The sequence below is a fragment of the Labrenzia sp. THAF82 genome, assembly GCF_009363435.1.
Taxonomy (GTDB): domain Bacteria; phylum Pseudomonadota; class Alphaproteobacteria; order Rhizobiales; family Stappiaceae; genus Roseibium; species Roseibium porphyridii.
Genome location: NZ_CP045354.1, coordinates 931,246 through 988,916, shown reverse-complemented (window position 1 = coordinate 988,916; position 57,671 = coordinate 931,246). Strand labels below are relative to the sequence as shown.

The following is a 57,671-nucleotide window of genomic DNA, read 5'->3' as shown; positions in this document are numbered from 1 at the left end:
CGCAACCGTGCTCATGGCGGCCATTGCGATGGTCCGCAGTCATATGCGGGAAGACCACTATCAGGCTGCCCGCGAGGCGCTTAAGGACGGCGAACTTTAGCGCAGAAGTCGAAAGAACTGAGAACGCTAGGCATTGCCGTCCTTGGAACCGCTCGACCTTTCTTGATCCTTCACGGGTGACGGATTTGAGTTGGAATGCCAGGCACCGGAGGAGCGACCGGCAATCAACCAATAAACTGCCCCGGCCAGAAACCCGGCAGCAAGAGCGACAACGCTGCCAGGTCGAAATCCGTCTGCCGTTGCCGGATCACTGAGTGTCCAGACCCCAAATGCGATTGCACCGGCAGCCCCGACATGAAAGACGAGGCTGCGCAGACGCGCCGCTTCCGCAATTGCAATGAGTATCGAAGCGGGCAGAATTGCCGTTGCTCCAACAACGCTGCCACCGACCAAACCCGTCCCGATCATGGCTGCAAACGCGATCGGGTCGTCATTGGGATGAGATGCACGGAAGAACCCCCAGGCAAGAAACAAACCGCACGCGACGACAGCCAGAACAAAGCCCAGGATGACCTTAAGCAGCTGATATAAGAATTTTCCGCCGTCCAATTCGAGTTCTTCCTTGTGTCAAAGCGCCACGGTACTTACTTGCCCATCAGGTAGCTGGAATGCAACAGCCAGAACGCATCGCTTTCGCTTCCAACGCGCCAATTGCATGCATTTGCCCGCAAAACAACGACTTGCGCTCCTGAAAACGCCTTCTGAATTACTGAAAACCGCTGTTTTCGGTTGACTTTTCACCGGTTTCGCAGGAGCTTTAGGTCGGCGTCAGGAGACACGCGACAGTGGCCTTGGTACTTGTGTTCCGGGGTTTTTCGTGTAGGAACCGAGCCAGTTCCTGACGCTTAAGTGAAACGATAGAGGAGATTGCGACCATTCGCCGTCCGTTCCGCGCCCCGCCTCCTACGAAGGAAGGCCCGCGCACTAACAATGAAATTCGCGTTCGCGAAGTCCAGTTGATTGATCATGAAGGCGCCAACCGCGGCGTCGTGCCGACCGAAGAAGCGATGGATATCGCGATGGATGCCGGCCTGGATCTGGTAGAAATCCAGCCAAATGCCAACCCCCCAGTCTGCAAGATCCTGGACTACGGCCGTTACAAATATCAGGCCCAGAAGAAAGCTGCAGAAGCTCGCAAGAAGCAGAAGACCGTTGAGATCAAAGAGATCAAGATGCGTCCGAACATCGACACGCACGATTACGAAGTGAAGATGAAAAACATGCTGCGATTCTTCAATGACGGTGACAAGGTGAAAGTTACGCTTCGCTTCCGCGGCCGTGAAATGGCCCACCAGGATCTGGGCATGAAACTTTTGAACAAAGTCCGCGAGGAGACCTCCGAAATCGCCAAGGTTGAATCGTCGCCGAAGCTTGAAGGCCGGCAGATGGTCATGGTCCTTGCTCCGATCAAATAAGACGGCAGGCCAATCTGATTTCATGAAACCCCGCTTCGGCGGGGTTTTTTATTCAGTCGAAATCTGAACTCAACCGATATTTTGAAAGCTGAAGATGATGGATGGCAAAGGCAAGGACAGAGCCCATTGGACCAGGATCGCTAATGACTGGATCAAGTGGGCGCGTACGCCTAGTCACGATGCATTCTGGGCTTATCGCGGTCAACTAGCCGAGTTCATCGGCAAGGGCCCCGGCGATGCGCTCGAAATCGGTTGCGGTGAAGGCCGGGTGTCCCGGTTGTTGACGGAATGCGGCTTTCGCGTAACGGCAACCGATCCCGTGGAGGCTTTCATCGACGCGGCAAAGGACGCAATGTCGGCAAATGCCTTTGCAGTCTGTGCAGCTGACACCATCCCGTTTCCGGACAACAGCTTCGATCAGGTGACCGCCTACAACGTCCTGATGGATGTCGAGGACGTACCGGCAACACTTTCTGAAGTCGCCCGTGTATTGAAGCCCGACGGCATTCTGACGATTTCGATCGTGCACCCATTCGCAGATATCGGCAGCTTTCAGAACGCAGGCCCGAATGCGCCGTTCGTTATAACCGAACCATACTTCGAGCGGACACAGTTCGAAGAGACGATGGTCCAGGACGGATTGGAAATGTCTTTTTTCGGCTGGTCGCAGCCGCTGCAGAATTACGCGGCCGCATTGGAACAGGCCGGCCTTGCCATCACATCGATCAAGGAACCCGTACCAGATCCGAAGTCCACACCCGACCGCTTGAAAAACTGGCAAAGACTTCCGTTATTTCTTTGGTTGAAAGCAAGGCCACTTGCGAAAACGTAGCAGCCGGACCTGTCCTGCGAACACCGGAACGGGAGCGTTTATTTGAAGTGCTCGCGAAAGCCGCCCGGTGGAAGTCCGCACAGGCGAACAAACAAACGCACGAAAGAGGGCGGATCGTTGTACCCAACGGCATAGCAGATCTCCGCAACGCTTTTGTCGGTCTCGATCAGCAGGTCGCGCGCACGTTCGATACGCAGCTCCTGAAGATAGGCCTTTGGTGAATAGCCGGTGGCGGTCTTGAAGCGCCGCAAGAACGTCCTGCCAGGCAATCCAGAAGACCTTGCGACCATTTCCACAGTTACGTCTTCACATGCAACGCGATCCAAAAAGTGCTGCGCTTTCAGAACAGCACCATCACCATGGCGCAATTCAGGAACAAAGCGGCGGAACCGGCGCTGATCGCGACGGCGAAATTCGACAATGAAATGCCGTGCCGTCTTGGCTGCAACTGAATAGCCCAGAAAGCGTTCGATCAGGGCAAGTGCGAGGTCGATCCAGGCCATCAAACCGCCGGCGGTGATGAGATCGGTGTATTCGACCAGAATGGCTCCCGTATCCAGGCTGAGTTCCGGGTGGTTTGCCTTGAGCCTTTGTTCCAGTCCCCAATGCGTTGTAACCGTCCTTCCGCCGTCCAGCTTCGCAGCCAGAACAAAACTGAGGCCGGTACAGGCGGAGCAGACGACAGCTCCTTTTTCGTGCACCCTTTTCAAAAACGGCGGCAAGTGCGGCACTTGTTCGACCTTCACTTCGTCGGTCGACGGGGGAAGTATCACCGCATCATACCCAGCGGAAATGGCCTCAAAGTCTGTCAGGACGCTGAATTGAAGCTTCTCCGCACTGCTCTCGGACGAGAATGCCAGAATGTCCTGCAATCCGAGAACAGCTGATTGCATTACTCCCGGGTAGGCAAGGATGGCAAAATGAAAGGCTTTGGTCATTTGGCCGATTTAGCACATCATTTGGCTATTACGCCAATCGTCTTGGCCATGTCCAGAAACTAGTCTCGCCCCAGCTAAAAACACTGGGAGCACCACATGCGAGATATTAACGAGACTTCCGCGACCCTTGCACTTGGCGATCTGACGATCACCAGTCTCTCCGATGGTCATCTTCAAATCCCATCAGACTATTTTTTGAATACGCAGCCTCATGAGCGCGAAGCGGTTACACCGACCACGCGCATTGGCGCAAACACCTGGTTGATCGAAACGAAAAACAGGAACGTTCTGGTAGACGCAGGATCTGGAAGCTGTCTCAAGGAACGCTTCCCGGAAACAGGACGGTTAAACTGGCAAGACTCGGATCTTGAGCTCAAACGGTCAACAATTACCGATATCGTGATCACGCATATGCATGCAGATCACATTGGCGGATTGAGCGCCAACGGCAACAGTCTCTTTCCAAATGCTGAAATTCACATTCAGGCTCGGGAATGGGCGTTCTGGACCGATCCGCAATTGTTGTCGTCCGCCGAGGACCCACAGAAGCCGATGATTGGTCTGATACAGGCACTTGCAGAACCGCTGAAAAATCAGCTCACTCAGCACTCAGGTGACGTGGATCTTGGCAATGGGATCGGATTGTTGCTCGCCCAGGGCCACACGCCAGGCCACCAGGTCGTGCACCTGGCGTCTGGTCGGGAGGATTGCCTGCTCCTGGCCGACGCCGTGGTCTCGGACAAGCTTCAATTTTCAAATCCGGACATCACCTATGCGCTCGACAGCAATCCTGCTGACGCTGTTCGAACGCGCCGAACACTGTTTGACAAGATCGCATCGGACCGCATTACCTTCGGCGCGACCCACGTCAACACGACTGCGTTTGCCACATTGACACGCCGCGAAAAAGGCTATGCGTTTGAACCTCTTTGAAGGAATTCATCCTTCAAGATTTACCCAGCCTCCACGGTCTGCCGACGCAAAAATTGCATCCAGGATCTTCATGTTCTGAATCGCGTCGGCAACACCAAACGGCAAAGGCGTCTCGCCTGTAATTGCACGATCGAAAACATCGACAAGCTCGGCATACTGATCACAGGCTGCAATCGTCTCTGAAACACTCGATCGATCCCCCAAAGCAGACCCATCATCGAGGCGAAGCTCAACCGGCTCACCCTGAGGAGCATTCACTGGGATCATGATCTCAAGACGCTTCTTGGTCCCTACAAGCTGAAATCGCTGGTAAGCCGCCAACTGGGTGGATACGACAAAGTTGAGATGCCTGTTCTGTCCGAAATCCAGCAAGGCACTGGTCATGCGATCCGTACCGAAATCAGGATCGCGGTCGATCAGAGATACAACGCGGGTCGGTTCCGCATCAAAGAAATACCGGCCTGCCAACATTGTGTAACAACCAATATCAAGAAGAGCGCCGCCACCGATGTCAGCGTTGTTTCGGATGTTGCCAGGATCGGCGTTGAAATAGCTGAAAAAGGCCTGAATGGCCTTGAGTTCGCCAAGAGCGCCGGACTGCACAATCTCCCGCGCCCTGATCCATTGCGGATGAGCACGCACCATGAAGCCTTCGGCGACCAGTTTGTCCTTTGGAAGCTCAAGCAACTGCTGCGCTTCATCGGCATTCAGCGCGATAGGTTTTTCGCACAGAACATGTTTGCCGGCATTCACCGCCTGGATCGTGACGGGCACGTGCATATGGTTTGGCAGCGGATTGTAGATCGCATCGATGTCAGGATCGGCCAGGAGATCTTCATAGCTTCCGTAAGCCTTCTCAATTCCAAGCGCCTTGGCCGTTTCCTGTGCCTTGTCCAGCGTCCTTGAAGCAATCGCTGCGGCAATTCCCGTTTGCGATCGTTGAATGCCCGGAATGACCTTTTCGACGCCGATCTTTGCCGTCGAAACAATTCCCCATCTGATCTTGTCTGCCAAATTCAATTCTCCTGTCACGGCGTCGGTCATGGGACGGGGAGACCGGTTAGCCCGCTTTCTTCGTCAATCGCCCCTTGTATGCCGTCTGCCGGCGCTGCTGACAATGCGCGGTTGCGTGAAGAGACCCCTCTGCAGGCATGCCCAGAGCACCTTCGGCACACTTGCATGTTGGAGCGTATCGTTGAAAGCAGGCAGCTTGATCAAAACTTTTCCGGGACATAGAGATGTTCGGGCAAAACCTTGCGTTCATAGTCCTGATTGTAACGCCGCTCGGGCAGCACAACCGGATCATGCGGCACCTCCTCGTAAGGTAGCATCGACAAGAGGTGATTGATGCAGTTCAGGCGCGCTTGCTTCTTGTCGTTGCCTTCAACGATGAACCAGGGCGCTTCGGGAATGTTGGTGCGTTCAAACGTGTCTTCCTTGGCCTTGGTATAATCTTCCCAGCGCACGCGCGATTCCAGATCCATCGGCGACAGTTTCCACTGTTTCAGGGGATCATGGACACGCATCAGAAAGCGGAGCTGCTGTTCTTCATCCGTGATGGAGAACCAGTATTTGATCAGCGTGATTCCCGACCTCACAAGCATGCGTTCGAATTCAGGAACGTCATTGAAGAACTCCTCGACCTGATTTTCGTCGGCAAACCCCATGACACGCTCAACACCTGAGCGGTTGTACCAGGAACGGTCGAAAAGCACGATTTCACCGGCAGCCGGAAGGTGCGGAACATACCGCTGGAAGTACCACTGGCTCTTTTCGCGCTCCGTCGGTGCCGGCAAGGCAACAACACGGCAAACCCTTGGATTGAGGCGCTGCGTGATTCTTTTGATCACGCCTCCCTTGCCTGCGGCATCCCGCCCTTCAAAAACGATAACGATCTTCTTTCCGGTGTGCTGGACCCAATCCTGAAGCTTGACCAGTTCGGCCTGCATTCGAAGCAATTCGTGAAAATAGGTATTCCGGCTTATCGACGACTTGTGCTTCTTGTCGGAGATGAACGCGAGATCCTTTGCGATCAGATTGTCGTCAATCTCCATTTCGATTTCTTCATCGAGGCTGTCGGCCCATTCAGCCTCAACCCAGGTTTTTGCGTCGGCATCGGTCATCAATCGGTCCCTTTAGCAATCAAGGCGAAATGCTCAGTGTCTGTGAACAGTTTATCCATGTAAGTTTTTTGACAGAGGCCCGACTTCGCAATGATTTATCTCAGCCCAGGGTGTCTTCCTGTGAAAATTATCTTGTAAATGAATGATCGTTCATTTATTTACAGTCTTGGAGGAAAAATGGCACACACAGCTGCAAAGACGCCTGCCCGGCCTCAACCCAGGGCAAAAGGCCAGGAAACTGCTGCGCGTGTGCGCAGTGCCGCACTTCGCAGGTTCGCCACGTCGGGCTATGCGGCTGTCTCCATGCGGGAAATCGCTGCCGATGTCGGTGTCCAGCCAGGAGCGCTCTACAACCACTTTCCGACCAAGCAGGACATTCTCAAGGACTTGATGCTGACCCACATGGCCGAACTGCTGGCCGCCTGGGACAAGGCATCCGTTGAGGAGAAGATGGACCCGCTTGAAAGGTTTGTCCGCTTCCACATCCGCTACCACCTGGAACGCGCGGACGAGGTGTTCATTTCCTATATGGAACTGCGCAATCTGGAGCCGCAGAACTTCGAACTCGTTGAAGTCGAGCGTCGCCGCTATGAGGCTATCCTGACTAAGATCCTGAAACGTGGTGGCGAATTGGGGCGCTACGCCGTGGACGATGCGAAGGTTGCAACAAGGGCGATCATCGCCATGCTGACCGGCATTCCTGCCTGGTACCGTGAAGGCGGCCATCTGTCCGAAAAGGACATTGAAGATCTCTATCTCAAACTGGTGCGCAAGGCAGTCGCGCCAGGTCAGGACACATCCCAAAGGGAGACCGGGTGACATGAGCATCCTCAAATCGAGCCTCTTGCCGAAGAGCGCACAATTTGCGCAGAACCGTGAAGCCCATGAAAAGGCCATGGACACTGTTAAACAGGCCGCGCAATCCGCGCTTGACGGTGGCGGCGAGAACGCACGGCAACGTCACCTTTCAAGAGGCAAGATCTTGCCGCGTGAACGTGTCTCGCGTCTGCTCGATCCGGGGTCTCCCTTCCTGGAAGTGGGTATGCTTGCCGCACACGATATGTATGGCAGTGCAGCACCAGCGGCTGGCATGATCGCCGGGATCGGCCGTGTCGAAGGCCAGGAAGTGATGATCCTTGCCAATGATGCAACGGTCAAAGGTGGCACCTACTACCCAATGTCCGTAAAAAAGCATCTGCGCGCTCAGGAAATTGCTGCTGAGAACAACTTGCCGTGCATCTATCTGGTGGACAGCGGTGGCGCCAACCTGCCCAATCAGGACGAGGTCTTTCCTGACCGCGACCATTTCGGCAGGATCTTCTACAATCAGGCTCAGATGTCGTCGAAGGACATTGCCCAGATAGCAGTGGTGATGGGGTCTTGCACCGCGGGCGGCGCTTATGTGCCGGCCATGTCCGACGAGACCATTATCGTCAAAAACCAGGGCACGATCTTTTTGGCTGGTCCTCCTCTGGTCAAAGCCGCAACGGGCGAAGAAGTTACGGCGGAAGACCTCGGCGGTGGAGACGTGCACACACGCCTGTCCGGTGTGGCAGATCATCTGGCCCGCGATGATGCCCACGCGCTCGCATTAGCCCGTCGGTCTATCGCCAGCCTGAACCGAACGAAATCCTCCATCGTTGCCATGGAAACGCCAGAAGACCCGCTCTACGACCCGGAGGAAATTCTGGGTGTTGTTCCAGCCGATCTGAAAACGCCCTATGACATCCGCGAAGTCATTGCACGCACTGTCGACGGCTCACGGTTTGATGAATTCAAGGCCCGTTACGGCACCACGCTGGTCTGCGGTTTTGCCCACATTCACGGAATGCCGGTCGGCATCATCGCCAACAATGGCGTTTTGTTTTCCGAAAGTGCGGTCAAGGGGGCGCATTTCGTTGAACTTTGCTCGCAGCGCAAGGTTCCGCTTGTCTTTTTACAGAACATCACCGGCTTCATGGTCGGCCAAAAATATGAGAGCGGCGGGATCGCCAAGGATGGCGCGAAGCTAGTCACCGCTGTCGCGACGACCTCGGTTCCGAAAATCACAATGCTGGTCGGCGGGTCGTTCGGCGCAGGCAACTATGGCATGTGCGGCAGGGCATATTCACCGCGCTTCTTGTGGACCTGGCCGAATTCACGCATTTCGGTGATGGGCGGAGAACAGGCTGCGGGCGTGCTGGCAACCGTTCGCCGTGACGGCATCGAGCGCAAGGGCGGCAGCTGGACGCAGGAAGAAGAACACGCGTTTAAACAACCCATCGTCGACCAATTCGAAGAACAGGGCCATCCGCTTTATGCGACGGCACGCCTTTGGGATGACGGCATCGTTGATCCGCGAAAAACCCGCGACATTCTCGGCTTGTCGCTGTCTGCGGCCCTGAACGCTCCCATTGAAGACACCCGGTTCGGCCTGTTCAGAATGTGAGGACGTATCATGACCTGGCAGACACCGCAGACATTCGACTTTGAAGGTCATTCAATCCGGTGGGGCAGCCTCGGCGTGGGCACCCCTCTTGTGATGATGCACGGCACGCCGTTCTGGTCTCATGAATGGTCAAGACTGGCTCCCTTGCTGGCCAACAGCCACACGGTCTTTTTCTACGACATGCTGGGTTACGGCAATTCAGACAGGCCTGACGGTGACGTGTCACTCGGTATCCAAAATCGCCTGTTTGCCGCACTGACAGAACATTGGAAGCTGGACCGGCCCGATGTCGTCGCACACGACTTCGGCGGCGCGACCGCACTGCGCGCGCACCTGATCGATGCCGTCGACTACAACAGCCTGACACTGATTGATCCTGTCGCCCTGAGGCCGTGGGGCTCACCTCTGGTGCAGCATGTGAAACACCATGAGACCGCCTTTGCCGAAATGCCCAGCTACATGCACGAGGCCATTCTGCCCGCCTATCTGCAATCGGCAATGCATCACAAGGCAGGACGCGAGGTTTTGACCCCTTATGCAGATCAGTGGGTCGGCGCAGAAAAACAGGCCGCCTTTTACCGCCAGATCGCCCAAATGGACCAGCGTTATACGGACGAGGTTCAGGACCGATATGCAGAGATCCGTTGCCCGGTGCAGATCCTGTGGGGCGAGGAAGATGAGTGGATCCCGATAGACCGTGGACGCGAACTGCATGCAATGATCCCTGGATCAAGTTTCGTCTCTATCCCGAATGCAGGACATCTGATGCAGGAAGACGCGCCGGAAGCAATTGCCTTTCATGTGCAGAGTTTTTTGCAGGCTCAACACAGGGCTGGGAGCTAAACGATGTTCATTGATGATCTGAAAAAGAAATATCCCGGCGCTGAAACCTTCAAGTTCGGTGACAGCAAGGGCCTGAGCGACCAACTCATCGCACTGGTTCGAGACGGAAGGAAAACCGCTACCTGCGGCGCTTTGCGAGACTTTCAGAACGGCGATGAAGCCCTTCCCGTAGTTGGTCGTCGCGACATAGCGCTCAATTGGGATGGCACTCCTGCATTTGTCATTGAAACCGTCGATGTGACAATCAATCGCTTTTGCGACGTTGGCGAAGACTTTGCCCTTGCCGAGGGTGAAAATGACGATCTTGGCGGATGGCAAAGAGACCATCAGGCCTATTTTGAACGCAATGGCGGGTTTTCACCGGAGATGGACCTTGTCTGCGAACGGTTCAAGCTTGTCGAAAATTTCCAAAGTCGCGATGGAGTGTCCAACGCTCCCGACCGCATCGAAACACTGATTGGAGACATCACCAGTCTCTCCGTCGATGCAATTGTCAACGCCGCGAACACAAGTCTCCTTGGTGGCGGTGGTGTCGATGGAGCGATCCATCGCGCAGCAGGCCCACAATTGCTTGAGGAATGCCGCAGGCTCAACGGTTGCGAACCCGGTCAGGCAAAGATCACTGGTGGCTATGACCTCTCCGCCAGACATGTGATCCACACTGTCGGTCCCATCTGGCAAGGCGGTAAAAACGGTGAAGCCGAAATCTTGACCAGTTGCTATGAAACCAGTTTGCGGCTTGCTGCGGAAAACGCCTGCGAAAGCATCGCCTTCCCGGCAATCTCAACCGGCGTCTATGGTTATCCCACGGATCAGGCAGCGGAAATTGCCACCTCCACGATTTCGAGATCGCTTGTCGACCATCTGAATATCAGATCCGTCATTCTCGTTGCCTTCAGTGAAGAAAATCACCGTCATCTCTTGGCCGCGCTTGGGAGGGCGGAAGACTGATGTTCAAGAAAATTCTCATTGCCAATCGCGGCGAAATTGCCTGCCGGGTCATGGAAACCGCCGGAACACTCGGCATCAAGACGGTTGCGATCTATTCGGACGCAGATGCAGGCTCGAAACACGTCGCGATGGCCGATGAGGCCTATCGGATTGGACCGGCACCGGTTGCCGACAGTTATCTGAGGATCGACCGGATTGTCGATGTTTGCCGCAAAAGCGGTGCTGAAGCGGTACATCCGGGCTACGGCTTCCTCTCAGAAAACCCGGGTTTTGTCGAAGAACTGGAAAAGGCAGGAATTGTCTTCATTGGCCCAAGTGCGCACTCCATACGCGCCATGGGTCTGAAGGATGCTGCCAAGGCCTTGATGGAAGAAGCGGGCGTCCCGGTTGTGCCCGGCTATCACGGTGACAATCAGGACCCGATATTCCTGAAAGGCAAAGCGGATGAAATAGGATATCCGGTCTTGATCAAGGCCCGCGCAGGCGGTGGTGGCAAGGGCATGCGCCGCGTGGATGCACCTGGCGATTTTGCTGCGGCACTTGAAGGCGCTCAACGCGAAGGCGAAGCCAGCTTCGGTGATGCCACGGTGCTGATCGAGAAATATCTTACCAAGCCGCGACACATCGAAATCCAGGTTTTTGGCGACAGCCACGGAAACGCGGTGCACCTTTTCGAACGTGATTGTTCCCTGCAGCGCCGACATCAGAAAGTCATTGAAGAAGCACCCGCACCCAGCATGCCGGACGACATGCGTTCGGCCATGGGTGCGGCTGCCGTCAAGGCGGCGAAGGCAATTGACTATGCCGGTGCGGGCACGATCGAGTTCATCGCAGACGTGTCCGAGGGCCTCCGGTCCGACCGGTTTTACTTCATGGAAATGAACACCCGCCTTCAGGTCGAGCACCCGGTTACCGAACTCATCACCGGCGTGGATCTCGTGGAATGGCAGCTTCGCGTCGCCTCAGGTGAGCACCTGCCGAAAGCTCAGGAAGATTTGTCCTTCGATGGCTGGGCCTTTGAAGCGAGACTTTATGCAGAAGACGCGCCAAAGGGTTTTCTGCCGGCGATCGGAACGCTTGAACATCTTTCGCTTCCTGACCACAGCGCACGCGTCGATGCCGGAGTGCGTGCCGGGGATGAAATCAGCCCTTTCTACGATCCGATGATTGCCAAAATCATCGTTCACGGTCCAACCCGTGAAGCAGCGCTCGGCAAGTTGCTGGCAAGTCTGGAAGCGACGGAAGTTGCCGGCTGTGTGACCAATGCTGCTTTCCTGGCTGCGCTCTGCAGGCATCAGGGGTTCGCCGCTGGAGACGTTGACACCGGCCTCATAGATCGCGATCTGGACCAGCTCATCGACGAACCGGCGGTGCCTGAGGACGCCGTTGCCTTGGCTGCGCTGACATCCCTCGGCCTGACACGGCCTGTCGCCGGCACCGATCCATTTGAAACACTCGCCGGCTGGCGAATATGGAGTGCGTCCCGTCAATTCGCTCTTCTGGAATTTGGCGGAGACCGCCGCGATGTGGAAGTTCACGCGCTCGGACAAAACCGGTTTGCCGTGCACTTGGCCGATGGCAGCCGCGACTATTCCCTGGTTGAGGTCAGTGGCAATTCCATCACCTATGACTGCGAAGGCCATCGTGCCCGTGCTGTTGTCGTGGAAGACAGCAAGGGTCTGACCGTCTTCCTGAATGGTTTTGCTTTTCCGGTAGGCCTTCCAGATTCCCTTAGCGCGGACGAGGATGCGGGCAGCGCGGATGATACGCTGGTCGCACCCATGCCCGGCCTGGTGAAGGTACTCAGTGCGCGTGCCGGCGACACAGTGGCGAAGGATCAGCCGTTGCTCATTCTTGAGGCCATGAAGATGGAACACACACTGAAGGCCCCTCGAGATGGCGTCATAGGCGAAGTCCTGGTGGCTGAAGGTGAACAGGTTACAGACGGAACCGTTCTTCTTGCACTCGCGGAGGAAGCCGATGCTGCCGCATGATGCAGGAAGCTACGAAGACCTGACTGAAAAATTCGATTGGGACATTCTGGAACGCTTTAACATCGGTGTCGCGATTTGCGATGTGTGGGCCGAGAAAGAGCCGAACCGAGAAGCCCTGGTCTTCGTCAACGAAGACGGCGATATCGCAAGTTACACTTATGCGGATCTGCAAAGGCTCTCAAACCAGCTCGCCAACCTTCTGAGAAGCCGAGGTGTTCAGCCGGGCGACAGGATTGGGGTCCTCCTGCCACAACGCCCCGCAACAGCCTATGCCCACATTGCGGCTCTGAAACTTGGCGCTATTTCCATACCGCTTTTCACCCTGTTTGGCGAAGAGGCCCTGGAATACAGGCTCCGCGATTCCGGGGCGAAAGTTGTCATCACGGATCAGGACGGTGCAGACAAACTGGCGGGCTTGCGCGACCGGTTGCCCGAACTGACAACCGTATTTTGCGTCGACGGCGAAACTGGTGATGCACAGGATCTGGCGAGCCACATGGCTGGCCACGAAGACACGTTCGAAGCGTTCAACACCACTCCGGACGACCCGGCAATCATCATCTATACCTCCGGCACGACGGGTCAGCCCAAGGGTGCGCTGCACGGCCATCGGGTCCTGCTTGGACACTTGCCGGGCGTAGAAATGAGCCATGATTTTCTCGGGCAACCCGGCGACCGGATCTGGACACCTGCGGACTGGGCCTGGATCGGCGGCCTTCTGGATGTTCTGATGCCGGCGCTTTTTCTCGGCGTTCCGGTTGTTGCATGCAGATTTAAAAAATTTACAGCAGAAGCCGCCTTTGAACTCCTGCAGGACCAGAAAATCCGCAATACCTTCCTGCCACCCACAGCGCTCAAGATGATGCGTCAGTGCGAGAACCCGCTGGCGCACTGGAAGCTTGATCTGCGCTCCGTTGCATCCGGGGGTGAGACACTCGGCGCTGAACTGATCGACTGGGGCAAGAAGACCTTCGGTCTGACAATCAACGAATTCTATGGTCAAACAGAGTGCAACATGGTGGTCTCAAGCTGCACACGGTTGATGGCCTCCAGACCCGGCATCATGGGTCGGGCGGTGCCCGGACACCGCGTCGCCATTGTGGACGACAAGGGCGAAGAGCTGCCTGCCGAAACACTTGGAAATATTGCGATCAAAAGACCGGATCCCGTGATGTTTCTCGGCTATTGGAACAACCCCGAAGCGACAGAAAACAAGTTTGCCGGAGACTGGCTGCTGACCGGCGACACCGGTCTTTGCGACGCCGATGGGTGGCTTCGTTTTGTCGGAAGGGACGATGACGTCATCACGTCCTCCGGCTACCGTATCGGGCCGGGCGAGATCGAAGACTGCCTGCTCAAGCATCCCGCTGTTGCAATGGCAGGTGTCGTCGGCAAACCCGACGCGCAGCGCACCGAGATCGTCAAGGCTTATGTGGTTTTGAAAAACGGCGTCGAGCCTTCAGACACACTGGCAAAAGAAATTGCCAACTTCGTAAAGACGCGCCTGGCTGCACATGAATATCCAAGGGAAGTTACGTTTGTCGATTCTCTGCCGTTGACGACAACTGGAAAAGTTATTCGACGAGCATTGCGTGCAAAGGCGGAGAAGGAGGGGTAATGCACGATTCGTGCCCCAAACAGATTCCATTCCCGTTCAAACGGCTTCTCACCAAATAATCAGACCTCCTCCAAAAAGGTATTGCGAGCCCAGACATGTCCGAATTCGTCACCATTTTTGAAATGGGTCCTCGTGACGGCCTTCAGAACGAAAAAGTGTTCGTGCCGACGGCTCACAAAATCGAGCTGGTCGACCGGCTTTCCACTTGCGGGTTTCGCAAGATCGAGGTGACCAGTTTTGTCAGCCCGAAATGGGTTCCGCAAATGGCCGATGCGCAAGACGTCATGGACGGGATCTATCGGCATCCTGCCGTGGTCTATTCGGTCCTGACACCGAATGTAAAGGGCTACACCGCCGCCCGGAAAGCTTCGGCGGATGAAGTCGCGATATTCGGCTCCGCATCCGAGGGTTTTTCGAAGAAGAACATCAACTGCTCCGTGGCGGAGAGCATCGAACGTTTCAAACCTTTGCTCGAGAAAGCCCACCATGACGAGATGCCCGTTCGCGGTTATGTTTCCTGCGTAACCGACTGCCCCTATGACGGGCCGACACCACCTGAAAAGGTTGCTGAAGTTGCCGGCGCACTATTCGAGCTTGGCTGTTACGAAATTTCTCTTGGCGACACGATCGGTGCCGGAACGCCGGAAACAATCGGCAAGATGCTTGATGCTGTGCTGGACCGAGTGCCGGCCGACAAACTCGCCGGGCATTATCACGACACCAAAGCCCGGGCCCTTCAAAACATCAGTGTAAGCCTGGAAAAGGGTCTTCGGACCTTTGACAGCGCGATTGGCGGCCTCGGCGGTTGCCCGTATGCGCCGGGAGCCAAGGGCAACGTCGCGACAGAAGCCGTTGTTGACCTGATGGAAAGCAATGGCTTTGAAACGGGCATCCGCCGCGACCTGCTGACTGAAGTTGCCAAATATGCACAGAACCTTAGGAGCACGGACACATGAGATATGAGACCCTGTCGCTCTCAGTTGACCAACGTGGCGTTGCAACACTCAAACTGAACCGGCCAGAGAAGCACAACGCGCTGTCCGCTACCATGATCGACGACTTGAGCGCCGCAGCCAAGCATCTGGGGTCCGACAACAGTGTTCGTGTTGTTGTCCTCACGGGCGCCGGCAGCAGTTTTTGTGCCGGGGGTGATCTCGGCTGGATGCGCGAGCAATTCGAAGCGGACCGTGAGAAACGGATGGCCGAGGCGCGTAAACTTGCCATGATGCTAAAAAGTCTCAACGAAATGCCGAAACCGTTGATCGGCCGCGTACAGGGTCAGGCCTTTGGCGGCGGCATCGGTATGATGAGTGTCTGCGACACGGTTGTCGTTGTTGAGAGCGCAAAGTTCGGACTAACCGAAGTGCGTCTTGGCCTCATCCCGGCAACCATTAGCCCTTATGTTTTGGCGCGCATGGGCGAGGGCAAGGCGCGTAGGGTCTTTATGTCTGCCCGCATCTTTGGCGCGGAAGAAGCGGTTTCTCTCGACCTTGCGAGGATCGTCGTTCGAGAGGCAGATCTGGACGCTGCAGTGGAGCGGGAAATAAAACCCTATCTTTCGGCAGCTCCGGCGGCCGTCGCAGCCTCAAAGGCACTTGCCCGATCTCTCGGATCTGACATCAGCGAAGCCGTGATCGAAGACACGGTGCGAAGACTGGCAGACACATGGGAAACAGAGGAAGCCCGAGAAGGCATATCTGCGTTCTTTGAAAAACGGAAACCAACATGGACCGTCACTTGACGGTCCAGCTTCAGCTACCGCCGCGTCTTGCGTGTTCGATCAACGCCGCAATCCGGGCAACCTGTTTTTCTTCAATCACGGGCTCGTCTTCCGGCGCACCACCATACATGCGCTCTCGCTTACGCCGGATCTTCTTGCGCTGAAAGTCGCTGATGCCATCAGGAAGCTCCATTCCAGCCCGGTCAATACTGATGAGCACGCGCTGCAGGTCCGGAATAAGCTCCGACGAAATTGTGAAAGTCGCACTGTCGTTGCGTTTGAAAACGAGCGTTTTTGTGCTTTCCGCGCCGTTCAGCAACACAGCCTTGCGCGGCCCTGCCGACCCGATAGTCGACTGAAACCAGGCAACCCAGCCGGAAGCCTGCCAATGCTTGATTTCGATCGATTTCACATCTTCGTAAGGAACACGAACACGCAAGCCGAATTGCGTGAATTCAAACCCATTGCCAAAAAAGCGGACCCAGGATGTTTCCTGCCGCACGGCAACAGTGAAAAACACCATCGACAGGCACGCGGGCAACAGACACATCAGCGCCAACAGCGCTGCGGCCCCACTCCAGACACTCATTCCGATGAATGCGAGCGGAAAAAAAACAACGCCAAACCCGAATCCGATTGCATCCAGTACCGGAATTGCAGGTCTGGAAATCGGTTTAACAGCACCGGACGGCATCGTTGGACGCGGCAGAGCAGCATAAATGCCGGCCCCGGCGACAAAACAGAGCAAGCTGCTCAGGATGGACATGAAAAAGTATCCACCGACCACACCCAGCAGGCAGAGCGCCAAGGGCACGATGCGGCGAACGAATTCAAGTTTTGCTGTTTTGCCCAACCCGTTCTCCACGTTGCCAGACAGTGAAACTGATTTAAGCTGGAAGACTTACTGATTCTTCTATTGAATCAATAGTTGGTTTCCAAATCAACAATCAGGAAAAGCTATCCAAAACCAATCGCGGGAACTGGTGAACACCACAATTCCAAAATCAATAAATGTCGTTTGAATTCAGAAGATTGTCGGTCTGAGAAAGGGTCAGGACGCTTTCATCTCAGGTTCGTCGAAACTGAACATCCCGCGCGACTTTCCAAATTTTGGCGCGTCGATTTGCAAGAATCGATGCATGACACTGTCAATATCTTCGGGCGTGAAGGGCTTCTGCAGGAAACCGGAGATGCCGACGAAGGCCGCAGATCTTTGCAGGTAAGAGGTCTCATTGGTCGACATCATGTAGACACCGACTTTGCTGGACAGATCGCGAATAGATCCGGCAAGCTCAAGCCCGTCGGCACCTGGCATGTGAAAGTCCGTCAGCACCAATTTGAATTTGCCGGATCTCATCGCTTTGATCGCTGACTGTGCGCCATCTGCTTCTGAAATGTCGAAGCTGAACCGACTGCCTTCCAGGATCTTGCGCGTCATTTTTCGCATCGTCGCGGAATCATCGACAATCAGGATCGGACAGGCGGTCCCCATCTTGATTTGAGTCGCAACGAGGTTGGATACGTCGTCCTGATGAAATGGCTTCTTCAGAAAATGGTAAGCGCTGTTTCGCCGCAAACTGACTTCGGCCTGCTCGTCCAGACTGTTGGACATGGCCACAACAAGACATTTGTCGGACTTCGTACCCCTTATTGAAGCAACCACTTCCGGTCCGCTCAGGCCCGGCAGATTGACATCGATGAAAGCAAGATCGATCTGTTTTTGCTTGAGAACCTCAAGTGCAGCCAGCCCGTTGTTGACGATGTCGACCTCGATATACCGTTTGGAACGGTGAACGTTGATGCCATCATTAACCACATCACGGGCAATAGAGCTGGCATCAGCGACCAAAATGCGGATCATTTTGTGAAGCAATGTCTATTACCTTTACATGCTCAGTCATCCGCACCTTGCGGACCTGTCGAATTTGACAATTAAAATAGCTGAACAATTGTATATTTTCAGTTACTCAATCCTAAGCACAAATTACAACCTAAGATATACTAATCGAATACACGTTCTAAATGGATGAGCGGATTGAAAAATATAGAATATTTTCTTATTTGCGAGAAAACTTCTTCAATTTGTACGACAAAAAACTCGATTATTACCAAGGCTGGACATACCCTCGGTTGCCGCACACACTGTTCACTCAGTGAGCGGAACCTCTTCCGTGTGTTCGTCAGGCTGTTCAAATTCTGCGTGTTTCCCAAAGATGTCACGGGTCACACCGGACGCGTGCATTCGTGCAATTTCTGAATTGACTGTCTTCAAAAACGCTCTGCTGACCGCGCTGTCATGGCAAACGAACGTAATGGGAAATCTCAACGTATCCGGCGCAACCGGACTGACATGCAGCGCATCCGGCCTGTCAAGATCTTCCAAAGCAAGGGCAGTATCCGGATGGTGTCCCAAAAAAGCGTCAATCCGGTCCAGCTCCAGCATCCTGATCAATTGTTCTTCAGAGGCGATCGGAACATACTGGTCGGAATTTTCTCCAAGAAAATGCACCGCACCCGAACCACGAATATAGCCAACACGTTCAGGCCGGAAATCAGCAAGCGCTGCTCCAGTTGCTTGTCGCTTTGCCGTATAAAGCCGCAAGGAGACGATATCCACTGTGTCGGACGTTCCGAATCTCGAGGCTACCGTGTCCAGTTTGAGTGCACGAATGTTTGACGGAAAGATGCAGGATTGCTGGTCCTGTCTGAACAGGTTGCTTGCACGCAGCAAAGGTGCCGACTTCCGTTCTATCGCCAATCCTGTTCGATCGAACAAAACCTCCAGAAAACGATCATATTGTCTGCCGCTGTCTTCCGTCAGGCGATGCGGGAGGTAGTACATATAAAGCGTCAGGCTGTCGGAAGCGTTTGCCGGGGTCTTGCCAAGCAAACAAGCAAGACCAAGGACGAACAAGGACAGTCGGCACCAGCGTCTTTCCCGTCGACAAATCATACTCGATACTGCCCGGCGCACGGACAACATGCAAGACACGCCCCTTGGCGCACGATTTCTTGGCCCCTGCAGGCACTTCTCTTTGACAAATAACGACATTTTTCAGCTCGAGCTCAAAGCTCGTGTCTCCGGCACAGACCGTTACCAAAATCTTCGGACTAAGCATGTGGAAATCTGGTGCTGCTGAAGGGACTCGAACCCCCGACCCCATCATTACGAATGACGTGCTCTACCAACTGAGCTACAGCAGCACTTGCTTGCAACCAACAAGCCGCGCGCATTGCGCGATCGCACCCGATTTCCTCGGGTGGGCCGCTAATTACCGGAGCTTGGCATCATATGCAAGAGCCTAAAACCAGCTCTTTTCCGGATCATCACATCTTCCCGAAAAGCGCCGGGACTGTGAAGTCTGCTGAAAGAAACCTGAGGCCAACAGACATATCAGGCAATTGATCAGCGAGCCCGGAGTTTAGTTGAAAAACCGGGGTCGCGTGGTCTTGGCCGCCTTTTTGTCGTCGTCGTCATCATCATCAGGACCGGGATCATCCGGCATTCTGGACAACGGAAACTCGATAGGCCGATTGAGGTCTTCCTTGTCCAGATCTGGCTCGGCCGCATCCGCCTTGGGCTTTTCGGGCTCTTCGGTTGCATCGGCATCGACCGCAACAACCTTCTTATTGTCGTCTTCTGCGCCAGCACCTGCTTTGTCATCGGATTTTTCCGGTGCCTTTGGTCCTTCAGATTTGGTCGCAGAAGGCGCCGGTGCCGCGGCAGAGGACGTTGCTTCAGGGAGGTCCTTCAAAGCCGGACTATATTTGACATCGTCTGTCGTGCCTTCGTAGCCCTGTTTTCCGGCCTTTGCTTTTTCACCCGACGAAACATCTGCGGTTGCTTCCGCACTATCGTCAGCTTGCGTTGGTGCGCCGGCAAACTGGCTGTCTTTGGAAACGGGCTCAGCTTCAAGATCCACCGCGGCCGTTTCTGAGACAATTTCAACCGGCGGTGAAACAGGTTCAGAGTCTGCCATCGACGCCGCGGGCGCCAGTGCAGGTGCCTCGAACAGGCTATCCTCAAGAACATCGCCCGCTTCTTCACCGAAGTTTCCGGTCGTGGTCCATTCGAATGCGTCCAACCGTCCGGTGACCGGCGAGACAGCCTGCCAGTCGGCAGAAACGATGCCGTCAGCGACCCAAGCCTTGTCCATCGGTGCATTGACGGCACGCGCCAACCAGTCGCGCATGCGTCCCTTGTCGCCGCTTTCGGTCTCTTCAAGTTCCGCCATGGCAAGAAACGCCTTGCGGGTCGGTTCACTCTGGAGAGCTTTCTTCAGTTGCTTGCGGGCTTCTTCGAACTCACGCGCTTCCATTGCGGCCTTGGCAATGGCCATGGCGCCTTCGGGCGTATTGGCGCGTTGAGCTGACAGCGCCTTCACGCGCTTAAGCCGATCTACAGCTGTGTCACCCGTGCGCACATGGGCATATGTCTCGGCAAGATCTGGGTGCGGAAACAGGCGCCAGGTCGCCTCCAAAACCTTTGAGGCCTTCCGAATATCGCCCCGCCGCGTCGCGAGGCGCGATGTCAGAACCGAAGCTGGCACAAGATCCAACGCAAGTCCGTGCGCTTCCTTGGCCAGGGAATATGCCCGTTCGGGTTCACCATCTTCAAGCTTCTGGGCAAGCGCTGTCAGGATGACAGCGCGTTGACGCCGATACGTCTTCTTGTCCATCAACTTCGCAGCATAATTGCGCTCCAGGGTCTTCAAGGCTTCGTCCCAATGATGAGCAACTGCCTGGTAGCCAAGTACAGCCTTGCCGGCCCACTCCAGTCCAGGTGATGTCTTCGCGGCTTCCTCGGCATAGTGACGTGCTGCAATCGGTTCTCTGTGGCGTTCGGCTTCCACGAAGAGCCCATGCAGCCCAAGTGCTTTTGTCGACGGATCGTCCAACATGGCTTCGAACCGCTGCCGTGCCTCGTCATCCTTGCCGGCCAATTGTGCGGTTTGGGCAAGCAAGAGCTTCGTCGCCGGCTCCTCAGAAAGAAGTTTATCGGCATCGACGCCGAAACGGCGCGCCAGTTTCGCGTTGCCGGTCCCAAGCGCAATAAGACCTTGAGACAACGCGCTATAGCCCTTGTCCTTGCGCCTGCGCTGAAAGAAGCGGCTCGCAATGACAGGCGATTTGAGGATCACGCGGATGATCCAGACAGCAAGGAGGAAAACTGCCAGAAGCACACCCACCACGACAGCTGCGACCGCTGGTGTCTGTTGCCAAACGATCGGAACCCTTTCAGGGTCCGGGCTTGTCCACTGGATGGATACCATCCCCGGCACATCCGCGAGCCACGCAAAGCCCAATGCGACGAGAAACACAATTATGAAAAAGCCGAGGACCCGAATCATGAAAGTCGCTCCCGAGGATTATCGGTCGAAACCGGTCGTGTATCGTTTATTCCGGCAAGCAGCAGCTGCCGGTCAGCTTTCTTTGTTGGCAAGCGCATTGAGCACTTCCTCTGAGGCTTTGTTGGTCAGGTCATCGACTTCAACACGGGCCTGAGCCCGTGCCACCCAGGTTGCCGCTACGGACTGAGCATCAGCAGGTAGCTCCTGATATGCAGCTATTGCCGCTTTCAGATCGCCCTGGCTGACCGCAGTATCCATCCTGTGCAATGCAGCCTCTGGCCCACTCCCCTCTCCATCACCAAGGCCGCGCACACTGACGATCGATCTGGCGCTGGACAGGAGGTTGTCAATCACGTCGCCGGTGCGGTCCGGTTCTGCAAATGTCTGGTAGATCTTTTGCGAGACAGGTGGGAACTGGGCAATAAGAACAGCAACCGGCTCAACCCCTTTTGACGCATGCGCCTCAAGCGCATTCAGATCAATATCCGACGGCAAGCCGGCCTTCACTGCCGCCAGCTCGGTTTCATAGGGACGACCGGAATCGACGGCTAATTTCAAAGCTGACACAGAAAGTGCACGGGCAGCAACTTCACGGGCCGTGGCATCTCCCATGGTGGCTTCGACCGCGGCAAGACGCTTGGACATCGCTTCCAGTTCAGATCTGATGGTTTCCATTGCCGAATTGTTCGCACTGCCGACTGACTTGATGTCCGCCGAAAGGCTGGACAGTGTTTCCGTTGCGCGCGCCTGGCTGTCGGCAAGGGTCTTCAACGAGACGTCGGACGTGGAGACGGCGGTTTGAGCGGCCATGGCTGTCGCCGCAGTGTTGTCCAGCTGCGTCTGCAATTCACCGAGCGACGTCTTCAGTTCACCCAATTGAGTGTCCAGACCGGACACTGATCCGGACAGTTTTTCCGCCTCAGAAGATGACGAGCTTGTTGCTGCTTCCAGCTTCTCAAGACGGTCTTCAATTGGCTTGACGTCGACCGGCGACGAACCGCTTGGGGAATTCTCCAATGCCGACACACGATCCTGCAGGGGTGTCAGATCAACTGCGGCGCCTCCACCGCCAACAACGCTGACGGAAGCCACTTCGCTTTTTAGACTCTCAAGCTCCTGCTTGAGCGCATCGACTGCTGACCCGGCATCGGTAGATGTGGCCGATACTGCATCTTCGAGCTTGCCTTCAATCGCGGCAACTTTACCCTCGAGCGCTGACAGGGCGCCGCCCGCATCGGACCCGGCAGCGCTCGACGTGATCTCGCCAAGCTTCTGTTCCAGATCTGCGATCTTGCTTTCCGCTGCCGACAACGCACCGGCAACCTGCTGATCCTGCTCGGGCGTCAACTTCAAAATGCCGGCCTGGTGAAGTCCAAAACCACCGCCGAGCACGATGATGCCACCGATCACGGCAGCAATCAGAACACCGAATGCGCCGACACCGCCGCGGTCTTCCGCTGCTGGTGGACTTGAAAATGTTGTGGAACCGGTTGCCTGCGAAGAACTGGACGAAGAGCTGCTGCGGCTCGCACCGGTAGACGTGCCACTTGCCGGCGTGGAAGGTTTAGCTGCCGTTGAGCCAGTCGAAGGCTTGGAAGCCGAACTTGAACCTGAAGACGGAGCGCTCGCGGACGTCGTCCCGCCTTTGGGTGAATTATGAGAAGATCCTGCTGTGGAACTGCCCGGTTTCGCGCCTTTGGATCCAGCTGCAGAGGACGCAGAGGTTCCGTATTTGGCCGCAGAAGACGTCGCACCCGAAGTACCGCCGCTGCTTGACTTAGGGCTTGTCGGCGATGTGCTCCCGGCTGCACCGCTCTTTGGCGCTGCAGACGTGCTTCCTGCGGATTTGGCATCCACTTTTTCGGCCTTTAGATCAATGGTCACCGGACGCTTCGAACCAGCTGAGGACGCGCTTGTGCTACCTGAAGAGGATTTGGCAGCGCCTTTTTCCCCGGCAGCGCCATCGCCTTTGGACCCGCTTCCGCCTGAAGAGGATGTCCCGTCAGAAGATTTCTTGTCCGTCGCCATTTCGATTCCTCCTGAACCCAATCGGTTCCAAGATCTTCACTATACACACCTCTTTGCGAAGCGGTACCACTGCGCCAAAGTCTTTTGCGCGCTGCAAAAGAACGACTCTCCCGGATCTGGTTAACACTCCGCTAACGCCAGATCCAGCAGGGCTTTTTCATTTGGTGCGTCTGCGACATGCACCTTCATCATCTTAGAGATTGGCTCCGCAGCCTGCTGCGAAATGGCGTAAACTGGCAAACCGGAAAAATTGTGTTCAAGACCTTCCGATACGATCAGGTCTTGCAGCACTTCTGCAGTTCGCCTCGAATATACGAGAATGCGATCCGTACGCCTCTGCCTGACGGCACTGAGTGCATCGACCGGAAAACCTGCCACCGGCTCCATGGCATAAACAACTGAAAGACGGCACTCGATGTCCATCTTGGCCAGCAATCCGACGAGGTCTCCCGCTCGGTCGGCAGCAGCTGGATAAAGCAGTTGCCGACCGGAAATCTCTGCTTTGTGGCTACAAACCAAATTCGCGAGCGCCTCAAGATCTCCACCGGCAGTGAAGACACGTTTAAAACCAGCAGAACGGCAAGCTCCAGCAGTGGCCTCACCCACAGCAAACACAGTGAGTTTGCGTAGCAGCTCAATTTCTGTGTGGTGAGATAGAACCGCAACGGAACGGCGGCTTGTTACGGCAAGTGCAGCAACCGTCTGCAAGCCGAACGATGCAGGCGGACACGAGCGAAACTCCAGTAGCGGCGCCTCCACGGCAACATGTCCTGCAGCCCGCAATTTGTCTGCGGTTCGTCTGCAATCCGGTTGAGGGCGTGTTACCAGAAACCGCATCGCCCTGTTAGTGATCCGCCAGAAAACCGGGGCCCATTTTGGCTTTCAACGCTTCCCCCGCAGTCCGGCCGATTTCAACAGCGTCCGACACGTTGCCTTCGTTGGTTGTCTCATGCATCTCGGAACCATCCGGCTTCAGCACAACGCCTTTGAAATGCATAACCCCATCGGCAATCATGGCAAGTCCGCCAATCGGTGTCCGGCAGGACCCGTCAAGAACGGCCAGGAAAGCCCGTTCAGCATCCAGCCGGTGTTGTGTTTCCGGGTCATGGATCGCGGCCAGCATGGCAAGCGTTGCCTCGTCTCCCTCACGGCTTTCTATGCAGATCGCACCCTGTCCGACAGCAGGCAGAAATTCATCGGTTTCCAGAAGGCTGGTGATCTCTTTCTCAAGCCCTAGCCGTCTCAAGCCGGCAGCTGCAAGCAGCGTCGCATCGACTGCGCCTTCTGCCAGTTTGCGCAAACGCGTTTGCAGATTGCCGCGATACATCACCACTTCCAGGTCCGGCCGCAGCCGCTTGATCATGGCCTGACGGCGCAAGGAACTCGATCCAACCACAGCTCCTTGCGGCAAATCGGTGAGGGTTTCGGCCTTTGGCGACAAAAACGCATCTCGCACATCTTCGCGAGGCAGGAACGCCGTCAAAGCCAGCCCGTCGGGTAGCACGGTCGGCATATCCTTGGAAGAATGCACGGCGATATCGATCCGCCCGTCAAGCAATGCTTCCTCGATTTCCTTGGTAAAGAGGCCCTTTCCGCCCACTTCTGACAGCGGCCTGTCCTGGATCTTGTCGCCTGAAGTCTTGATTACGACGATCTCAAAAGCATCTTCACCAAGCCCGTGCACCGTCATGAGCCTTTCACGGGTCTCGTGTGCCTGTGCCAACGCCAACGCGCTTCCTCGGGTTCCAATGCGCAAAGGATTTGTTTGCAAGATTTACCGTCCAGATGTTACGCCCGGCATTCCGTCGCAGGGCACGTTATTTTGTCTGATCGAATGACCTATCACAGGCCGCAGCTGAAAAACCAATGACTTCAGTCAAGAAAAACAACAATACGGCCACTCTAACCGTTCTGGGAATCGAAACCAGCTGCGACGAAACAGCTGCGGCGGTCGTAACGGGTCCGGGAGACAGAAAAATCCTGTCGAACACGATCCGCTCGCAGATTGACGAACATACGGCCTTTGGTGGCGTTGTTCCCGAAATCGCGGCGCGCGCCCATATCAACATTCTCGACCGGATCATCGATGAGGCAATGCAACAGGCCAGCTGTGACTGGGATGACATCGACGCAGTTGCGGCAACGGCCGGGCCCGGCCTGATCGGCGGTGTCATTGTCGGTTTCATGACCGCCAAGGCAATTGCCATGGCAGCCGACAAACCACTGGTTGGCATCAATCATCTGGAAGGGCACGCGCTCACCGCCCGATTGACCGACAATCTGGAGTTTCCATTTCTGCTGCTCCTGGTGTCAGGTGGCCATAGCCAGTTTCTACTTGTCCGTGGTGTTGGCGATTATGAACGGCTTGGCACCACAATCGACGATGCGATTGGCGAAGCTTTCGACAAGACCGCCAAGTTGCTCGGCCTTCCTTACCCGGGAGGGCCTCACGTTGAGAAAATGGCAAAACGGGGAGATGTCACTCGTTTCAGGTTGCCGCGCCCCCTGCTCGACCGACCAGGGCTGGATATGTCTTTTGCGGGCTTGAAAACCGCGCTGCGGACACAGGCCAAAAAACTGGAACCGATCGATGACCAGACCGTCGCCGATCTTTGCGCGGCTTTTCAACGTTCCGTTTCCGATGTTCTTGCAGCCCGGACCAAATCCGCTCTTGCGCTTTTCAGCGAAAAACACCCGGACGCCGAACCAGTCATCGTGGTTGCCGGTGGCGTTGCTGCAAATCAGGAAATTCGCGAAAGTCTGCTTTCGGCAGCCCAGGCTTCAAATGCCCGCTTCGTGGCACCACCCATGTCGCTATGCACAGACAACGCAGCGATGATTGCCTGGGCCGGCATCGAACGCCTGCAGCTCGGTCCGATTGACGACATGGCGCTTTCACCTCGTCCGCGCTGGCCGCTGGACAGCGCTAACGCCGGTGTGCTTGGTGCAGGAAAAAAAGGGGCCAAGGTCTGAAATCTCGGCAATGAAGACCACCTTGATCGCCTCTCGGAATGTGGGCTGTGAGGGTCCCGCTGAAACTTGCTCTTTAGAATGTCGCCGGAGCCTGATAGGAAACTTCAGCTCTGCAAGACGGATCCCATTTGAATGCGCGTCTACCACAAGGCTTATGTATACCTGACCTGCGGGACGGACCTTCTGGTCTTCAATGAACCTGACACGCCGCATCTCGGCCTTCAGGTTCCCGGGGGTACCGTGGATCCTGGCGAGAGCTTTTTGAAAGGAGCCATGCGCGAGTTCGCCGAGGAAACCGGACTGACGCTTGACGCAGCCTTTGATCATTTTTCAGATCAGGACCTGCCCTTTGAAACCTTTCCAAAGGTCGGCCAGTTTCTGGCTCCACCGAACCGCCCGTTGAAGGGCCGCCACATTCGCCGCAACTATCATGTCACGCTTTCAACGCGGCCCAAGGAGAAGTGGGAGCATTTCGAGATGTTTCCAAGCAGCGGAGGAGATCCGATTCGTTGCCATTTTTTCTGGATTGATCTCTTTGGCGCAGAGGCGATGACTGAGGAGACTTTTTTTGCAGCATTCGGCGCTCCGCTCTCCCTGCTTCGCAAGCGTTTAGCGCCTCTGCAAGACGCAGCCTAAGCCTTCTTGGAGCCGGAGGACGCGGTCATGCAGATCTACCACAAGGCGTATGTTTATCTGACCTGTGGGCCGGAACTTCTGGTGTTTATCGAGCCTGACCATCCCAATCCGGACCTGCAAGTGCCAGGAGGCACACTCGATCCCGGCGAAAGCTATTTGCAGGGTGCCAGACGCGAGTTCGTCGAAGAGACAGGACTTTCATTGGATATCGCGCTCGAATCGTTCGCCGACCAAGACCATATCTTCGAAAATGTTCCCAATTGTCTCGACGGACTGCATCGGCGGCGACATTTCCACGGCCGTATCCTGCAAAAGCCGGCAGTGGAATGGGAACATTATGAAATGACCCCGAGCACAGGCGGCCCGCCGATCCGGTTCCGCCTGTTCTGGCTCGACTTGTTTGCCGACGATGCGCCCGCCGAAACCCGGTTCTTTCAAGGTTTTGGAGCGCAGCTTGAAACACTACGGACGCGCATGGAAAGGCAGAGCAATGGGCGCCATTAAGACGATTGGCGTCATCGGCGGTGGCGCTTGGGGAACCGCCCTGGCCCTCACGGCAGCCCGCTCCGGCAGCGATGTGCGCTTGTGGGCACGTGATCCGGGCATTGTTTCTGATATTCGATCCCGCAGGCAAAACAGCCGATATCTGCCCGGCATCACGTTCGACGAAGACCTGAACGCGACCACGTCGCTCGAAGATGTCGCCGGCGCGGACGCTTTGCTGTTGGTCACACCGGCGCAAACAACACGTGCGATCCTGGCAGCGCTCAAGAAAACCGGCAGGGCGCAAGGACCTGTCGTCCTCTGCGCCAAGGGTATCGAGCAGACCTCCGGCAAGCTTCTGTCCAAAGTCCTCAGCGAAGAACTTCCGGGCGCAGAAGCTGCGGTGCTGTCGGGTCCGAGTTTTGCTGACGATGTTGCGCGTGGGCTGCCAACAGCAGTCACCGTCGCAGCAAGCTCGGCCAAAACGGCTCTGAGCCTTTGCGAATCAATGCAATCGCCATGTTTCCGTCCCTATGCGTCAATCGACATTCTCGGCGCCCAGATCGGCGGGGCCCTGAAGAATGTTCTGGCCATCGCCTGCGGCGCGGTTGTTGGCCGGAAACTCGGCGCGAGTGCCCAAGCTGCTCTGACCGCGCGTGGTTTTGCCGAACTCACTCGGCTCGGGACTGCAATGGGAGCACAATCAGAAACACTGACAGGCCTCTCCGGACTTGGAGATCTGGTACTTACCTGTTCATCCAGCCAATCGCGCAATTTCTCCTTTGGCCTGCGGTTGGGCGAAGGCTTCATGGCCTCTGAGTTGATTTCAGCTGGCGGCAAACTGGCCGAGGGAGCTTATTCGGCGCGCGTTGCCGTCAAACTCGGACAGAAACACGACATTGATGTTCCGATCTGCGAAACGGTGGCAAGAATGATCGATGAGGATTTGTCCATTGACGATGCCCTCAACACATTGATGGCAAGGCCTTTGAAACCCGAATCGGAAGTTGTTTGACGCGCGATCCTCGCCTCTGACTTCTGGGTGGAACGGCAGTACCAGCGGGTAATCGGACGGAAAATGCAGTTTTCCGTACTCTCACGCGGCATATCAGCATTGAGTTTGCAAAGCGTCGGACCTAGGTTCTGGCAAGAATTGGCAACTCGAGGTTCCCTTACATGCTTTATGCACTGATCTGCACCGACAAACCGGGTGCGCTTCAAACCCGCCTTGACAACAGAGAAGCCCATATCGGCTTTCTGAAGGCTCTCGGCAATGGGCTCAAGGCCGCTGGTCCTTTCACCGATGATGAAGGCAACATGACTGGTTCGTTGGTGGTTATTGAAGCCGCCAACCGTGACGAAGCGCTGGCGATTTCGGAAGAAGATCCATATGCCAGGGCCGGCTTGTTCGAAAGTGTGGAGATCCGCCCATGGAACTGGGTGATCAAAAATCCGGAGGCATCTTAAGTGCAATACTGGCTGATTAAGTCCGAGCCCGACAAATGGTCCTGGGACCAGCAAAAAGCCAAGGGTGACGCCGGCGAAGAATGGGACGGCATCCGGAATTACCAGGCACGCAACAACATGCGCGCCATGGAAATCGGCGACAAGGCCTTTTTCTACCACTCCAATATCGGCAAGGAAGTTGTCGGCGTTGTTGAAGTCTGCAGTGACATTCATCCCGACAGCACGACGGATGACCCGCGTTGGGAGTGTGTTGATTTCAAAGCCGTCTGCGACATTCCCCAGCCGGTGACCCTTGCCCAGGTTAAAGCCGAGCCAAGGCTTGAGAAAATGTCTCTGGTCACTTCCATGCGTCTGTCGGTTCAGCCGGTCACGGAAGCGGAATGGAAAGTCGTCTGTGAAATGGGCGGGCTGAAAGAGCCGGCCTGATATGGCCGCAATCGAGGATCCGGCCGCATTCATCTTGAGGGAAACGAAGGTCAAACCGGTTCCTCATGCGGAGGAGATCCAGCTTCATCTGGCCGATGAAGCCATGGCGTTGTGGCAAAAGACAGAAGAACAGCTCGGCGAACTTGGTCTCGCCCCGCCATTCTGGGCGTTTGCCTGGGCTGGCGGGCAAGGTCTGGCCCGCTACATTCTGGACACGCCAGAACTGGTTCGCGGCAAGAAGGTGCTCGATTTTGCCTGCGGCTCCGGACTCGTCGGGATCGCCGCCATGATGGCTGGTGCAGCATCCTGCCACTCTGTGGATGTCGACCCTTTTGCCTTTGCCGCAACCAAACTCAATGCCGCGTTGAACAACGTTTCCCTGATGCCGGAAACCGCGGATATCACAGCTTCGGGCTTGCCCGAGGCAGACATACTCTTTTGCGGTGATGTCTTTTACGACCAGCACATGGCGGCAAAGGTCCTCGCAATGCTTGAACGTGCCCTGAATGAAGAAATGCTGGTCTTTATTGGTGATCCCGGTAGATCCTATCTGCCGAAGGAGCGTCTTGAAGAACTGGCGACATTTGTTGTTCCAGTGACCGGCGCACTGGAAGACAATGAGATAAAACGGACACAGGTTTTTCGGTTCAGGGCCCTTTGAACTAGCAGCTCATATTCGATCCCGTTTTGCGCGGATCGGTTGGCAGCACAAAGATTTTCACCTTTGCCACTTTCCCTTTTGACGGCTTGCGATAGGTTAGCCGCTTGAGTGTCAAACACCTTCGGCTCGCCGTATCAGGAGTTCTAAATGCCAGTCATAAACCGTCTTGCGGACCTGTCAGATGAAATCACGGCCTGGCGCCGCGACATCCATGAAAATCCGGAAATCCTTTATGAAACCGTCCGGACCGCAGGTAAAGTGGCCGAACTCCTTGAAAGTTTCGGCGTCGACGAAGTGGCCACAGGGTTAGGCAAGACGGGCGTTGTTGGCGTGATCAAGGGTCGCAACGGTGGGGACGGCAAGACAATCGGCCTTCGTGCGGACATGGATGCATTGCCGATCGAGGAAGCAACCGGCAAAGACTATGCATCAAAGGTACCCGGCAAAATGCATGCCTGCGGCCATGACGGTCACACCGCCATGTTGCTTGGAGCCGCGAAATACCTTGCCGAGACCCGCAATTTCGACGGAACGGTTGTCGTGATTTTCCAGCCCGCAGAAGAAGGCGGCGCGGGCGCAAAGGCGATGATCGACGATGGCCTGATGACCCGTTGGCCCATCGATGAAGTCTATGGAATGCACAATTATCCAGGCATGCCTGTGGGGGAATTTGCGATCCGCAAGGGTCCGATCATGGCTGCAACGGACGAGTTCCGCATTACGATCACTGGCAAGGGCGGCCATGCCGCAAAGCCTCATATGACCATCGACCCGATTGTCGTCGGTTCAAAGATGGTGTCTGTGCTGCAAACGATTGCCAGCCGAAACGCCAATCCACTCGATTCCGTCGTTGTTTCGGTCACCGTCTTCCAGGCAGGCAATGCGTTCAACGTGATCCCGCAGGAGGTTTTCTTGCGCGGCACCGTACGCACGCTCACGCCAAAAATGCGTGACCTTGCTCAAGAGCGCATGGAAGCCATCGTCAACGGCACGGCCGAAACTTTCGGCGCGACGGCAAAGCTGGAGTTTATTCGCGGCTATCCGGTGACGGCCAATCACGACGATCAAACAGACTTTGCCGCAAATATCGCCGAAGGCATTGCCGGTGAAGGCAAGGTCGACCGCCAGATCGAACCGATGATGGGTGGCGAGGACTTTTCCTACATGCTGGAAGAACGCCCGGGCGCTTTCATATTTGCCGGCAACGGCGACAGTGCCGGTCTTCACCATCCCGAATATGATTTCAACGACGACTTGATTCCGGTCGGTTGCTCCTACTGGGTGAAGTTGGTGGAAACAGCCATGCCTACGGCGGCCTGAGAAAAAGTGTGATATGAAAGCGCCGGTTGCGACCGGCGTTTTCTCTCAGGCCCTTCTATGTCATTCTCTCCGTTCAGACTTTCTTTCATTGCAAACTACGTGATCCTTGGCGCTTTTGTTGGCGTTCTGATCATTCACCCTTTGAACCTGATCGTGGTTTGGTGGGAGTTGTCGCGCTTCTCTGACACAGCACCCAACCTGATGGAATTTCTCTCCGCGCGGCTCTGGCTCGTTCTGCTTCCCAGGCATCTGGACGTTGCTGTCGCCTATACACTGGTCGGCGCAATTGTCGGACTGGCCTTTGGCATATTCAGCCGAAATTACATGCAGACCTCAGAGGCCTATAAGTCCTTGCGGGAGGAGCAGACCACACTGATCCCCGACCTGATGAAGCGAGGGGAAACAAGCCGGGTTGAATTCAAGTCGTCGCTGCGTTGGGACATGCAGGAAAACCACATAAATCGTGGCCTGGAGAAGGTCATCGCCAAGACGCTGGCCGGTTTCTACAACGCCGAAGGCGGACATCTACTGATCGGCGTCAATGATGCGGGCGAGCCCCTTGGTCTTGACAAGGATCTGGCAACACTCAAGAGCCCAGATCTCGACGCTTTTGAACGAACGGTCAATGACATCGTATCCAAGAACCTGGGTGGCGACCTCTGCCCTTACATTCACACGGTCTTTGCAAGTGTCGGCGGTAGGGATGTGGCCATGATCATCGTTCGGCCGGCACCACGCGCGGTTTACATGGAAGAAAACAAGGCCTCGGTCTTCTACCTGCGCAGTGGCAATTCGACCCGGAAGCTCGATGTTCGGGAAGCTGTCAACTACGCCAACACGAGATGGTCCTGAGTTGTCAGACTTCTTTGCCGTGATTTTGCCCGATCAGTTGCACGCGACCGCAACAATTGCGCTGATCGGTGTGAGTTTCTTCACATCAGCGATGACAGCCGCAGTCGGTCTTGGGGGTGGCATTGCTCTCATTGCGATCATGGCGATGATCATGCCGGCAAGTGCATTGGTGCCGGTCCACGGTATGGTGCAGCTTGGTTCGAATGCAGGGCGGGCCATCGTTCAGATCAAACATGTCGACTGGCTGATCGCGATCTGGTTTGCTTGCGGCGCTATCATCGGCGCTGCACTTGGGGGCGCTATTGCTGTTGAATTGCCGGCGGCGGTTCTCAGAGCCGGCATTGGCTGTTTCGTCATCTGGATTGTCTGGGGCAAAGCACCGAAATTCGGCAAGGCACGCAAGCGTGCCATGGCAGGTGCAGGATTTGCGTCCACGTTTCTGTCAATGTTCTTTGGTGCGTCCGGTCCTATTGGCGGCGCGGTTCTGTCGACGCTTGAACTGACCCGCCACCAGTTTGTCGCCAATCAGGCAATTACGGCGATGATGATGCATGTGTTCAAGGTTCTGGCGTTCGGTGCCCTTGGCTTTGCTTTTGCACCATGGCTAGGACTGATCCTTCTGATGATCGCCAGCGGATTTCTCGGCACATTGGCCGGCACTCGTCTGCTCGGCAAGATGAACGAGAAAACGTTCAAGACCGGCTTCAAATGGGTCATGACCGCACTGGCGGTGAACCTGTTCTTTCAGGCGGGCCGTGAATGGATGATCGGTTTGTAGGCGTTCGGTTACAGTCAAATTGTGCCGCGACTTCCGATATGAATCGTACCTCGCGCTGTGGCACCGCGGCGTTATTGACCTTTCCGACGCCGTTGATTGAGTTTTTCGCAACTGCCTTTGCCTTGAAAGAGCGGAACCAACACGGTAACCCAGCGCAATCGGTTTTCAATAATGCGGGATGGAACGTCCATGGCTTCTCAAAAACTTCTGCTTCTGCCGGGTGATGGCATTGGCCCGGAAATCATGCCGGAAGTGAAAAAGGTAATCAGCTGGTTCAACGAAAACGGTGGCATGTCCTTCGAGACGGAAGAAGGTCTCGTCGGCGGCTCGGCGTATGACGCTCATGGCCAGTCGATCTCCGAAGAAGACATGGCAAAGGCCATGGCCGCCGATGCCGTCATTTTCGGTGCGGTTGGGGGTCCGAAGTGGGACGACGTTCCCTACGAAGTGCGCCCTGAAGCGGGGCTTCTGCGTCTTCGCAAGGACATGCAACTCTTTGCAAACCTGCGTCCCGCAATCTGCTATCCGGCCCTCGCCGATGCATCTTCGCTGAAGAAGGACATCATCGAGGGACTTGATATCCTGATCGTTCGGGAGCTGACAGGCGGCGTTTACTTCGGCGAACCAAAGGAAATCACGGACCTTGGCAACGGCCAGAAGCGTGGTGTCGATACTCAGGTTTACGACACATACGAAATTGAACGCATTTCGAAGGTTGCCTTCGAGCTGGCCCGTACGCGGAATAACAAAGTCACCTCAATGGAAAAACGGAACGTCATGAAGTCCGGTGTTCTGTGGAATGAGGTCGTCACACAGACGCATGGCAACGGTTATCAGGACGTGGAACTGGAGCATATGCTGGCCGACGCCGGCGGCATGCAGCTGGTCCGCTGGCCGAAACAGTTCGATGTGATCGTCACCGACAACCTCTTTGGTGACATGCTGTCTGATGTCGCCGCCATGCTGACCGGTTCGCTTGGCATGCTGCCATCGGCCTCACTCGGCGCTCCTGACGAGGCGACCGGAAAGCGCAAGGCGCTTTACGAACCCGTCCATGGTTCCGCTCCGGACATCGCCGGAGCAGGCGCAGCCAACCCGATCGCCATGATCGCAAGCTTCGGCATGGCGCTGCGGTATTCCTTTGAGGAAGTGGAAGCGGCCGACAAGCTGGACAAGGCAATTGCTGTTGCGCTCGACAAGGGCCTGCGGACCAAGGACATTGCCAGTGAGGGCCAGGCGACGGTTTCGACCTCCGAAATGGGTGATGCCATCGTTGCTGAACTGTCTGCGCTGAGCGCCTGATAGCCATTACGATTTGCACGTGGAACCGCCAGCGGTTATGCCGGTGGCGGTTTTTCCTTTTACCCATGTTGGTCAGATGATCGAAGACAAACTCGCACCCTTTCTCGGCTCCTGGATCCTCGACACCGAGGAAAGCGATTTCGAGCAGGGCGATCCGCCCAAAAGCGCAACACTGAAAATCGACGACAATTTCGGAATGGCCTGTTTCACCATGAATCAGGTTTCAGCCGAAGGCGAGGTGACCAACGACACCTTCGAGGCGATGCCCGACGGCCCAGAAGTGAAGCTTGGCAAAAGCGGACTGGTCGACGCAATGCGCCTTGTCTTTGAAGGTGACCGCAACCTCGTCTCAGAAGCCAGGCGCGGCGGCCTGACCATCATGAAGGCCGAGCGGCGGCTCTCCGACGACGGCAACACGCTGACCATCACCCAAACCGTGCACCTTGTTGATGTTGCAAGCTTCAAGAACATATCGGTCTATCGGAAAGCACAATAGGGACAAACGCAATGAAGCAACGAATTGGAGCCCTCGCGCTGCTGGTCCCGAATTACGATCAGGCGATCACCTACTACACGGAAAATCTTGGCTTTGAACTTGTCGAGGATACCAAGCTTTCGGAGACAAAGCGCTGGGTGTTGATTGCACCTAAGGGGAGTTCCGAAACCCGCATACTACTGGCAGAGGCCGATGGACCGGATCAGCAAAAGACCATCGGCAATCAGTCAGGCGGACGGGTGTTTTTATTCTTGAATACAGACAACTTTGACCGAGATCATGCCGCGATGCAGGCAGCTGGCGTTGCTTTTTTGGAAGAGCCCAGAACCGAGCCATATGGAAAGGTTGCTGTTTTTGAAGACCTGTTCGGCAACAAATGGGACCTTATCGAGAGCTATTGATCGCAGCTTTCACACCTGAACAAGCGCTACTTTCTTAGTCCCCTCCTGCCTCATTTGCCCAGGATGCGTCACACAATCGCAGTTTAACTTGATTGGCGTTAAGAAGCAGACGACACAGGACAATCTTGCTACTAATTGCACATGGCAAAATTTTAAACCGGGCAAACAAGGAGGCGGTCGCCTCTCATGAAACGCAAACCCGTAAAAGTGGATGTAGCTTTGCAGGGCGGCGGGTCGCACGGTGCTTTTACATGGGGTGTGCTCGATCGTCTGCTTGACGAAGACTGGCTCCAGATTGAAGGCGTATCGGGGACAAGCGCCGGGGCAATGAATGCAATCGCGCTGACGCAGGGACTTTGCGAAGGTGGCCCGAAGCGCGCGCAGGAACTGCTCAGGGAGTATTGGAACGCAGTCAGCGAAACATCGCGCTACAGCCCGATCCGCCGAAGCGTTATGGACAAGCTTCTGGGCCGCTGGACACTGGACTATTCCCCGTCATATTTCGCATCGCAGATCTTCGGCAGGGTCCTGTCGCCCTACCAGTTCAACCCGATGGACATCAATCCGCTGCGGGATGTCGTTGAAGAGTGTTTTGACTTTGACCTGATCAATCAGCCTGCGGCTCCAAGATTGTTCCTGTGTGCAACGAATGTCCGGACAGGACGACCCAAGATTTTCCGACAGCCCGAAATATCCTGCGATGCTGTCATGGCCTCAGCTTGCCTGCCAACCCTGTTCAAGGCGGTTGAGATTGACGGTGAAGCTTATTGGGACGGTGGGTATATGGGCAATCCGCCGCTCTTCCCGTTGATCGACGAGACGGAAGCACGAGATGTCATCCTGGTTCAGATAAATCCATTCGAAAGGCCCGGCATCCCGACAACACCGGCCGAAATTGAAAATCGACTCAACGAGATCACGTTCAACGGCAGTCTGATCAAGGAAATGCGCTCCGTTGGCTTCCTGTGGGAGGTCATCCACCACGAAGGACTGGACCGGGCGGCATATCGCGATGCCCACCTGCATATGATCGGCTCGGAAAGCGAACTGTGTCACTACGGCGCTTCCAGCAAACTGAACGCTGAACGGGTCTTCCTGGAAAAACTGCATGAACTCGGTCACCGGACAGCAGACACCTGGCTTGACCAGAACGGCTCGAAGGTAGGCAAAGAAACCACCTGGCGACCGCGCGATCTCTTTGAAGAAAGCCTTCAACCGGCGCATCTTGAACCTGGCACCGAGAGGAACTTCAGGAAGTCATGATTGAACTGCTCGGTATTCTTCTGCCTCTCGGCTTGCTGATGTATTTCGCCTTCAGGGGCATCACGCTTCTGCTGCTTGCACCGGTGATGGCCGTCTTTGCTGTTGTGCTGTCCGGAGGATTGTCACCGCTGGCGGCCTTCACCCAGATTTTCATGATCAACACGGCCGACTTCATCCTGGCGTTCTTTCCCTTGTTCTTCCTCGGTGCCATTTTTGGCAAGCTCATGGATGACAGTGGTTCGGCTGAATCGATCGCCCGCTGGGTCATCGGAAAGTTGGGAATGGGCAACGCCATGCTTGCGGTGGTTATCTGCTGCGCGGTGCTGACTTATGGCGGCGTTTCCTTGTTCGTCGTGGCCTTTGCCATTTTTCCGATCGCTTCCGCCCTGTTTCGCGATGCGGCAGTCCCAAAACGCCTTATCCCCGGTGCAATCGCTCTTGGTGCCTTTACTTTCACCATGTCGGCCTTGCCTGGAACTCCTGCCATCCAGAATGCAATCCCGATGCCTTACTTCGGCACAACGGCCTTCGCCGCTCCGGGCCTTGGGATCATCGCGGCTATCATGATGTTCGGGCTGGGCATGCTTTGGCTCAATCACAGGGCAAGTGCTGCTCTGGCCACCGGTGAAGGCTACGGAAACCACGATGACGGCCTGCCCGAGCCAGACACGGTCATGCGGGCTCAGGCGCAAAATGAAGGTTTTGACGTCAACGAAATCGAAGCAACCGAAGATACCCGGAACCTGCCACCCTTTATTTTGGCGATAGCACCGATCGTGATCGTTGTTCTGGTCAATTTTCTATTCGTCGAATTTGTGGTCCCCCAACTGGAAACCGCCTATCTCGCCGAACCGCTTTTCGGAGCAACCTCGATCGAGGCCGTCCGCGGCGTTTGGGCCATCGTGGTCGCGCTCACCGCTTCGATACTCTTTCTGATCCTCTCAAATTTCCGCCGGTTCCCGGACATTCGAGAAACCTTGAACAAGGGCGCAGATGCTGCCGTTTTGCCGATTTTCAATACGGCAAGCCTTGTCGGTTTTGGCGGCGTGATTGCCGCTCTGCCTGCCTTTGGCGAAATCACGGACGGCCTGATGTCGCTGAGCGACGGTAATCCACTGGTCTCCGTCGCCATGTCTGTAACAACACTGTCCGCGCTGACAGGTTCAGCGTCGGGCGGCATGAGCATTGCTCTTGATGCTCTGGGTAGCACCTTCGTCGCTATGGCCAATGCGACAGGCACATCGCTTGAAGCCATGCATCGGGTAACCTCTGTTGCATCCGGCGCTTTGGACGCCCTACCGCACAATGGCGCTGTGATCACGGTGCTTGGAATTGCCAAACTGACTCACAAGGACAGCTATCTCGATATTTTTGTTACCGCTGTCATCGTGCCGTTTATCGCGCTTGTTGCGATCATCGTTCTGGCGAACTTGTTCGGCGGCTTCTGAACTGTTTCGGTTCTCCTTGCCGTATGGACACGTTTTAAGAGAGCGCTTGCACAGTTAAAAAGGCAACGATGATGTAGCGCGCTGTCTTGGCTATCGCGACCAGGATGAAGAAACTCCAGAGCGGTTCTCTCAGAACCCCTGCGGCCAGGGTCAGCGGGTCACCGACAATGGGCGCCCAGCTCAGCAGCAGGCTCCAGCGCCCATACCGCTGATACCATTTGGTTGCCCGTTTCAAATTGTCAGCCTTCACCGGAAACCATCGGGCATTTGCGAAGTGTGCCACACCTCTTCCCAGCCACCAGTTGACGACTGACCCCAGCGTATTGCCGAGACTTGCCGCGAAAACAAGAAGAGGCACCGGGTCCTGGCCAAGTGCAATCAATCCCGAAAGACCGAGCTCGGACTGCGCAGGCAACAAGGTCGCGGCAAGAAATGAAACGCCAAAAAGGCCAAGCAGACCTGCACTCATGATGGTGCGTCTTCAACCTTCTGCAGATGCGAGATAGAGCACACAATAAAAACAATCATGTCTTGCTATGTAGTGAGACATTAAATGACAACACACCTCTGACCCAAAACACTCAATCTGACAGCATTGACGGCCATGGCGGGAGCTGGCTGCAACGTAGACGAAGGCAGCCTTTTGATGAAGACACAACAGAAGGCCGGCGGACTGCCGCCGCAACAGCTTGCTACCGGGTATCAGTCAAATTGCATCACGCAGCGGCGACCTCAGCCAGGAAGGCATTCACTTCTTCGCGCAACTCTTCGGTCCGCTTGACGACATCACCTGTGCGGCGCCCCATATCGGCGGCTGCATCGCTTGACCGTTCTGCAATCGCCTCGACCCCGGCCATATCATCGACCACGGATCGTGTCTGCTCTGCTGCTTGAAGAACATTTCCTTTGATATCGTCGGTGGATTGTCGCCGTGTTTCAAGATCCGCCGCGATTTGGGTCGTGTGATTGGTGACATCGCCGATGTCGGAGATAATCTTCTGGATCGCATCCACGACACGGACTGTCCTTTGCTGGACAAGCGATACCTGTTCAGTGATCTGGTCCGTCGCGGATGCTGTTTGACCGGCCAGTGTTTTGACCTCGCCCGCGACAACTTCAAACCCTTTTCCAGCCTCTCCCGCCCGCGCGGCTTCGATCGTTGCATTCAGCGCGAGCAGGTTGGTCTGGTCGGCAATCGCATTGATGATCGAAACGATGTCGCCAATGGCGTTGGAGATTTCCGAAAGGCTCTCGATCTCGGAATTCGCGGCCGACGCATTTTCGTTCGCCGTCTGCGCGATTTCCGTTACATCATGCGCTTTTTGGCTGATGGCCGCGATTTCATTGGCAAGTTCCTCGGCCGCACTTGCAACCGCATCGACATTTTCCGATGCGCCGGACGATGCCGCAGCAGTGTCCCGAGCCTTTTGATCAGCATTCTGGGCGACGCCCTTCAGAGCGCCGGACGTGCTCTGCATGTCGCCAAGCGCTTCATCGACATCTTTCAGCAAAGCGGCCATGCGCGTCTTGAACGCTGCGATCAATTCGTCGATGCGCTGCTGACGGTCCGCCGCGGCCTGACCTTCCTGCCGTTGCCGCTCCTTGGTCAATTCGATGGTCTTGTCCCGATAGTAGCCAACCGCACGGGCGATATCAGAAATCTCCGTGTGGCCATATGAGAAAGGCAATTCACTCTCCACACCATCTGAGTCGGCAAGGTTCCGAATGGAGCTGTTAAGCGATTCGATGCAATGAAGGATTGATCTGCCGAAGTACCAGGATGTTCCGAACGCACCCACAAACACCAGACAAAGTGCCCCGGCAACTCCCCACATCCGCATCCGAAGGTCGCTCACCATGGACTGCAACTGCGCCGCAAGTTGGTTGTGGCTCACCTTGTGCAGGCCATCTATCGCGCTCAGGAAGGCTGCATATCTGTCTCGAACCGGTTGCAGATCAAGTGTCGTACCGTCAGCGCCTTGCCCGACCTTGGAAGCGACTTTTGCAAGCGCTCCCTGGAATTTGCCATTCGCCTGCCGGTAGGCTTGTGCTGCTTTGCTGAAGGCGGTTTCCTTGCCTTCTTCAACGGCACCGGGGCCGGTTTTGGAAATCGAGCTGATCTGATCCGCCAGCACCTTGAACTGACCAGCGCCGACCAGAACGGACATGGAGTCCAGGTGGCTCAGTTCGGTCTTCTTTGCGACATTCTCGCTGTTGCGCACAACGGCAGCTGTGCGCACGACCAGGTCGGACAATTGTCCTGACACAAGTTCGGCCAGCAAGTTGGTGGTCTGAACAGTGTTTGCAGCAAGACCCGCGTCGTTACCGATGCAATCTATGACCTTGTGCGCATTGGAAAGTGCCTTTGCAGCTGAGCCTGCCGCTTTTTCCGGTGCACATGCCGGATATTTGGCCAGGACGTCGCTTGGAAGCTCCTTTGCTCCTTGCGTGACGCCGGCCTGCCAGACCCTCTCAAGAGCCGGCAAACTGGCCAGTTTCACCTTGTCCCGTTCGAGGTCCGAATAGGCGGAAAGTATGATCCAACCTGCACAAAAGACGATTGGCACTGTCAAAACGATAACCAGTACAAAAAGTCTTTTTCTGATCGTCATGGGAAGTCTCGCGAATCATCTGGAACTAGATGACAAGAAAACTAGCTTGAAATTACCAATGAATTCGAAACAGGTTCAAATTTTTCTATTTTGACCTGCTCGCCCGCCAAGCCGTTCAAGCGGCCATCAAAAACAAGAACCCGGCAGTCGAAGCCTGCCGGGTCCTCAGGTCGGTCTTGGGAGACCTTACGGCTTGATCAGTTAAGTCGGCTCGCCGGACCCAGGTCGATCAGTTGTGTCTCACCTGGTGCATCATCGACGCCGTCATTGTCGGTCACCAGAATGAGACTGCCATCAGCTGTAATCGCCAGGCCTTCTGGCTTGTCCAGAACCCAGCCTTTGCTGGAAGACATTGCCGGAAGAAGGTCAACTGCGAACCTCTTTTTCAGCACCGGCAATTCTTCTCCATGTGCGGCAGGCGTAACACCTTCAAGGGACACCGTTGTGATCTGCTTGATGGCGGCGTCTTCGCCGCCTTTGTTGTCACGCTCCAGAATGGCGAACTGACCCTCACCCAGTGAGACAATCTCAGACAGGCCAACCCAACCGCCCGCAGCGCTCCTTGGCGCATCCAGAGGATAGTGAACAAAACCCCAGGACTTGTCTGACGGATTGTAGATCGCAATCTTGGAAAGTCCTTCCGGGTCGTCGCTCCACTCCCGCTGAACGGCAACCGCGACAAGCGTTTGTCCGCTCATTTCAAACTCGGCAACGCCTTCAAAAGAAAAGCGCTTGGCCTGTTCTACAAGTGACGGCGGCAAGGTGATCTCTTCTTCGACCGCACCACTGGCACTGACTTTCAACAACAGATGCTGACGGTCTTTGTCTGGATGGCCCTCGGAGGCAAGCCAGAACCCGCCATCTTTCGACACTGAAATGCCTTCCAGATCCAGCCGCGACTGAACGAAACCCGTCACCGTGACGTAAGAGGTAATCTGTGCCGGCTGGGTTGCAATATCCAGCGTATAGATGCGGGCATCGTCATAGAAGCTGTCACTGACGGCATAAAGCGTATTGGCATCCTGCGGATCCGCCGCCAAGGCAGAGAGTGCCCCCCAGCCAATCGGTGCGCCTTTTTCAGGATCTCTGGCAGATACGATGGACGGATAGGAAGGGGCATCTGCGCCAAACTGATAGAGCGAGATGTGGGACCGTACACCGTCTTCATCCACTTCGTTGGCGACCGCAAACAAATCACGGTTCGGGATCGCCAGAAGACCTTCCGGACCGACATGCGTCGGCAACAGCTGGACAAACTCAGGCGCGCCGCCGGTATCCTTGTATACCGCGACAAAATTACCGCGTTCGGAGTTTACGAAAATAAGGGTTTCACCGCCGAAGACACCGACTGCGACACCTTCAGGCTCAGTACCTTTCTTGTGGGCACGTTTCGCCGGATAGTGGCCATGTGCCATGCCCAGATGTTCCATCTGATTGCCACTGTCGAAAAGAACGTCGCCTTTGGTGTTCCAAATTGTGAAGCCCCGGGAGCCGCCTTCATAATCGCCTTCATTGGCGGTAACGAAACGCTCAGTGTCGATCCAGGCAACCGCGTCAGGTTCACGGGCAACGTTTTCATTGTTGCCGGACGCATCGCTCATGCGGGCCTTTGCAACGGGGATGTTTTCTGCCGAGGCAACGCCGGCAGAAAAGTCGGCAACAACCTTGCCGGATGCCAGATCGACCACAGCCAGATGATTGTTTTCCTGCAAGGTAACGACGGCCTGATTGTCTTCGTTGATTGACACAAATTCCGGCTCCGGATCTGTCGGAGCAACTTCGGCAAGGCCTGTCAGATCCACGATCCGAACTGCATCGCAATTGGTTGGCACACCGGTTTCATCAAGATCGAAGATTGCCAGATGCCCAGCCGGCATTTGAGGAATCGCCCCATCGTTCAGATCTTCATCGCGTTCGTTTTCGATCGCAATCGCAATGAACTTTCCGTCCGGTGAAATCGCGACACTGTCCGGCTGGCCCTTGGCATCGCATTTTGCGGTAATGCCCATGCCCTCAAGCGCAATCACGGCAAGATGCCCTGAGGCATTGATGAAGTCTTCGCTTGTGTTCACACCTGCATAGGCAGCGCTATCACCCATGGCGACAGACGTTGGCTCGCCGCCAAGCGCAACTCTTTCCATCGACTGAATGTTGAGCGGGTTGGCGGCATTGATGAAAACAATCGCCTCGCCCGGGCTGTCGGTAAACGCAAGTGTACGGCCGTCTTTGGAAGCGTAGATGATCTCAGCAACAGTTTCCGTTGCCCTGTCTGCGCCTTCCGGCAAAGTCTTATAGACCGGGTAGGAATTGATCCGTTCGAAATAGTCGGCCTGCGCGGAAGAAACAGCTCCGATACCGAACAGCACTGCGAGACTGACGCCTTTCAAAAAACGTCCGCGAAGGTTCGCCATTGCACTAGCTCCCATAACAATTTTCTGGGTTGAAGGTGCGCGAAAGCTAGTTGTCCTCCTTACAAGATCGGTGACAGTTGCATGAAGGTTTTGTGACATCAGGGCAAAGCCGGCATTTCGATTGCAAGCATGTCTTGTGCAGAAAGAGCTGGACAATCAGGAGCAATTCAACCACCTTCGCTGCTTCCCACTTTTCGGCGCTTCTGGCGCAAACATTCGGACAATCAAATGCAAATCGGATTTGCACGCTCAGCCGTGGTGCTGGGTTTATTGGCTGCGGTCGGTCCTTTTGCGATTGACCTTTATCTCCCGGCGATGCCTGAAATTGTGCAAAGCCTGAACACGGATGATGCTGCGGCCCATATGACCTTCACGGTCTATTTTATCGCTTTCGGTATCGCCCAGCTTTTTTACGGCCCCCTTGCAGACCGTTTCGGCCGCAAGCCGCCGGTGTTTCTGGGACTTGTGATCTTCATCATCGGGTCAATTCTCTGCGCGATGGCAAGTGATGTTTCAATGCTCACGCTTGGCCGCTTTATCCAGGCTCTTGGAGCCGCCGCTCCAATGGTGATCGTTCGCGCGGTCGTCCGCGACCTGCACACAGGTACGGAAGCAACGAAACTGATGGCACTTGTCATGCTGGTCATCAGCATTTCGCCGATGCTGGCGCCACTCACAGGCAGCATGATCATACAGTTCGGCAGCTGGCGCCTGATTTTCTACGCTCTTGCCCTGATTTCCTTGGCCGCAATGGTGCAGATGGCCTTTCTGTTGCCGGAAACGCTGCCTGATGACCGACGTGCACGGATCGATCCCGTTGCCATGATCCGGAGCACTTTCTACCTGCTTCGCGACGGGAAGTTCATGGGTTTGACCCTCATTGGCGGCTTCTCGCTCGCGAGCTTTTTTGTCTTTATCGCGTCCGCGCCACTTGTCTACATGACGCAATATGGTTTGACCCCGACAACTTTCAGCCTGGTGTTCGCGGTCAATGCCATCGGTTTTTTTGCCTCTTCACAGTTTGCGGCCTCGCTTGGACAACGCTTCGGCATGGGCCGGGTGGCACTGGTCGCCGTCTTCGGTTTCGCTGCGGCGACGTCTTTGCTGTTTGTTCTCGTTTGGGCCGGGTTTGACGATCTCTGGGTGCTGATGGCGCTCTTTTTCATCGGCAATTCCTGCCTTGGTCAGGTGATTGCCCCGACAATGGTCATGGCTCTTGAAGACCATGGTGAACATGCGGGCATGGCATCAAGCCTCGGGGGAACCTTTCAAATGGTTGCCGGCGGTATCATGATCCTGATCTGCAGTCCGTTCTTTGACCGGACGGCGCTTCCACTCGTCGGTGCTGTTGCCGCCTGCGCCCTGACAGCGCTCGTGATCGCTCTTCTGACATTGCGCAGCGAACCGGCTGGCGACGCAGTATCGTGAATTCGCCACCATCCGGCTTTGCCCGCACGAGACTGGAAATGTGCGGGCTGTAAGCTTGGAATGACCAGATGGGATTCGCCTGACGTCGCCTTCGAGCAACAGGTTGAATGCCAATAAGGCAATTCCATCGAATTCCTTGTTGACTCGTCTGGATTTCCGGGCAAAAACACCGCCGTCTCAAGTTTTGACGATTGCGAGCACCAATGACCCGGCTGAAAGCCGACATTCTGGATACGATGTCTCAGGCCCTTGCGAGCGTGACCTTCACACGCAGCGAGACCGCGACACATGCCGCAACCGCACCTAAACGCACAACAAAGACAACCAAGACCACCGCTTAACGGTGCCGCTCGTCCCGCCTCCCCGGGGATGGGAGGCGCCGGGAGCCGGCGACGCCCATCTGACAGGGACGAGCCGGTGAAGCGGGGAGACGGACAAGGACAAGTCGAAAATGGGTTTTAAGATCGCAATTGCAGGCGCTACCGGCAATGTTGGCCGTGAACTGCTGGACATTCTGGACGAGCGTGGATTTCCGGCAGACGACGTCGTGGCGCTTGCCTCACGCCGCTCCCAGGGCACGGAAGTTTCTTTCGGCGACAAAACGCTGAAAGTTCAGGCCATGGAAAACTACGACTTTTCCGATACCGACATCTGCCTGATGTCCGCGGGCGGAAGTGTTTCCAAGGAATGGGCTCCAAAAATTGCAGCCAAGGGCTGTGTTGTCATCGACAACTCCTCAGCCTGGCGCTACGACGCGGAAGTTCCGCTGATCGTTCCTGAAGTGAATGCCGATGCTGTCGCCGGTTTCACCAAGAAGAATATCATTGCAAACCCCAATTGCTCTACCGCGCAATTGGTCGTGGCCCTGAAGCCATTGCACGATCACGCAAAGATCAAGCGCATCGTCGTGTCGACCTACCAGGCCGTTTCCGGCACTGGCAAGGAAGCCATGGAAGAACTTTTCAACCAGACCCGCGCAGTGTTCGTGAACGATCCGATCGAACCGAACAAATATCCGAAGCGGATTGCCTTCAACGTCATTCCCCATTGTGACGTCTTCATGGAAGACGGTTACACCAAGGAAGAATGGAAGGTGCTGGCCGAGACCAAAAAGATGTTGGATCCGGCCATCAAGGTCACCTGCACAGCCGTCCGTGTTCCTGTCTTCATCGGCCATTCGGAAGCCGTCAACATTGAGTTCGAAAACGAGATCACGGCAGAGGAAGCTCGCAACATTTTGCGCGAAGCCCCTGGCTGCCTCGTCATCGACAAGCACGAAGACGGTGGCTACATGACGCCTTATGAGGCCGCTGGCGAAGACGCGACATACATTTCCCGCATCCGTGAAGATGCAACCGTCGAAAATGGCCTGAACCTGTGGGTTGTCTCCGACAATCTGCGAAAGGGCGCTGCGCTCAACACGATCCAGATCGCTGAAGTGCTGGTCAACCGCGGGCTCATTACACCCAAGAAGGCCGCGGCCTGATGTTGTCTTGACGGGCGCTTTCGAGCGCCCGTTTTCATTCAGTTTCCCGACGCAAAAGGGAGCATGGTGCAGCAATGCCCACGCCGTATGACGGGTCTTTCCCGCAGTTTCAGTCTGCGCATCCAGACGCCGCTTTTTCGGACTGGCTGGTTGCCCGGGCGGAGCCATTTTGGTCAGCGGCCACCGAGCATCCGTTCACCCGAGCGATCGGTGACGGCTCAATGCCTGATGAGGCTTACACGCGCTACCTGATTGAGGACTATACCTTTGTTACGGATCTGGCCTCAACGCTCGGCTATCTGGTTGCCAAGGCACCGCGCATGCAGTCCAAGACGCAACTTTCCGCGTTTCTGGCTTTGCTGACCTCGGAAGAAAACGACTATTTCCTTAGGTCTTTCGAAGCACTCGGAGTGCCTGCATCAACTTATGAAACCGCAGCACAGGGGCCAACCACAAGAGCTTTCGCCGACCTGCTGGTTTCATCGGCTGGCAAAGGATCCTATCCGGACGGACTTGCCTGCCTTTTGTGCGCTGAATGGTGTTATCTCACCTGGGGTCGCCGCGAAGCGCAGAAGCCGAAACCAGAAGCATTTTATCTCGCGGAATGGATAGACCTGCACGCCGTACCGGGTTTTGAAGCCTTCGTGAACTGGATCATTGAGGAAATGAACGGGATTGGTCCGACGCTTTCTCCAGACGATCAGGACCGTGTCTCACGCCTGTTTCGGCACATGAGCGCACTTGAATTCGCGTTCTTCGAGGCGGCCTGGACCGGCAAGACACCGGACCTTCCGGAAGAATTCCGGCAGTCCTGACCAATGTATATTTACGAAGCCGCCGCCCTTGGCGCTGCCGCGCTCTGGGCTCTGACCGGGCTTCTATCGGCAGCCCCGGCCCAACATCTCGGCGCCATCGCCTTCAACACAACGCGCATGGTGCTCGTCACCATCATGTTGTGCCTTTGGGTCGCGCTGACAAATGGCTGGGGTTCCATTGGCAACGACCATCTATTGCCACTTGTCCTGTCCGGATTTGTCGGGATCTTCATGGGCGATACCGCTCTTTTCCTGACACTCAACCGGATGGGGCCACGCCGGACAGCCATGCTGTTTTCCCTGAACGCTCCCATGTCGGCCATACTTGGCTGGCTGCTACTGAACGAGGACCTCACCCTTCTTCAGATATCTGGGATCGGGTTGATTTTCCTGGGTGTCCTGTTGGCCATCCGCTTCGGCAAGAGAAAATCGCAGCTGCACAAATGGGAGAGCATCAAAGGACCTCTCTGGATCGGGGTTTTGCTCGGTTTGGTCGCCGCTCTTTCACAATCGATCGGCTCTTTGATCGCTCGCCCGATCATGGAAGCAGGTGTTGACCCAGTGGCAGCATCCAGTCTCCGGGTTGGGACGGCGGCGCTTGGCCTGGTTCTTTTGTCCAGACTGCCCTTTTCCTGGGTAAAGCCTGCCGGAAGGTTCACGTTTCCAGTGGTCAGCGTGGTCGCTCTTTCCGGTTTCCTCGGCATGGGTGTCGGCATGACGCTCATTCTGTTTGCGCTCTCGGGAGGAGACGTCGGCATCATTGCAACACTGTCGGCGACAACACCCGCGCTCCTGCTGCCAATGATGTGGTGGCGAACCAAGGAAGCCCCTGCGCTTGGCGCTTGGGTTGGGGCCGGGCTGGTGATTGCAGGAAGTGGGTTGTTGTTTGCAAGCTGAGACTTGAACGAAAAGAGCTGATCTCAGGTTCCGACAGGGTTCGGCCCGGTTGATTCCCGTTCGACGATATCGCCCGCAATCGCCATGTCTTTCAGTGAAGCCTTTGACTGAAAGATCTGTTCAACAGCTGACACGGCGAGAGCTTCAATCGGCTGGCGAAGGGTCGTCAGGCGAGGAACCACCAACGAAGCCAAAGTGATATCATCGAAGCCGGCCACCGACAGATCTGCCGGCACATCTAGCTTCAAATCCCGCGCGCACCGAAGTACTCCGATGGCCTGCTGATCGCTGGCTGCGGCAATGGCGGTCGGCCGGTCATTAACCCCAGCCTGATTGAGAATTTCTCGGCCAAGCTCTTCCCCTGAATCATAGTCGAACTGCCCCTCGAAAATCGTCAGCTCTATCGGATCCTCGGCGCTTGAAAGAGCTTTGATACGGCTGACGAAGCCCTCTCGTCTGCTCCGGGCAACGTCCATGCTCAAAGGACCGGCGATATAGGCAATTCTTCTGTGACCAAGCGCATGAAGATGATCTGCGATTTTTTGAGATCCGTCGAAGTGATCCGTGGCGATCAGCGGAAACTCCCCGAAACGTCGGTCCAGTGACACAATTGGCACATCGGTCGCGTCAAGACTCCGCCCATCCGCTGTTGCAACGACGATGACACCGCAAACGGCTCGGTCGAGAAGTGCCGCAATCTGCGTCTTTTCCGTATCGGCATCGTCATGCGAGTTGGCAACCATCACGGAGTGGCTGCGTTTGGCCGCCTCCATTTCGATATTCTTGGCGAGTTGGGCAAAAAACGGATTGGTGATGTCGGGCACGACAAGGCCAATGACATCGATACTGTTGGTGCGCAGCGCGCGTGCAGCGAGATTGGGCTTGTAGTCAAGCTCCTTCATCGCCGCCTGCACCTTCAGCTTGAGCGGGTGCTTAACAGTCTCGTTCTTGGCCAAAACACGCGAAACAGTACCAACGGACACCCCGGCCTTCCTGGCGACGTCTTTGATCGTTGGCATTTCCCGCAGCACTCCTTAACCCCTTCTTTCCTTGAAGCATTCCTGAGCCTGCCAATCAAGCACCGCCTTAAATTCAGGCGAAGACCGGGTTGCGGAAATTCTCCAGTTCCAGGCGGGTCGGAAGTGAAACCGAGGCTCCCTTGCGCGTCGTCGCGATTGCAGCCGCGCGTAATGCAAAGGCAATCGCATCGCGCATGGATGCCCCCTCCGCCAAGCAGGTTGCAAGTGCCCCGTTGAAACAGTCGCCGGCCGCAACCGTATCAATGCTTTTCACCTTGAACGCGGGCAGCGACCCCAGAGTGCCATCGAATGACCAGGCAACCCCAAGACTGCCCATCGTCACAATGGCACCACGCAATCCCATTTCCACGAGCAACGAGGCGGCTCTTTCACCATCTTCGAGCGTCGCCGGCTGCGCGCCCAGCAGCATTCCGGCTTCATGCGCATTCGGCGTCAGAACGTCGAACGAGGTGAATACATCCTGTTTCCAGGTGGGGTCCGGGGCGGGTGCCGGATCCATGATCACAAGAGATCCTGCGTCGCGGGCAATACGTGCTGCCTCCAGGGACGCCGGTAATCCGATTTCGTTTTGCAGCAACAGCACGCCACTTGTTCGGATGGCTTCTGCATTAAGCGACACTTGCGCTGCAGAAACGGATCGATTTGCGCCACCGGAAAGACGGATCATGTTGTTGCCGTCCGGCCCGACATCGATAAACGCAAGACCGGTCGAGACGTTGGGGATCTCACTCAAGCGAGAGCGAACACCCGATCGATCAAGCTGCGATTTGGCATCCTGGCCGAAACCATCGCCGCCTATCGCCCCGACAAGAGTGACGTCGGCACCAAGCCGCGCCGAGGCCACAGCCTGATTGGCACCTTTACCGCCAAGAGAGGACGTCGTTTCGCGAACCGCAACGGTTTCACCGACGTCCGGCCAGCGATCAAGATAGCTGACCAGATCGATATTGACGCTGCCGACAACTGCTACAGGTTTCAAAACGGGACCCCGCTTGTCAGGAGTATGTTGGCGTAAGGTGTAAATTCACCGGTGCGGATGATCGCACGGACCTGGCCCGACTTGCGCTTCAGCTCTGCATGAGACACGCGCGAAGTCGTGACGTTTTGCTCAGTCTCCAAAGACCACTGATCGATTTCCTCTTGCATGAGGGCGGACATCTCATCCGATGTTTCTTCCGCCCATATGGCACTTTCGATCACAAGTTCGGCGCGCAACGCTTTAAGGAGGTCCTGAAAGCCTGGAACACCTTCGCTTACGGCAAGGTCGATGACCCTGACACCTTGAGGAACAGGAAGGCCTGCGTCGGCGACGATGATTGCGTCCAGGTGGCCGAGCGAAGCGACCAGTTCGCTCAAGTGCCGGTTCAGGAGGGCCGTCCGCTTCATTTCGACGTGTACTTTGCACGGTAATAGTCGAGAATGACGGCGACGATGATGACAACACCTGTAATCATCTGGCGCATGAAATCCGACAATCCGATCAGGATCAGTCCGTTGGCCAAGACGCCTATGATAAAGGCCCCCAGCAGCGTACCGATGACCGAACCGCGCCCTCCGCTGAGGCTTGTGCCTCCGATGATGACGGCGGCGATTGCGTTGAGTTCAAAACCGATACCGGCAATCGGGCTGGAAATATTCAGGCGGGCCATATAGACGATCGCGGCAATTCCGGCGGTAAAGCCGCAGATGGTAAAGGCCGCAACCTTGTACCAATAGACCGAGTGCCCGGCGAGACGGACAGCCTCTTCATTGTTGCCGATGCCATAAAGAAGTCGCCCAAACACAGTGAAGTTCAGCACGAACCAGGCAACAAGAACCAGGAAAAGCGCGACCAGAAACACCACGGGAACGCCATAGATCATGGCAGAACCGAATTCCTCGAAGGCATAGGGAAACGAATAGATGGTCTGGGCATCGGAGACCTGCAGCGCCGCTCCGCGTGCAATGTTGAGCATGCCCAAAGTGATTATGAAGGACGGCAAGGCCCAATAGGCGCTGATGACACCATTGATCATCCCGCAGGCGACACCGGTCAATGTCGCCGCGACGATGGCCAGCGCAATCGCCTCTGTGGGACCAAAGCCCGGCAATGTGATCGCTTTGCCGGCGACAACCGCCGCAAACGCCATCACAGATCCAACCGAAAGATCGATCCCGCCAATGAGGATGACAAAGGTCATGCCAACGGCGAGCACCAGGTTGATGGTAATCTGGGTCAGAATGTTGGTGATGTTGTTCGGTGTCAGAAAATGTTCCGTGAACACCGAAAAGAAAAGGATGAGCGCAAGCAGCGCGAGACCGATGCCCGCGTTCTGCAGAACGGTGCGCACGGAAAATCTGGTGGTTTTTGGCATGGTTTCTGAAAGGGTCTGCGTTGTCATTGCTTCTGTCCTCCGGCCTGCCGGGCCTGGCCATAAGCCAGTTTCAGGATGTTTTCTTCCGAGAATTCGGGACGCGTCAGCTCTCCCTGGATTTCATGTTCGGCAAGAACGAGTATCCGGTCAGCAAGCGTCATCAGCTCTGGCATCTCAGACGACACCACAAGCAATGCGACGCCTTCTCGTGCCAACTCCTTCAAAATTGCGTAGATCTCGGCCTTGGCACCGACATCGACGCCGCGGGTCGGTTCGTCCAGCAAAAGCACCTTCGGATTGCGCGCGAGCCACTTGGCAAGAACGACCTTTTGCTGATTGCCGCCTGAAAGACTTGAAACCGCGTCGGAAATCCTTCCGTATTTGAGCTTCAGCTTCGCACCTCCATCGCGGGAGCGCCTGTTCTCCTCAGAAAACTGCAACAAGCCGGATCTGGAGACGGCACGCATATTGGCGAGCGATATGTTGGCCGCGATTGGCATGTCCAGGATCAGACCTTCGTCCTTGCGATCCTCGGTGACAAACCCGATACCGGCGGCAATCGCGTCGCGCGGGCCGCTGAAATGCGCTTCTTTGCCAGCCTGAAACAGGCGGCCGGAGCGGACCGGATCAACGCCGAAAATGCCTCTGAGAATTTCGGTCCTGCCGGCACCGACAAGCCCTGCAATGCCGACTATTTCGCCGTATCTGAGATCGAACGAGACCCCTTTTTCCTTCGGGTTCGCCTGCGTGCAAAATTCATCAAGGCTGAGTGCAAGCTCTCCTGGCACGCGATCTGGGTCCGCTTCGTTCGTGGTCGCAGCCAGTTGCCGGCCAACCATTTTCTGCACCACGCCGTCGGGCGTCGTGTCCCTAATGCGATCCGTCCCGATGGAGATGCCGTTTCTGAAGACCGTGACCCGGTCACAAATCGCGAAAACCTCGTCAAGGTGATGAGACACGAAAACAACCGTGACGCCTTCAGCCTTGATTGATGCAATGATGTCGAACAGACGTTTGGTTTCCCGTTCGGTCAGTGTCGCGGTCGGCTCATCGAGGATCAGAATCCGGCTTTGGCATTGCAACGCTCTCGAAATTTCAACGAGCTGCCGGTGGGCGATGCCAAGAGAACTGACCGGCGCCTTCACGTCGACATCCGTGAGCCCGATGGCATCTAGCGCCAGTCGTGCCCGCCGGTTCATCTCCTGCTTGTCCAGAAGGCCAAAACGGGTCGTCGGCATACGCTCGACGGAGATGTTTTCGGCAATGCTCAAATGATCCAGCAGATTGAACTCCTGATGAACCACCTGAACTCCAAGTTCCTTTGCGACGTGCGGATTGGCCGGTCGGTAATCCTCTCCCGCGAGGGAGATGCTGCCGGAATCGTAAGGGAAGACTCCGGACAGAATTTTGATGAGTGTGGATTTGCCGGCCCCGTTTTCGCCAACCAGGGCATGCACTTCACCCTTCAGGAGCGAAAAACTGACCCCATCAAGCGCCTTGACCCCACCAAAGTGTTTCTTCAATCCGTCCACGGACAGAAATGCAGGGGTCTCGGCCGGATCGGGCACGGCTGCAAGCGATACGGCTGCCATAGTGTGTCCAGTCAACTTGCTTTGGAAAAAGGGCCGCCCCCGCCTTAAGGCTGACCAAGCGGGGGCGCATGGTGATCGCTTAGTTCGCGGTCACCAATTCGATCGGGGTCTTTACCCAGCCTTCAAGCTGAGGTCCGCCCTTGACCACTTCGAGAGCGAGGTCGATGGAATTCGCCGCCATGTCCGTGCCGAACTGGTCGACGGTTGCAAGCATGCGACCATCTGAGATCATCGGACCCACAGCGGGAATGTTGTCGAAGCCGACCACGACTATGTCGTCACGCCCAGCGCTTTCCAATGCCTTGACCACACCGATGGCCATGGAATCGTTCGCCGCCATAACGCCTTGAATGTCCGGATGCGCCGTCAGCATGTTGGAGAATACGGAATTTGCTTCCTCTGTCTCCCAATGGGCCGTGCGGCTGTCGAGCAGATCAAGTTCGAACTCGGCCACGGAGTCTTCAAAACCGAGACGTCTTTCGTTTGCGTTGTCCGCGCCGGGATTTCCTTCGATGATGACAACCTTGCCGCCGGCACCAAGTTTCTTGCCCAGCGCATCGCCAGCCAGCTTGGCCCCACCGCGGTTGTCCGGCCCGACAAAAGCCAGTTCAACGTTTTGTTGTTTCTTGGCCTCTGTATCCAGGGCCACATCGAAGTTGACGACAACAATGCCGGCTTCCATCGCCTTCTTCAAAGGGCGAACCATTGCACGGGAATCTGCAGGGGCTACCACGATTGCATCAACACCTTGGGTGATGAAGTTTTCGACGGCATTGATCTGAGATTCAAAGTCCGTCTCGTTCTGCATACCGACGGCCAGCAATTTGTAGTCGCCGCGCTTTTCCTCATGAGCCTGAGCGCCCGCCATCATGTTTTGAAAAAACTCGTTGGCAAGAGACTTCATGATGAGGCCTACAACCGGCTTGTCATCAGCTTGAGCGGTTCCAGCAAGCAAAGCGAGACCGGTCGCTGCCGCGGCAGCGATTTTCAATAACTTCATGATTTTCCTCCCAAAAAAGGTAATGCCCATTCACATCGGGCTGCTGAGGTGAACTGGCCAGTTAAGCAAAACACGGGACTTGGGATACGTCAATATGAAACGTTTCATTTTTTTGAATGCATTCATTTTAAACGAGAAATTGTGCTCCCTCTGACCTGGAATCGGTCGTTTCAGGATCTAAATCTGGTCAAAGTGAAAGATTTTTTGGCCTCGACACACGCGCTGTGGACACGCGTCCGGTACCGAAATTCAGCACAATCTGATTTCCGCAAGTCAGCCCAACCGTCTCAGCATGGTTGCGACAGACAAAAGAAAAGGTCGCCGCCCATATCGGGCGGCGACCGAGCGTCAAGTCTCGTCGGCTTACTTTTTCAGAAGCAATGATGCGTCTTTCACTTCTCCAGCTGACACGTCCATCGGGAAACTATAGGTCTCGTTCCCGTAGCGAACATTCAACTGATAGCTGCCTTCCTTGAGACGAAAAATCGGTTTGGCATTGCCGGAACGGGTGATTTCCGCCCGCTTGCCTTCCAGATCCTGCTGTCCGCTCATGACATACCAGAAGACACCTTTGTCGAGCGCAGCGCCGCCTTCCTCAAGAACTGTTTCAGCACGCAACACACCGGCATTTTGGACCATGGTCTGGTCCGTCAGGGCACCGGCGTCGACAGTCAGATCTGCAGTCACGCTCGAATTGCCATAAGTGGCAAGGACGTGATAGTCGCCGGCACTCAACCGGAACAAAGGCTTGGCATTGCCGGACCGGTCAACTTCCTTACGCTTGCCTTCAAGGTCCTTCTTCGCTTCATAGACATAGTAAAAGACGTCCTTGTCGACCGGCGGCTGGCCTTCGGCCAACAGATTGGCAATCCTGAGATAACCGACATTCATGTCCACGGTTTCGTCGGACAGCTGATCAGCTCCGATCGTGACATCGAATGATGTACGCGCTTTGCCATGCGTTGCAACGACGTGATAGTCGCCCGCACTCAGCCGGAACAAAGGTTGCGCAGCGCCGGACCGATCCACTTCCCTGCGATTGCCTTCAAGGTCCTTCTTCGCCTCAAAGACATAGTAGAACTGATTGTCCTTGAGCGGTTCCGCTCCTGATGTCGGGACCCCTGTGATCCTGAGATACCCTGCATTCATATCGAAAACATGGTCCGTCAGAGCGCCAGCCTCGACAGTCAGATCCGCAGTTGCACGCGCTTTGCCGTGAATGGCGACAATATGGTACTCACCCGCGGGCAGCCGGAAGACGTGGTTGGCAGCACCAGACCGGCTCACTTCCTTGCGCTTGCCTTCGAGATCCTTTTTGGCTTCGTAGACATAATAAAACATCTTGTCGTTGAGGGATGTGCCGCCTGGCGCGGCTTCAGCCCGAACACGCAGGTTGCCTGCATTCAGGTTGATCACACCTTCGGTCAGCTGTCCGGCAGAAACCGTGAAATCACTGCTGACATAGGCCTCTCCATACTTAGCGCCGAGATGATACTCTCCCTGGCCGGTCTCAAAAATCGGCTGTGCATTGTTGTTGCGGTTGATTTCCTTGCGCTTGCCGTTTGCATCGGCCTTGGCCTCATAAAGGTACCAAAAGACATCCTTTTCCAGAAAGTCGCAGGTTTCACAAAGCTTTGCGAGTGCTTGAATGCCTTGTGGACCAGCAGGTGCGGGCGCAGGCTCGGGCTTTGCTTCAGCAACAACCACCGGCTCTGGAGCGGGTTCAGGTTCGGTCACGGCAATTGTCTGCACCGTCTGAGCCAGAGCTTCCGTCAACTCGCCGGAATTTCCGGCAAGAAAGAACTGGCCGCCGGTGTTTTCGGCCAGGCAGGAAAGCTGCTTTGCTTCATTGGCCGAGATGTCAAAACCGATCACATGTGCAGTGAAGTCAACACCCTGTGCTTCAAGGGACGAAGCCAGCGCACAAGGGTCAGCTTCGCAGGTCTCAAGACCATCACTCAGAAGCACAACGGTCGCACGCTCTTCGGTAAAGCGCATCTCTTCCGCCGCGAGACGAACTGCGGTTGAAAGCGGTGTCTTTCCTTTGGGACTGATTGAATTCACAGCACCTTGAAACGCGTTTCCGTTCAATGGCTGAGGTGGAACAACAAGCTCGATGTCATTGCAATCGCCCTTGGTCCGGTGACCGTAAGTCATAAGACCGAGGTCGATGTTCTTGTCCCATCCTGTCAGCATCTGGGCGATTTCGCCGCGCGCGATTTCGATCTTCGATACGCCGTCAATCTGACCCCACATGCTGCCGGATCCATCCAGCACAAGAATGGCGCGTTCACGATCTTGTGCCTGCGCCCCAATGGTCAGGAGTGAAATAGTAAACAAGGCCAGCAACAATGCTGCCGACCTGAAAAATTGGTCTATTCCCATAATCATTTTGTCTAAGCCCTTCTTGCCCTTTTCAAAGCGTGAAACAGAAGTTTCAAAGGCGGCCCGGTCAAGCGCCGGAGAGCACACCTTGATGACAAATATTCAATAGAATTGAGAGAGCTCCTGTGACAACAGTCACGGTTCATGCGGTTTCGCTGATGTCTTTGTGCCAGTGGCCGCTCCTTCGATTGAGGCAAACTTTTGCCACAGGAAAGACACTCAAATTGCTGCACCGCAACCTGAAGTCTAAATGAACAGAAGTATAAACGCGTCAATATTAGGTATTTTTGACAATTTATAAGGAATGGATAGGCTCCTGAACGGGTCAACTAACAATAAATCGACACTCAGAAAAGCTTTACTCCACTAATTATTTTTTTACGAAAATAGAATAGAAAAAACGTCCGGTATTTCTCGCGGGACAAGTAGTTTTTCATGAAACGAGTTATTATTGCAGTTGAGAACCTTGGGTCTGTTCCGCAGCAATTATTGCAAATCACGGCTGTATATCCGGCCGAGCTGGTGACCTACGACAAACTCCAGTCCCTGTCCTTCGATAGCCCCGCCTTGCTCATCGTCGATCTTGAAAACATGACGCGCGACTGTCTCAGTCGGCTCAAGAGCATGAGTAACAACTCCGTTCTGGAAAAGCTCTGTGTGCTCGATACAAAGAGCCGTCATCAGGTGTTTCAGGCGCGGGAACTCGGGATTTACAATCTGGTCCACAAGGACGACTTCGCCTCACTAATGGTCAAACTTCGAGAGTTGCTCGGCAACTACTCGAAACCGAACCTGGGCACGAACTGCTCCAGCCAGATGGGAAGTGCTGTTAATGCCGCGTGCTCTGCACTCGATCAGATGTCTCAGGCGATCCTGAACGACGCGCCGCTTCCTGTTCCCAAACTCGCAAGAAGTGCGGTGGACATAACAAATACGATATGCACTGAGGGGCTCGACAACTGGCTTTCCGCCGTTCAACAGCACCACAGTCACACCTATTGCCACACAATGATGGTGACGGGACATGCGGTCGGTTTTGCAAAAGCTCTCGGCTTGCCGGAACAGAAGCAATACATGCTGGGCCTTGGCGGACTCGTCCACGACCTGGGCAAAGTCAGGATACCCTTGTCGGTACTCGACAAACCGGCAAAACTGAACGCCGAAGAACGTGATCTGGTCAACAGACACCCACGTTTCAGCCAGGAAATTCTGCGCGGGCGCAAGGAAGTTCCAAAAGAAGTGGTCGACATGGCCGTCTGGCATCACGAGATGCTCGATGGCTCTGGATACCCTGACCGCCTCAGCGGCGAAAGCATTCCGGATTCCGTTCGGATGGTCACGATCGTCGACATCTATTCCGCGCTTACTGAAAAACGCGCCTATAAGGACAGTTACAGTCCACGACAGGCTTTTTCGATCATGTCGGAAATGGGCAACAAACTCGATCAGCAGCTTCTTCGCACGTTCCGAAAATCAATTCTCAAAACAGATCTCGGCGCCTTGCGGCGTACCGTTGCCTGTTAGCCGCAAGGCACCCAGAGCTGCGCACATAAAATCTTTCGTTAATCGGAGTATTCGCCAATCAGATCTGGCATGAAAGGCAGATCGGTCACGCCAATGTCTAATCCTGCCTGAAACAGCAGGGTCGATAGTTGACCCCGGTGGTGCGTTTGATGATTGAACATGTGTGTCACCAGCAGCCAACGTGGACGCCGGCGCGTCTTGCGATCAGTCACACTCGTCCATTCAAGCGTGCCAGAGAGCCAATCTTCAGACAGCTCATCCGCAAAGACCTTGATATCATCGCAGATCTGAAGGTGCGCGGTCGTCAGTTCGTCAAAATCATCAAAGAGGTCGACCCCCATTCCCTTAATGTCATAGGGACGGCCGGTAAATCGCCGCATCCAGGCC

General features: G+C 55.6%; 55 protein-coding genes, 1 tRNA gene and 1 pseudogene (2 of these 57 only partly in view). 34 read left to right on the top strand and 23 right to left on the bottom strand.

Annotated features, from left to right (window positions below; all coding sequences use genetic code 11):
• On the top strand, positions 1-100 hold the final stretch of the coding sequence (locus FIV00_RS04865; RefSeq protein ID WP_152499697.1) for a YkvA family protein. 275 nt of this gene lie to the left of the window's left edge; only the last 100 of its 375 coding nucleotides appear in the window; its start codon lies beyond the left edge, outside the window; it ends in the stop codon at positions 98-100.
• Positions 101-126: 26 nt separating this feature from the next.
• On the opposite strand, the gene FIV00_RS04860 is transcribed toward FIV00_RS04865, so the two are convergent.
• On the bottom strand, positions 127-609 hold the full coding sequence (locus FIV00_RS04860) for a translation initiation factor IF-3 (protein WP_152499696.1): 483 nt from the start codon (positions 607-609) through the stop codon (positions 127-129).
• Between the two features lie 326 nt (positions 610-935).
• On the opposite strand from FIV00_RS04860, the gene infC reads away from it, so the two are divergent.
• Together infC and FIV00_RS04850 are read left to right on the top strand one after the other, a co-directional pair.
• Positions 936-1,475: a translation initiation factor IF-3 gene (gene infC, locus FIV00_RS04855; protein WP_152499695.1), complete on the top strand. Its 540-nt coding sequence runs from the start codon at positions 936-938 to the stop codon at positions 1,473-1,475.
• A gap of 94 nt (positions 1,476-1,569) precedes the next feature.
• Positions 1,570-2,307 (top strand): class I SAM-dependent methyltransferase, encoded by a 738-nt coding sequence (locus FIV00_RS04850; protein WP_209006814.1) that lies wholly within the window; start codon positions 1,570-1,572, stop codon positions 2,305-2,307.
• 38 nt (positions 2,308-2,345) lie between these two features.
• Here the strand turns inward: FIV00_RS04850 and FIV00_RS04845 are convergent, their stop codons facing one another.
• Positions 2,346-3,245, bottom strand: a complete 900-nt coding sequence (locus FIV00_RS04845) for a GlxA family transcriptional regulator (protein ID WP_152499694.1) — start codon at positions 3,243-3,245, stop codon at positions 2,346-2,348.
• 96 nt (positions 3,246-3,341) lie between these two features.
• Between FIV00_RS04845 and FIV00_RS04840 the strand changes: the two genes are divergently transcribed.
• A complete protein-coding gene (locus FIV00_RS04840) occupies positions 3,342-4,178 on the top strand; it encodes an MBL fold metallo-hydrolase (RefSeq protein ID WP_152499693.1) in 837 nt (278 codons plus the stop codon).
• A 6-nt stretch (positions 4,179-4,184) separates the two neighbouring features.
• On the opposite strand, the gene FIV00_RS04835 is transcribed toward FIV00_RS04840, so the two are convergent.
• Positions 4,185-5,222, bottom strand: a complete 1,038-nt coding sequence (locus tag FIV00_RS04835; RefSeq protein ID WP_152499692.1) for a Gfo/Idh/MocA family protein — start codon at positions 5,220-5,222, stop codon at positions 4,185-4,187.
• A 170-nt stretch (positions 5,223-5,392) separates the two neighbouring features.
• Entirely contained in the window at positions 5,393-6,301 is a 909-nt protein-coding gene (gene ppk2, locus FIV00_RS04830; protein ID WP_152499691.1) for a polyphosphate kinase 2, read from the bottom strand.
• Between the two features lie 177 nt (positions 6,302-6,478).
• Between ppk2 and FIV00_RS04825 the strand changes: the two genes are divergently transcribed.
• The 9 genes and pseudogenes from FIV00_RS04825 to FIV00_RS04790 all read left to right on the top strand — a co-directional run bounded on the left by FIV00_RS04825 (position 6,479) and on the right by FIV00_RS04790 (position 15,876).
• A complete protein-coding gene (locus FIV00_RS04825) occupies positions 6,479-7,120 on the top strand; it encodes a TetR/AcrR family transcriptional regulator (RefSeq protein ID WP_152499690.1) in 642 nt (213 codons plus the stop codon).
• A gap of 1 nt (position 7,121) precedes the next feature.
• Complete coding sequence (locus FIV00_RS04820) at positions 7,122-8,729, top strand: carboxyl transferase domain-containing protein (protein WP_152499689.1); 1,608 nt, start codon at positions 7,122-7,124, stop codon at positions 8,727-8,729.
• A 9-nt stretch (positions 8,730-8,738) separates the two neighbouring features.
• Positions 8,739-9,572 (top strand): alpha/beta fold hydrolase, encoded by an 834-nt coding sequence (locus FIV00_RS04815; protein ID WP_152499688.1) that lies wholly within the window; start codon positions 8,739-8,741, stop codon positions 9,570-9,572.
• Between the two features lie 3 nt (positions 9,573-9,575).
• Positions 9,576-9,914, top strand: a pseudogene (locus FIV00_RS30255) (ASCH domain-containing protein); the annotation flags it as partial.
• Between the two features lie 81 nt (positions 9,915-9,995).
• Positions 9,996-10,523 carry an O-acetyl-ADP-ribose deacetylase gene (locus FIV00_RS29625; RefSeq protein WP_247649399.1) on the top strand — a complete coding sequence of 176 codons (528 nt, stop codon included), beginning with the start codon at positions 9,996-9,998 and terminating at the stop codon, positions 10,521-10,523.
• Entirely contained in the window at positions 10,523-12,517 is a 1,995-nt protein-coding gene (locus FIV00_RS04805; protein WP_152499686.1) for an acetyl/propionyl/methylcrotonyl-CoA carboxylase subunit alpha, read from the top strand. The genes FIV00_RS29625 and FIV00_RS04805 overlap by 1 nt, the downstream gene beginning before the upstream one ends.
• Complete coding sequence (locus tag FIV00_RS04800) at positions 12,504-14,135, top strand: acyl-CoA synthetase (RefSeq protein ID WP_152499685.1); 1,632 nt, start codon at positions 12,504-12,506, stop codon at positions 14,133-14,135. The genes FIV00_RS04805 and FIV00_RS04800 overlap by 14 nt, the downstream gene beginning before the upstream one ends.
• A 95-nt stretch (positions 14,136-14,230) precedes the next feature.
• Entirely contained in the window at positions 14,231-15,091 is an 861-nt protein-coding gene (locus FIV00_RS04795; RefSeq protein ID WP_152499684.1) for a hydroxymethylglutaryl-CoA lyase, read from the top strand.
• A complete protein-coding gene (locus FIV00_RS04790) occupies positions 15,088-15,876 on the top strand; it encodes a crotonase/enoyl-CoA hydratase family protein (protein WP_152499683.1) in 789 nt (262 codons plus the stop codon). The genes FIV00_RS04795 and FIV00_RS04790 overlap by 4 nt, the downstream gene beginning before the upstream one ends.
• 10 nt (positions 15,877-15,886) lie before the next feature.
• Here FIV00_RS04790 and FIV00_RS04785 read toward each other — a convergent pair whose 3' ends face one another.
• From FIV00_RS04785 to hemC, 8 genes are all read right to left on the bottom strand, one after another.
• Complete coding sequence (locus FIV00_RS04785) at positions 15,887-16,708, bottom strand: hypothetical protein (RefSeq protein ID WP_209006812.1); 822 nt, start codon at positions 16,706-16,708, stop codon at positions 15,887-15,889.
• A 198-nt stretch (positions 16,709-16,906) separates the two neighbouring features.
• Positions 16,907-17,716: a response regulator gene (locus FIV00_RS04780; protein WP_152499682.1), complete on the bottom strand. Its 810-nt coding sequence runs from the start codon at positions 17,714-17,716 to the stop codon at positions 16,907-16,909.
• 285 nt (positions 17,717-18,001) lie between these two features.
• Complete coding sequence (locus FIV00_RS04775; protein ID WP_209006811.1) at positions 18,002-18,808, bottom strand: transporter substrate-binding domain-containing protein; 807 nt, start codon at positions 18,806-18,808, stop codon at positions 18,002-18,004.
• 175 nt (positions 18,809-18,983) lie between these two features.
• Positions 18,984-19,059, bottom strand: a tRNA-Thr gene (locus FIV00_RS04770).
• Positions 19,060-19,277: 218 nt separating this feature from the next.
• Entirely contained in the window at positions 19,278-21,206 is a 1,929-nt protein-coding gene (locus FIV00_RS04765; protein WP_152499680.1) for a heme biosynthesis HemY N-terminal domain-containing protein, read from the bottom strand.
• Between the two features lie 72 nt (positions 21,207-21,278).
• On the bottom strand, positions 21,279-23,234 hold the full coding sequence (locus FIV00_RS04760; protein ID WP_209006810.1) for a COG4223 family protein: 1,956 nt from the start codon (positions 23,232-23,234) through the stop codon (positions 21,279-21,281).
• Positions 23,235-23,354: 120 nt separating this feature from the next.
• Positions 23,355-23,993 (bottom strand): uroporphyrinogen-III synthase, encoded by a 639-nt coding sequence (locus FIV00_RS04755; protein ID WP_173005887.1) that lies wholly within the window; start codon positions 23,991-23,993, stop codon positions 23,355-23,357.
• A gap of 85 nt (positions 23,994-24,078) precedes the next feature.
• Positions 24,079-25,005: a hydroxymethylbilane synthase gene (gene hemC / locus FIV00_RS04750; protein ID WP_152499678.1), complete on the bottom strand. Its 927-nt coding sequence runs from the start codon at positions 25,003-25,005 to the stop codon at positions 24,079-24,081.
• 95 nt (positions 25,006-25,100) lie between these two features.
• Between hemC and tsaD the strand changes: the two genes are divergently transcribed.
• From tsaD to FIV00_RS04675, 15 genes are all read left to right on the top strand, one after another.
• Positions 25,101-26,207 carry a tRNA (adenosine(37)-N6)-threonylcarbamoyltransferase complex transferase subunit TsaD gene (gene tsaD, locus FIV00_RS04745; RefSeq protein WP_152499677.1) on the top strand — a complete coding sequence of 369 codons (1,107 nt, stop codon included), beginning with the start codon at positions 25,101-25,103 and terminating at the stop codon, positions 26,205-26,207.
• A 132-nt stretch (positions 26,208-26,339) separates the two neighbouring features.
• Complete coding sequence (locus tag FIV00_RS04740; protein ID WP_152499676.1) at positions 26,340-26,843, top strand: NUDIX domain-containing protein; 504 nt, start codon at positions 26,340-26,342, stop codon at positions 26,841-26,843.
• Positions 26,844-26,870: 27 nt separating this feature from the next.
• On the top strand, positions 26,871-27,347 hold the full coding sequence (locus FIV00_RS04735; RefSeq protein ID WP_152499675.1) for an NUDIX domain-containing protein: 477 nt from the start codon (positions 26,871-26,873) through the stop codon (positions 27,345-27,347).
• Positions 27,334-28,341 (top strand): NAD(P)H-dependent glycerol-3-phosphate dehydrogenase, encoded by a 1,008-nt coding sequence (locus FIV00_RS04730; RefSeq protein WP_152499674.1) that lies wholly within the window; start codon positions 27,334-27,336, stop codon positions 28,339-28,341. The genes FIV00_RS04735 and FIV00_RS04730 overlap by 14 nt, the downstream gene beginning before the upstream one ends.
• Positions 28,342-28,502: 161 nt before the next feature.
• Positions 28,503-28,793, top strand: a complete 291-nt coding sequence (locus FIV00_RS04725; RefSeq protein WP_152499673.1) for a YciI family protein — start codon at positions 28,503-28,505, stop codon at positions 28,791-28,793.
• Positions 28,794-29,219 carry an EVE domain-containing protein gene (locus FIV00_RS04720; RefSeq protein WP_152499672.1) on the top strand — a complete coding sequence of 142 codons (426 nt, stop codon included), beginning with the start codon at positions 28,794-28,796 and terminating at the stop codon, positions 29,217-29,219.
• A gap of 1 nt (position 29,220) precedes the next feature.
• The gene (locus FIV00_RS04715) at positions 29,221-29,880 is read left to right on the top strand and encodes a methyltransferase (protein WP_152499671.1); all 660 of its coding nucleotides are present in this window, start codon (positions 29,221-29,223) and stop codon (positions 29,878-29,880) included.
• 147 nt (positions 29,881-30,027) lie between these two features.
• On the top strand, positions 30,028-31,200 hold the full coding sequence (locus FIV00_RS04710) for a M20 aminoacylase family protein (RefSeq protein WP_152499670.1): 1,173 nt from the start codon (positions 30,028-30,030) through the stop codon (positions 31,198-31,200).
• A 57-nt stretch (positions 31,201-31,257) separates the two neighbouring features.
• The gene (locus tag FIV00_RS04705) at positions 31,258-32,052 is read left to right on the top strand and encodes a helix-turn-helix domain-containing protein (RefSeq protein WP_152499669.1); all 795 of its coding nucleotides are present in this window, start codon (positions 31,258-31,260) and stop codon (positions 32,050-32,052) included.
• Positions 32,009-32,830 (top strand): sulfite exporter TauE/SafE family protein, encoded by an 822-nt coding sequence (locus tag FIV00_RS04700; RefSeq protein WP_152499668.1) that lies wholly within the window; start codon positions 32,009-32,011, stop codon positions 32,828-32,830. The genes FIV00_RS04705 and FIV00_RS04700 overlap by 44 nt, the downstream gene beginning before the upstream one ends.
• A 189-nt stretch (positions 32,831-33,019) precedes the next feature.
• Entirely contained in the window at positions 33,020-34,132 is a 1,113-nt protein-coding gene (leuB, locus tag FIV00_RS04695; RefSeq protein ID WP_152499667.1) for a 3-isopropylmalate dehydrogenase, read from the top strand.
• 43 nt (positions 34,133-34,175) lie between these two features.
• Positions 34,176-34,628 (top strand): hypothetical protein, encoded by a 453-nt coding sequence (locus FIV00_RS04690; RefSeq protein WP_209006809.1) that lies wholly within the window; start codon positions 34,176-34,178, stop codon positions 34,626-34,628.
• An 11-nt stretch (positions 34,629-34,639) separates the two neighbouring features.
• Positions 34,640-35,029, top strand: a complete 390-nt coding sequence (locus tag FIV00_RS04685; protein ID WP_152499666.1) for a VOC family protein — start codon at positions 34,640-34,642, stop codon at positions 35,027-35,029.
• Positions 35,030-35,215: 186 nt separating this feature from the next.
• Entirely contained in the window at positions 35,216-36,292 is a 1,077-nt protein-coding gene (locus FIV00_RS04680; RefSeq protein ID WP_152499665.1) for a patatin-like phospholipase family protein, read from the top strand.
• Positions 36,289-37,740 (top strand): GntP family permease, encoded by a 1,452-nt coding sequence (locus tag FIV00_RS04675; protein ID WP_152499664.1) that lies wholly within the window; start codon positions 36,289-36,291, stop codon positions 37,738-37,740. Before FIV00_RS04680 ends, FIV00_RS04675 begins: the two co-directional genes overlap by 4 nt.
• Before the next feature lie 34 nt (positions 37,741-37,774).
• Here the strand turns inward: FIV00_RS04675 and FIV00_RS04670 are convergent, their stop codons facing one another.
• The 3 genes from FIV00_RS04670 to FIV00_RS04660 all read right to left on the bottom strand — a co-directional run bounded on the left by FIV00_RS04670 (position 37,775) and on the right by FIV00_RS04660 (position 42,763).
• On the bottom strand, positions 37,775-38,209 hold the full coding sequence (locus tag FIV00_RS04670; RefSeq protein WP_152499663.1) for a YqaA family protein: 435 nt from the start codon (positions 38,207-38,209) through the stop codon (positions 37,775-37,777).
• A 247-nt stretch (positions 38,210-38,456) separates the two neighbouring features.
• Positions 38,457-40,352, bottom strand: a complete 1,896-nt coding sequence (locus tag FIV00_RS04665) for a methyl-accepting chemotaxis protein (protein ID WP_152499662.1) — start codon at positions 40,350-40,352, stop codon at positions 38,457-38,459.
• A 197-nt stretch (positions 40,353-40,549) separates the two neighbouring features.
• Complete coding sequence (locus tag FIV00_RS04660) at positions 40,550-42,763, bottom strand: esterase-like activity of phytase family protein (RefSeq protein ID WP_152499661.1); 2,214 nt, start codon at positions 42,761-42,763, stop codon at positions 40,550-40,552.
• 228 nt (positions 42,764-42,991) lie between these two features.
• Between FIV00_RS04660 and FIV00_RS04655 the strand changes: the two genes are divergently transcribed.
• From FIV00_RS04655 to FIV00_RS04640, 5 genes are all read left to right on the top strand, one after another.
• A complete protein-coding gene (locus tag FIV00_RS04655; protein WP_152499660.1) occupies positions 42,992-44,191 on the top strand; it encodes a multidrug effflux MFS transporter in 1,200 nt (399 codons plus the stop codon).
• Positions 44,192-44,394: 203 nt separating this feature from the next.
• Positions 44,395-44,532, top strand: a complete 138-nt coding sequence (locus tag FIV00_RS29620) for a hypothetical protein (RefSeq protein ID WP_173005886.1) — start codon at positions 44,395-44,397, stop codon at positions 44,530-44,532.
• A 110-nt stretch (positions 44,533-44,642) separates the two neighbouring features.
• Positions 44,643-45,677 carry an aspartate-semialdehyde dehydrogenase gene (locus FIV00_RS04650; RefSeq protein ID WP_152499659.1) on the top strand — a complete coding sequence of 345 codons (1,035 nt, stop codon included), beginning with the start codon at positions 44,643-44,645 and terminating at the stop codon, positions 45,675-45,677.
• Between the two features lie 74 nt (positions 45,678-45,751).
• The gene (locus tag FIV00_RS04645; RefSeq protein ID WP_152499658.1) at positions 45,752-46,492 is read left to right on the top strand and encodes a TenA family protein; all 741 of its coding nucleotides are present in this window, start codon (positions 45,752-45,754) and stop codon (positions 46,490-46,492) included.
• Between the two features lie 3 nt (positions 46,493-46,495).
• Positions 46,496-47,389 carry a DMT family transporter gene (locus FIV00_RS04640; RefSeq protein WP_152499657.1) on the top strand — a complete coding sequence of 298 codons (894 nt, stop codon included), beginning with the start codon at positions 46,496-46,498 and terminating at the stop codon, positions 47,387-47,389.
• A gap of 23 nt (positions 47,390-47,412) precedes the next feature.
• On the opposite strand, the gene FIV00_RS04635 is transcribed toward FIV00_RS04640, so the two are convergent.
• The 7 genes from FIV00_RS04635 to FIV00_RS04605 form a co-directional block, all read right to left on the bottom strand.
• Positions 47,413-48,408 (bottom strand): LacI family DNA-binding transcriptional regulator, encoded by a 996-nt coding sequence (locus FIV00_RS04635; RefSeq protein ID WP_152499656.1) that lies wholly within the window; start codon positions 48,406-48,408, stop codon positions 47,413-47,415.
• Between the two features lie 73 nt (positions 48,409-48,481).
• Positions 48,482-49,408 carry a ribokinase gene (gene rbsK, locus FIV00_RS04630; RefSeq protein ID WP_152499655.1) on the bottom strand — a complete coding sequence of 309 codons (927 nt, stop codon included), beginning with the start codon at positions 49,406-49,408 and terminating at the stop codon, positions 48,482-48,484.
• On the bottom strand, positions 49,405-49,815 hold the full coding sequence (gene rbsD, locus FIV00_RS04625) for a D-ribose pyranase (RefSeq protein WP_152499654.1): 411 nt from the start codon (positions 49,813-49,815) through the stop codon (positions 49,405-49,407). Before rbsD ends, rbsK begins: the two co-directional genes overlap by 4 nt.
• On the bottom strand, positions 49,812-50,810 hold the full coding sequence (locus FIV00_RS04620) for an ABC transporter permease (RefSeq protein WP_152499653.1): 999 nt from the start codon (positions 50,808-50,810) through the stop codon (positions 49,812-49,814). The genes rbsD and FIV00_RS04620 overlap by 4 nt, the downstream gene beginning before the upstream one ends.
• Positions 50,807-52,375 carry a sugar ABC transporter ATP-binding protein gene (locus FIV00_RS04615; protein WP_152499652.1) on the bottom strand — a complete coding sequence of 523 codons (1,569 nt, stop codon included), beginning with the start codon at positions 52,373-52,375 and terminating at the stop codon, positions 50,807-50,809. The genes FIV00_RS04620 and FIV00_RS04615 overlap by 4 nt, the downstream gene beginning before the upstream one ends.
• Before the next feature lie 79 nt (positions 52,376-52,454).
• A complete protein-coding gene (locus FIV00_RS04610) occupies positions 52,455-53,375 on the bottom strand; it encodes a sugar ABC transporter substrate-binding protein (protein WP_152499651.1) in 921 nt (306 codons plus the stop codon).
• A gap of 363 nt (positions 53,376-53,738) precedes the next feature.
• The gene (locus tag FIV00_RS04605; RefSeq protein ID WP_173005885.1) at positions 53,739-55,760 is read right to left on the bottom strand and encodes a VWA domain-containing protein; all 2,022 of its coding nucleotides are present in this window, start codon (positions 55,758-55,760) and stop codon (positions 53,739-53,741) included.
• A gap of 435 nt (positions 55,761-56,195) precedes the next feature.
• Between FIV00_RS04605 and FIV00_RS04600 the strand changes: the two genes are divergently transcribed.
• Entirely contained in the window at positions 56,196-57,284 is a 1,089-nt protein-coding gene (locus FIV00_RS04600) for an HD-GYP domain-containing protein (RefSeq protein WP_152499649.1), read from the top strand.
• Between the two features lie 38 nt (positions 57,285-57,322).
• On the opposite strand, the gene FIV00_RS04595 is transcribed toward FIV00_RS04600, so the two are convergent.
• Positions 57,323-57,671 carry the 3' portion of a DinB family protein gene (locus tag FIV00_RS04595; protein WP_209006808.1) on the bottom strand. It continues 173 nt past the right edge of the window, so only the last 349 of its 522 coding nucleotides appear in the window; the start codon falls outside the window, past its right edge; it ends in the stop codon at positions 57,323-57,325.

Coding starts and splice junctions, on each gene's coding strand:
- FIV00_RS04850 (WP_209006814.1), top strand. CDS start 1,570: ATGATGGATGGCAAAGGCAAGGACAGAGCCCATTGGACCAGGATCGCT.
- FIV00_RS04845 (WP_152499694.1), bottom strand. CDS start 3,245: ATGACCAAAGCCTTTCATTTTGCCATCCTTGCCTACCCGGGAGTAATG.
- FIV00_RS04840 (WP_152499693.1), top strand. CDS start 3,342: ATGCGAGATATTAACGAGACTTCCGCGACCCTTGCACTTGGCGATCTG.
- FIV00_RS04835 (WP_152499692.1), bottom strand. CDS start 5,222: ATGACCGACGCCGTGACAGGAGAATTGAATTTGGCAGACAAGATCAGA.
- ppk2 (WP_152499691.1), bottom strand. CDS start 6,301: ATGACCGATGCCGACGCAAAAACCTGGGTTGAGGCTGAATGGGCCGAC.
- FIV00_RS04825 (WP_152499690.1), top strand. CDS start 6,479: ATGGCACACACAGCTGCAAAGACGCCTGCCCGGCCTCAACCCAGGGCA.
- FIV00_RS04820 (WP_152499689.1), top strand. CDS start 7,122: ATGAGCATCCTCAAATCGAGCCTCTTGCCGAAGAGCGCACAATTTGCG.
- FIV00_RS04815 (WP_152499688.1), top strand. CDS start 8,739: ATGACCTGGCAGACACCGCAGACATTCGACTTTGAAGGTCATTCAATC.
- FIV00_RS04805 (WP_152499686.1), top strand. CDS start 10,523: ATGTTCAAGAAAATTCTCATTGCCAATCGCGGCGAAATTGCCTGCCGG.
- FIV00_RS04800 (WP_152499685.1), top strand. CDS start 12,504: ATGCTGCCGCATGATGCAGGAAGCTACGAAGACCTGACTGAAAAATTC.
- FIV00_RS04795 (WP_152499684.1), top strand. CDS start 14,231: ATGTCCGAATTCGTCACCATTTTTGAAATGGGTCCTCGTGACGGCCTT.
- FIV00_RS04790 (WP_152499683.1), top strand. CDS start 15,088: ATGAGATATGAGACCCTGTCGCTCTCAGTTGACCAACGTGGCGTTGCA.
- FIV00_RS04780 (WP_152499682.1), bottom strand. CDS start 17,716: ATGATCCGCATTTTGGTCGCTGATGCCAGCTCTATTGCCCGTGATGTG.
- FIV00_RS04775 (WP_209006811.1), bottom strand. CDS start 18,808: ATGATTTGTCGACGGGAAAGACGCTGGTGCCGACTGTCCTTGTTCGTC.
- FIV00_RS04765 (WP_152499680.1), bottom strand. CDS start 21,206: ATGATTCGGGTCCTCGGCTTTTTCATAATTGTGTTTCTCGTCGCATTG.
- FIV00_RS04760 (WP_209006810.1), bottom strand. CDS start 23,234: ATGGCGACGGACAAGAAATCTTCTGACGGGACATCCTCTTCAGGCGGA.
- tsaD (WP_152499677.1), top strand. CDS start 25,101: ATGACTTCAGTCAAGAAAAACAACAATACGGCCACTCTAACCGTTCTG.
- FIV00_RS04740 (WP_152499676.1), top strand. CDS start 26,340: ATGCGCGTCTACCACAAGGCTTATGTATACCTGACCTGCGGGACGGAC.
- FIV00_RS04735 (WP_152499675.1), top strand. CDS start 26,871: ATGCAGATCTACCACAAGGCGTATGTTTATCTGACCTGTGGGCCGGAA.
- FIV00_RS04730 (WP_152499674.1), top strand. CDS start 27,334: ATGGGCGCCATTAAGACGATTGGCGTCATCGGCGGTGGCGCTTGGGGA.
- FIV00_RS04725 (WP_152499673.1), top strand. CDS start 28,503: ATGCTTTATGCACTGATCTGCACCGACAAACCGGGTGCGCTTCAAACC.
- FIV00_RS04715 (WP_152499671.1), top strand. CDS start 29,221: ATGGCCGCAATCGAGGATCCGGCCGCATTCATCTTGAGGGAAACGAAG.
- FIV00_RS04710 (WP_152499670.1), top strand. CDS start 30,028: ATGCCAGTCATAAACCGTCTTGCGGACCTGTCAGATGAAATCACGGCC.
- FIV00_RS04705 (WP_152499669.1), top strand. CDS start 31,258: ATGTCATTCTCTCCGTTCAGACTTTCTTTCATTGCAAACTACGTGATC.
- FIV00_RS04700 (WP_152499668.1), top strand. CDS start 32,009: ATGTTCGGGAAGCTGTCAACTACGCCAACACGAGATGGTCCTGAGTTG.
- leuB (WP_152499667.1), top strand. CDS start 33,020: ATGGCTTCTCAAAAACTTCTGCTTCTGCCGGGTGATGGCATTGGCCCG.
- FIV00_RS04685 (WP_152499666.1), top strand. CDS start 34,640: ATGAAGCAACGAATTGGAGCCCTCGCGCTGCTGGTCCCGAATTACGAT.
- FIV00_RS04680 (WP_152499665.1), top strand. CDS start 35,216: ATGAAACGCAAACCCGTAAAAGTGGATGTAGCTTTGCAGGGCGGCGGG.
- FIV00_RS04675 (WP_152499664.1), top strand. CDS start 36,289: ATGATTGAACTGCTCGGTATTCTTCTGCCTCTCGGCTTGCTGATGTAT.
- FIV00_RS04670 (WP_152499663.1), bottom strand. CDS start 38,209: ATGAGTGCAGGTCTGCTTGGCCTTTTTGGCGTTTCATTTCTTGCCGCG.
- FIV00_RS04665 (WP_152499662.1), bottom strand. CDS start 40,352: ATGACGATCAGAAAAAGACTTTTTGTACTGGTTATCGTTTTGACAGTG.
- FIV00_RS04660 (WP_152499661.1), bottom strand. CDS start 42,763: ATGGCGAACCTTCGCGGACGTTTTTTGAAAGGCGTCAGTCTCGCAGTG.
- FIV00_RS04655 (WP_152499660.1), top strand. CDS start 42,992: ATGCAAATCGGATTTGCACGCTCAGCCGTGGTGCTGGGTTTATTGGCT.
- FIV00_RS29620 (WP_173005886.1), top strand. CDS start 44,395: ATGACCCGGCTGAAAGCCGACATTCTGGATACGATGTCTCAGGCCCTT.
- FIV00_RS04650 (WP_152499659.1), top strand. CDS start 44,643: ATGGGTTTTAAGATCGCAATTGCAGGCGCTACCGGCAATGTTGGCCGT.
- FIV00_RS04645 (WP_152499658.1), top strand. CDS start 45,752: ATGCCCACGCCGTATGACGGGTCTTTCCCGCAGTTTCAGTCTGCGCAT.
- FIV00_RS04640 (WP_152499657.1), top strand. CDS start 46,496: ATGTATATTTACGAAGCCGCCGCCCTTGGCGCTGCCGCGCTCTGGGCT.
- FIV00_RS04635 (WP_152499656.1), bottom strand. CDS start 48,408: ATGCCAACGATCAAAGACGTCGCCAGGAAGGCCGGGGTGTCCGTTGGT.
- rbsD (WP_152499654.1), bottom strand. CDS start 49,815: ATGAAGCGGACGGCCCTCCTGAACCGGCACTTGAGCGAACTGGTCGCT.
- FIV00_RS04620 (WP_152499653.1), bottom strand. CDS start 50,810: ATGACAACGCAGACCCTTTCAGAAACCATGCCAAAAACCACCAGATTT.
- FIV00_RS04615 (WP_152499652.1), bottom strand. CDS start 52,375: ATGGCAGCCGTATCGCTTGCAGCCGTGCCCGATCCGGCCGAGACCCCT.
- FIV00_RS04610 (WP_152499651.1), bottom strand. CDS start 53,375: ATGAAGTTATTGAAAATCGCTGCCGCGGCAGCGACCGGTCTCGCTTTG.
- FIV00_RS04605 (WP_173005885.1), bottom strand. CDS start 55,760: ATGGGAATAGACCAATTTTTCAGGTCGGCAGCATTGTTGCTGGCCTTG.
- FIV00_RS04600 (WP_152499649.1), top strand. CDS start 56,196: ATGAAACGAGTTATTATTGCAGTTGAGAACCTTGGGTCTGTTCCGCAG.